This is a genomic window from Pelomonas baiyunensis (genome assembly GCF_043555935.1).
GTDB lineage: Bacteria > Pseudomonadota > Gammaproteobacteria > Burkholderiales > Burkholderiaceae_C > Pelomonas > Pelomonas baiyunensis.
The window spans coordinates 279,416-335,466 of sequence record NZ_JBIGIB010000004.1 but is presented as its reverse complement, the minus strand read 5'-3'; the positions used below and the strand labels follow the sequence as shown (position 1 = coordinate 335,466).

General features: G+C 70.9%; 50 protein-coding genes (2 of these 50 running past the window's edge). 20 read left to right on the top strand and 30 right to left on the bottom strand.

The window, feature by feature from the left end; translation table 11 throughout:
• The 3 genes from ACG01O_RS15680 to ACG01O_RS15670 all read left to right on the top strand — a co-directional run.
• Positions 1-484: the 3' portion of a serine/threonine-protein kinase gene (locus ACG01O_RS15680; protein WP_474102568.1), read on the top strand. Its footprint begins 863 nt before the window's first position; 484 of the gene's 1,347 nt are visible here — the last part of the coding sequence; the start codon falls outside the window, past its left edge; its stop codon occupies positions 482-484.
• Between the two features lie 116 nt (positions 485-600).
• Positions 601-888, top strand: coding sequence for a PsiF family protein (locus tag ACG01O_RS15675; protein WP_394385992.1), 288 nt, complete (start codon positions 601-603; stop codon positions 886-888).
• Positions 889-1,060: 172 nt separating this feature from the next.
• Positions 1,061-1,309 carry a glycine zipper domain-containing protein gene (locus tag ACG01O_RS15670; RefSeq protein WP_394385990.1) on the top strand — a complete coding sequence of 83 codons (249 nt, stop codon included), beginning with the start codon at positions 1,061-1,063 and terminating at the stop codon, positions 1,307-1,309.
• Between the two features lie 56 nt (positions 1,310-1,365).
• On the opposite strand, the gene ACG01O_RS15665 is transcribed toward ACG01O_RS15670, so the two are convergent.
• The 5 genes from ACG01O_RS15665 to ACG01O_RS15645 form a co-directional block, all read right to left on the bottom strand.
• Positions 1,366-2,325: a peptide ABC transporter ATP-binding protein gene (locus tag ACG01O_RS15665; RefSeq protein WP_394385988.1), complete on the bottom strand. Its 960-nt coding sequence runs from the start codon at positions 2,323-2,325 to the stop codon at positions 1,366-1,368.
• The gene (locus ACG01O_RS15660; RefSeq protein WP_394385986.1) at positions 2,318-3,268 is read right to left on the bottom strand and encodes an ABC transporter ATP-binding protein; all 951 of its coding nucleotides are present in this window, start codon (positions 3,266-3,268) and stop codon (positions 2,318-2,320) included. The genes ACG01O_RS15665 and ACG01O_RS15660 overlap by 8 nt, the downstream gene beginning before the upstream one ends.
• A gap of 649 nt (positions 3,269-3,917) precedes the next feature.
• Positions 3,918-4,814, bottom strand: a complete 897-nt coding sequence (locus ACG01O_RS15655) for an ABC transporter permease subunit (protein WP_394385984.1) — start codon at positions 4,812-4,814, stop codon at positions 3,918-3,920.
• Complete coding sequence (locus ACG01O_RS15650; protein WP_394385982.1) at positions 4,814-5,827, bottom strand: ABC transporter permease; 1,014 nt, start codon at positions 5,825-5,827, stop codon at positions 4,814-4,816. Before ACG01O_RS15650 ends, ACG01O_RS15655 begins: the two co-directional genes overlap by 1 nt.
• Entirely contained in the window at positions 5,827-6,777 is a 951-nt protein-coding gene (locus ACG01O_RS15645; RefSeq protein WP_394385980.1) for an N-acetylmuramoyl-L-alanine amidase, read from the bottom strand. Before ACG01O_RS15645 ends, ACG01O_RS15650 begins: the two co-directional genes overlap by 1 nt.
• 164 nt (positions 6,778-6,941) lie before the next feature.
• On the opposite strand from ACG01O_RS15645, the gene ACG01O_RS15640 reads away from it, so the two are divergent.
• The 3 genes from ACG01O_RS15640 to ACG01O_RS15630 are packed head-to-tail and all read left to right on the top strand — an operon-like array spanning position 6,942 to position 9,704.
• Entirely contained in the window at positions 6,942-8,525 is a 1,584-nt protein-coding gene (locus ACG01O_RS15640; protein ID WP_394385978.1) for an ABC transporter substrate-binding protein, read from the top strand.
• Positions 8,526-8,562: 37 nt separating this feature from the next.
• Positions 8,563-9,264, top strand: coding sequence for a creatininase family protein (locus ACG01O_RS15635; protein ID WP_394385976.1), 702 nt, complete (start codon positions 8,563-8,565; stop codon positions 9,262-9,264).
• Entirely contained in the window at positions 9,255-9,704 is a 450-nt protein-coding gene (locus tag ACG01O_RS15630; RefSeq protein ID WP_394385974.1) for a hypothetical protein, read from the top strand. The genes ACG01O_RS15635 and ACG01O_RS15630 overlap by 10 nt, the downstream gene beginning before the upstream one ends.
• A gap of 26 nt (positions 9,705-9,730) precedes the next feature.
• On the opposite strand, the gene ACG01O_RS15625 is transcribed toward ACG01O_RS15630, so the two are convergent.
• From ACG01O_RS15625 to ACG01O_RS15610, 4 genes are read right to left on the bottom strand one after another with little or no spacing between them, the layout of a single operon-like run.
• A complete protein-coding gene (locus ACG01O_RS15625; RefSeq protein WP_394385972.1) occupies positions 9,731-10,297 on the bottom strand; it encodes a DUF2894 domain-containing protein in 567 nt (188 codons plus the stop codon).
• Positions 10,297-10,962, bottom strand: a complete 666-nt coding sequence (locus ACG01O_RS15620) for an OmpA family protein (protein ID WP_394385970.1) — start codon at positions 10,960-10,962, stop codon at positions 10,297-10,299. Before ACG01O_RS15620 ends, ACG01O_RS15625 begins: the two co-directional genes overlap by 1 nt.
• A complete protein-coding gene (locus ACG01O_RS15615) occupies positions 10,955-13,732 on the bottom strand; it encodes a hypothetical protein (RefSeq protein WP_394385968.1) in 2,778 nt (925 codons plus the stop codon). The genes ACG01O_RS15620 and ACG01O_RS15615 overlap by 8 nt, the downstream gene beginning before the upstream one ends.
• Before the next feature lie 13 nt (positions 13,733-13,745).
• Positions 13,746-14,414, bottom strand: coding sequence for a DUF3348 family protein (locus ACG01O_RS15610; protein ID WP_394385966.1), 669 nt, complete (start codon positions 14,412-14,414; stop codon positions 13,746-13,748).
• Between the two features lie 136 nt (positions 14,415-14,550).
• Between ACG01O_RS15610 and dmeF the strand changes: the two genes are divergently transcribed.
• Together dmeF and ACG01O_RS15600 are read left to right on the top strand one after the other, a co-directional pair.
• The gene (gene dmeF, locus ACG01O_RS15605) at positions 14,551-15,528 is read left to right on the top strand and encodes a CDF family Co(II)/Ni(II) efflux transporter DmeF (RefSeq protein WP_394385964.1); all 978 of its coding nucleotides are present in this window, start codon (positions 14,551-14,553) and stop codon (positions 15,526-15,528) included.
• 2 nt (positions 15,529-15,530) lie between these two features.
• Positions 15,531-16,637 (top strand): threonine aldolase family protein, encoded by a 1,107-nt coding sequence (locus ACG01O_RS15600; protein ID WP_394385962.1) that lies wholly within the window; start codon positions 15,531-15,533, stop codon positions 16,635-16,637.
• 64 nt (positions 16,638-16,701) lie between these two features.
• Here the strand turns inward: ACG01O_RS15600 and infA are convergent, their stop codons facing one another.
• The 3 genes from infA to ACG01O_RS15585 all read right to left on the bottom strand — a co-directional run bounded on the left by infA (position 16,702) and on the right by ACG01O_RS15585 (position 17,532).
• Entirely contained in the window at positions 16,702-16,950 is a 249-nt protein-coding gene (gene infA / locus ACG01O_RS15595; RefSeq protein WP_394385960.1) for a translation initiation factor IF-1, read from the bottom strand.
• A gap of 88 nt (positions 16,951-17,038) precedes the next feature.
• Positions 17,039-17,266 (bottom strand): hypothetical protein, encoded by a 228-nt coding sequence (locus tag ACG01O_RS15590; protein ID WP_394385958.1) that lies wholly within the window; start codon positions 17,264-17,266, stop codon positions 17,039-17,041.
• A 53-nt stretch (positions 17,267-17,319) separates the two neighbouring features.
• Positions 17,320-17,532, bottom strand: coding sequence for a cold-shock protein (locus tag ACG01O_RS15585; RefSeq protein WP_394385956.1), 213 nt, complete (start codon positions 17,530-17,532; stop codon positions 17,320-17,322).
• Between the two features lie 413 nt (positions 17,533-17,945).
• Between ACG01O_RS15585 and ACG01O_RS15580 the strand changes: the two genes are divergently transcribed.
• Together ACG01O_RS15580 and ACG01O_RS15575 are read left to right on the top strand one after the other, a co-directional pair.
• Positions 17,946-21,281, top strand: a complete 3,336-nt coding sequence (locus ACG01O_RS15580) for an EAL domain-containing protein (RefSeq protein WP_394385954.1) — start codon at positions 17,946-17,948, stop codon at positions 21,279-21,281.
• Between the two features lie 47 nt (positions 21,282-21,328).
• The gene (locus tag ACG01O_RS15575) at positions 21,329-22,150 is read left to right on the top strand and encodes an SOS response-associated peptidase (protein ID WP_394385952.1); all 822 of its coding nucleotides are present in this window, start codon (positions 21,329-21,331) and stop codon (positions 22,148-22,150) included.
• A gap of 3 nt (positions 22,151-22,153) precedes the next feature.
• Here ACG01O_RS15575 and ACG01O_RS15570 read toward each other — a convergent pair whose 3' ends face one another.
• Both ACG01O_RS15570 and trhA read right to left on the bottom strand, forming a co-directional pair.
• A complete protein-coding gene (locus tag ACG01O_RS15570; RefSeq protein ID WP_394385950.1) occupies positions 22,154-22,711 on the bottom strand; it encodes a lipocalin family protein in 558 nt (185 codons plus the stop codon).
• 4 nt (positions 22,712-22,715) lie between these two features.
• A complete protein-coding gene (gene trhA / locus ACG01O_RS15565; protein ID WP_394385948.1) occupies positions 22,716-23,399 on the bottom strand; it encodes a PAQR family membrane homeostasis protein TrhA in 684 nt (227 codons plus the stop codon).
• 164 nt (positions 23,400-23,563) lie between these two features.
• Between trhA and ACG01O_RS15560 the strand changes: the two genes are divergently transcribed.
• Complete coding sequence (locus ACG01O_RS15560; RefSeq protein ID WP_394385946.1) at positions 23,564-25,690, top strand: extracellular solute-binding protein; 2,127 nt, start codon at positions 23,564-23,566, stop codon at positions 25,688-25,690.
• 112 nt (positions 25,691-25,802) lie between these two features.
• On the opposite strand, the gene ACG01O_RS15555 is transcribed toward ACG01O_RS15560, so the two are convergent.
• The 4 genes from ACG01O_RS15555 to ACG01O_RS15540 form a co-directional block, all read right to left on the bottom strand.
• On the bottom strand, positions 25,803-26,453 hold the full coding sequence (locus ACG01O_RS15555) for a PEP-CTERM sorting domain-containing protein (protein ID WP_394385944.1): 651 nt from the start codon (positions 26,451-26,453) through the stop codon (positions 25,803-25,805).
• Between the two features lie 192 nt (positions 26,454-26,645).
• Positions 26,646-28,427, bottom strand: coding sequence for a hypothetical protein (locus tag ACG01O_RS15550; protein WP_394385942.1), 1,782 nt, complete (start codon positions 28,425-28,427; stop codon positions 26,646-26,648).
• A gap of 205 nt (positions 28,428-28,632) precedes the next feature.
• Complete coding sequence (locus ACG01O_RS15545) at positions 28,633-28,938, bottom strand: HNH endonuclease (RefSeq protein WP_394385940.1); 306 nt, start codon at positions 28,936-28,938, stop codon at positions 28,633-28,635.
• A gap of 307 nt (positions 28,939-29,245) precedes the next feature.
• Positions 29,246-29,806: a 2OG-Fe(II) oxygenase family protein gene (locus ACG01O_RS15540; protein WP_394385938.1), complete on the bottom strand. Its 561-nt coding sequence runs from the start codon at positions 29,804-29,806 to the stop codon at positions 29,246-29,248.
• 213 nt (positions 29,807-30,019) lie between these two features.
• Here ACG01O_RS15540 and ACG01O_RS15535 point away from each other — a divergent pair, with 213 nt between their 5' ends.
• Positions 30,020-31,321, top strand: coding sequence for a diguanylate cyclase domain-containing protein (locus ACG01O_RS15535; protein ID WP_394385936.1), 1,302 nt, complete (start codon positions 30,020-30,022; stop codon positions 31,319-31,321).
• On the opposite strand, the gene ACG01O_RS15530 is transcribed toward ACG01O_RS15535, so the two are convergent.
• Positions 31,305-32,051, bottom strand: a complete 747-nt coding sequence (locus tag ACG01O_RS15530) for a carbonic anhydrase (RefSeq protein WP_394385934.1) — start codon at positions 32,049-32,051, stop codon at positions 31,305-31,307. The two genes, ACG01O_RS15535 and ACG01O_RS15530, sit on opposite strands and share 17 nt — an antisense overlap.
• A 300-nt stretch (positions 32,052-32,351) precedes the next feature.
• Here ACG01O_RS15530 and ACG01O_RS15525 point away from each other — a divergent pair, with 300 nt between their 5' ends.
• On the top strand, positions 32,352-34,979 hold the full coding sequence (locus ACG01O_RS15525; protein ID WP_394385931.1) for a carbohydrate-binding protein: 2,628 nt from the start codon (positions 32,352-32,354) through the stop codon (positions 34,977-34,979).
• A gap of 248 nt (positions 34,980-35,227) precedes the next feature.
• Positions 35,228-36,787: a methyl-accepting chemotaxis protein gene (locus ACG01O_RS15520; protein ID WP_394385929.1), complete on the top strand. Its 1,560-nt coding sequence runs from the start codon at positions 35,228-35,230 to the stop codon at positions 36,785-36,787.
• A gap of 35 nt (positions 36,788-36,822) precedes the next feature.
• Here ACG01O_RS15520 and ACG01O_RS15515 read toward each other — a convergent pair whose 3' ends face one another.
• From ACG01O_RS15515 to pedF, 11 genes are all read right to left on the bottom strand, one after another.
• Positions 36,823-38,511: an ATP-binding protein gene (locus ACG01O_RS15515; protein WP_394385927.1), complete on the bottom strand. Its 1,689-nt coding sequence runs from the start codon at positions 38,509-38,511 to the stop codon at positions 36,823-36,825.
• Complete coding sequence (locus tag ACG01O_RS15510; protein WP_394385925.1) at positions 38,508-39,452, bottom strand: transporter substrate-binding domain-containing protein; 945 nt, start codon at positions 39,450-39,452, stop codon at positions 38,508-38,510. Before ACG01O_RS15510 ends, ACG01O_RS15515 begins: the two co-directional genes overlap by 4 nt.
• On the bottom strand, positions 39,449-39,847 hold the full coding sequence (locus ACG01O_RS15505; protein ID WP_394385923.1) for a response regulator: 399 nt from the start codon (positions 39,845-39,847) through the stop codon (positions 39,449-39,451). The genes ACG01O_RS15510 and ACG01O_RS15505 overlap by 4 nt, the downstream gene beginning before the upstream one ends.
• 169 nt (positions 39,848-40,016) lie before the next feature.
• Complete coding sequence (locus tag ACG01O_RS15500; RefSeq protein ID WP_394385921.1) at positions 40,017-41,165, bottom strand: hypothetical protein; 1,149 nt, start codon at positions 41,163-41,165, stop codon at positions 40,017-40,019.
• A gap of 61 nt (positions 41,166-41,226) precedes the next feature.
• Positions 41,227-41,892 (bottom strand): type 1 glutamine amidotransferase domain-containing protein, encoded by a 666-nt coding sequence (locus ACG01O_RS15495; protein ID WP_394385918.1) that lies wholly within the window; start codon positions 41,890-41,892, stop codon positions 41,227-41,229.
• A 137-nt stretch (positions 41,893-42,029) separates the two neighbouring features.
• On the bottom strand, positions 42,030-43,157 hold the full coding sequence (locus ACG01O_RS15490; protein ID WP_394385916.1) for a porin: 1,128 nt from the start codon (positions 43,155-43,157) through the stop codon (positions 42,030-42,032).
• A gap of 254 nt (positions 43,158-43,411) precedes the next feature.
• Positions 43,412-45,901 carry a TonB-dependent receptor gene (locus ACG01O_RS15485; protein ID WP_394385914.1) on the bottom strand — a complete coding sequence of 830 codons (2,490 nt, stop codon included), beginning with the start codon at positions 45,899-45,901 and terminating at the stop codon, positions 43,412-43,414.
• Positions 45,902-46,042: 141 nt separating this feature from the next.
• Positions 46,043-46,984, bottom strand: a complete 942-nt coding sequence (locus ACG01O_RS15480) for a beta-propeller fold lactonase family protein (protein ID WP_394385912.1) — start codon at positions 46,982-46,984, stop codon at positions 46,043-46,045.
• A gap of 14 nt (positions 46,985-46,998) precedes the next feature.
• A complete protein-coding gene (locus tag ACG01O_RS15475; RefSeq protein ID WP_394385910.1) occupies positions 46,999-49,143 on the bottom strand; it encodes a TonB-dependent receptor family protein in 2,145 nt (714 codons plus the stop codon).
• 51 nt (positions 49,144-49,194) lie between these two features.
• A complete protein-coding gene (locus tag ACG01O_RS15470; protein WP_394385908.1) occupies positions 49,195-50,043 on the bottom strand; it encodes a substrate-binding periplasmic protein in 849 nt (282 codons plus the stop codon).
• On the bottom strand, positions 50,040-50,513 hold the full coding sequence (gene pedF, locus ACG01O_RS15465) for a cytochrome c-550 PedF (protein ID WP_394385906.1): 474 nt from the start codon (positions 50,511-50,513) through the stop codon (positions 50,040-50,042). Before pedF ends, ACG01O_RS15470 begins: the two co-directional genes overlap by 4 nt.
• Positions 50,514-50,765: 252 nt before the next feature.
• Here pedF and ACG01O_RS15460 point away from each other — a divergent pair, with 252 nt between their 5' ends.
• The 6 genes from ACG01O_RS15460 to ACG01O_RS15435 form a co-directional block, all read left to right on the top strand.
• The gene (locus ACG01O_RS15460) at positions 50,766-52,931 is read left to right on the top strand and encodes a sigma-54-dependent Fis family transcriptional regulator (RefSeq protein WP_394385904.1); all 2,166 of its coding nucleotides are present in this window, start codon (positions 50,766-50,768) and stop codon (positions 52,929-52,931) included.
• A 262-nt stretch (positions 52,932-53,193) separates the two neighbouring features.
• Positions 53,194-54,129, top strand: a complete 936-nt coding sequence (pqqB, locus tag ACG01O_RS15455) for a pyrroloquinoline quinone biosynthesis protein PqqB (RefSeq protein WP_394385902.1) — start codon at positions 53,194-53,196, stop codon at positions 54,127-54,129.
• Positions 54,126-54,782, top strand: coding sequence for a hypothetical protein (locus ACG01O_RS15450; RefSeq protein ID WP_394385900.1), 657 nt, complete (start codon positions 54,126-54,128; stop codon positions 54,780-54,782). The genes pqqB and ACG01O_RS15450 overlap by 4 nt, the downstream gene beginning before the upstream one ends.
• 1 nt (position 54,783) lies before the next feature.
• Positions 54,784-55,395 (top strand): hypothetical protein, encoded by a 612-nt coding sequence (locus ACG01O_RS15445; RefSeq protein WP_394385898.1) that lies wholly within the window; start codon positions 54,784-54,786, stop codon positions 55,393-55,395.
• An 88-nt stretch (positions 55,396-55,483) separates the two neighbouring features.
• Entirely contained in the window at positions 55,484-55,975 is a 492-nt protein-coding gene (locus ACG01O_RS15440) for a hypothetical protein (RefSeq protein WP_394385896.1), read from the top strand.
• Between the two features lie 2 nt (positions 55,976-55,977).
• Positions 55,978-56,051, top strand: partial view of a hypothetical protein gene (locus tag ACG01O_RS15435; RefSeq protein ID WP_394385894.1) — the beginning only. It continues 634 nt past the right edge of the window; only the first 74 of its 708 coding nucleotides appear in the window; the start codon lies at positions 55,978-55,980; its stop codon lies off the right edge, out of view.

Sequence of the window (56,051 nt, the reverse complement as noted above, 5' to 3'; positions counted from 1 at the left end):
CCAGCAGGTGCCGCTGAACCGCCTCGGCGAGGTGCGCGACTCCGAGCGCTTCAACCTGCTGCGCTCGTTGGAGTTCTTTGCCGAGTTCGGCGATGTGCAGTTGTGGGAAGTCGTGCGGCGTGCGCGCTGGAAACGCTATCCGCAGGGCTATGCCTTGTTCAAGCGCGGCCAGGAGGGCAACACCTTCCACATCATTGCCCAGGGCGAGGTGGAGGTGTTCCGCGAGGGGCAGCATGTGGCCACGCTCGGGCGCGGCACCTCGGTGGGCGAGATGGCGTACCTCGCGCCCAACCCCGACCTGCGCCGCCACAGCACCGACATCCGTGTTAGCCGCGAGTGCACCACCATCTCGTTCACACCCGAGTCCATCGGGCAGCTGAGCCCGGAATGCCAGCACCGCTTCGACCGCGGCTTCATCCGCGTGCTGGTGCGCCGGCTGCACGCGGCGCACGAAGCCTTGCACCACCCGCGTCGCATCCTGTAGCGGGCATCGGTGATGCGGCCGTGACGCGCTTGAAACAGCCCATAACACCGCTTGGCAGCCCGCACGCGCCATGCTTGAATCGATTGAACTCCACCACCCCTCAGGAAGGACCTGCGATGAAGCGTTTGGCTCTGTTGATCACCTGTGCTGCCCTGGCCGTGGGCGCGCACGCCACGCCCCAGCAAGACAAGATGAAGGCCTGCAACGCCGAGGCCAAGGACAAGAAGGGCGACGAGCGCAAGGCCTTCATGAAGGAATGCCTGGCCGCCAAGCCCGCGGGTGACGCTGCCGCCCCCGGCGGCGCCGCGTGCGAGCAGTCCGCCAAGGACAAGAAGCTGCACGGCGCCGCGGCCAAGAGCCACATCAAGAAGTGCATGGCCGACGCGGCATCGGCTCCCAAGTGAGCCCGCGCGGCGCCGCGCCCCAGTGACGCGGCCTGCCCAACCGCAGCCACCTTCGGGTGGCTTTTTTGCGGCCGCATGTCAGACCCGGCTGACAGCCGCTTGCGCGCGAGGCCGGCACGCGGCGCCGGGCGGTCGCGCCACAGTGAAGGCACCCGATTGACGGAGACCTTCCATGTCCACGCTGACCTTCATCACCAGCCCCAGCCACTCCTATTGGCGCTGGACCCTGCTGTCGTTGGCCGCCGCGGCCACCTTGGCCCTGACCGGCTGTGCCGGCATGTCGTCCCGTGAAACCAGCACCGTGGTGGGCGCCACCGCCGGCGCGGTGGTGGGCGGAGTGATGACCGGCACCACGGCCGGTGCCGCCGTGGGCGCGGCGGCGGGCGGCGTCATCGCCAACGAAGTGACCAAGAAGCGCTGAGCGCTTGTTGCTCCGCCGCGCTGAACCGGGCGCGAGCCACGCCGTCCCGGCGCGGCTCAGACCTCGTGGCAGGCCACCTGCCGACCGTCCACCGGGCGCAGTGCGGGCACCTCGTCCGCGCAGCGCGCCGTGGCCCGCGGGCAGCGCTTGTGAAACGCGCAGCCTGTGGGCGGGTTCAAGGGACTGGGCAGCTCGCCGTGGATCACGATGCGCTCGCGCCGCTCGGCGCGCCGCAGTGACGGCGTGGCACTCATCAGCGCCTGCGTGTACGGGTGCAGCGGGGTGCTGAAGAGGCGGGCCTTGTCGCCCACCTCCACCGCCGCGCCGAGGTACATCACCATCACCTCGTCGGCCACGTGCTGCACCACTGACAGGTTGTGCGAGATGAACACGTAGCCCGTGCCGAACTCGTCCTGCAGGTCCATGAACAGGTTCAGGATCTGGGCCTGGATGGACACGTCCAACGCGCTCACCGGCTCGTCGGCCACCACGATGCCCGGATTCAGGATCATGGCCCGCGCAATCGCGATGCGTTGGCGCTGGCCGCCCGAGAACATGTGCGGGTAGCGGCGCAGGTGCTCGGGCCGCAGGCCCACCTTGGTGGCCAGCGCCGCCACGCGCTCCTGCCGCTCGGCTGCCGAGAGCGGCGTGTTGATGAGCAGCGGCTCGGCCAGCGTGGTGGCTATCGTCTTGCGCGGGTTCAGCGAGGCGAACGGGTTCTGGAACACCATCTGCACGTCGCGGCGCAGGGCCTTCAGCGTGGCCGCGTCGGCGGTTGCCGCATCGGTGCCGCGGATCTTCAGCGCGCCGCGCGTGGGCGGCTCGATCAGCGTGAGCTGCCGGGCCAACGTGCTCTTGCCGCAGCCCGATTCGCCCACCACGGCCAGCGTCTGACGCGGCTTGAGCGTGAAGCTCACGCCGTTGAGCGCCTTCACGGTCGCCTTCGGTTTGAACAGGCCTCGGCTGACGCTGTAGTGCCTGGCCAGGTCGTGCGCCTCCAGCAGCAACTCAGACATGGGCTGCCTCCTCGACGGGGAAGAAGCAGCGCACGCCGTTCTCCAGTGGGGGGCGCTCGGCGTGGCAGCGGGCCTGCACGCGCGGGCAGCGGGGGCTCAGCAGGCAGCCCGCCGGGCGGTCCAGCGCGCCGGGCACGATGCCCGGCAGCGCCGACAGGCGCCGCGCGCCCTGGTTGTGTTCGGGAATGGCCGCCAGCAGCGCGTTCGTGTACGGGTGGCGCGGCGCCTCGAAGAGATCGGGCACGGGGCCGGTCTCGACGATCTGGCCGGCGTACATCACCGCCACGCGCTGGGCCATTTCTGCGACGACGGCCAGGTCGTGCGTGATCATGATGAGTCCCATGCCCTGCTCGCGCTGCAGCTTGAGCAGCAGGGCCATGATCTGGGCCTGGATGGTCACGTCCAGTGCCGTCGTCGGCTCGTCGGCGATCAGCAGCTTGGGGTTGCAGGCGATGGCCATCGCAATCATCACGCGCTGGTTCATGCCGCCCGACAGCTGGTGCGGGTAGGCGTTCGCGCGGTTGGCGGCGTCGGGAATCTCCACGAGTTCCAGCAGTTCGATCACCCGCTGCTTCGCCGCCGCGCCGCGCAGGCCGAGGTGGGCTTTCAGCACCTCGGCGATCTGCGCGCCCACGGTGTAACTCGGGTTGAGGCTGGTCAGCGCGTCCTGGAACACCATGGCCACGTCGCGGCCGATCAGGCGGCGGCGTTCCTTCGGCGTCAGTGCGAGCAGGTTCTGGCCTTGGAATTCGATGGCGTCGGCGGTGACCTGACCCGGGGCGTCGATGAGGCCCATCAGGGCCAGCATGGTGACGGACTTGCCGGAGCCGGATTCACCGACGATGCCGAGCAGTTCGCCCTTGTCCAGGGCGAGGTCGACGCCGTCGACGGCGGGGAAGGTGCCGAACTGGACCTTGAGGTTGCGGAGGGTGAGGAGGCTCATCGCTGCTGTTGTTTAGTGGCGTGTGCCGTGCCGGGATTTCGCCCCGGCGGGCGACCTACTTTGGCTTCGCCGAAACCTTCGGTTTTCTGGGCCGCCAGAAAGTAGGCAAAGAGCTCCCCCCGACCGCACCGCCCTTCGCTGCGCTGCGGGTGCCCTGCGGTACTCAGACCTTGAAGGCCCGCACGGAACTCGCGCCGCTACGCTCTGCTCAAACAATCGTGCGGAGTCAGAAGTGGAAGTGCGCTGCGCGCACGCCTTCAAGGTCTTCCGTTCCTCGGCGGTGCTAAAGGGGGCATACCCAACAGCCGGCGCGAGCCGGCTTTCGGGTTGAGCAATTGGCTGTTGCGGCTGTTCCGGGGTTCCCCTTTGGAGGAGCCGAGAAGCGCAGTGACCCAAGGCGCGCGCGCAGCGCGCATCAAGAACTGACTTCGCGCGGCTGTCTGAACGGAGCGTAGCGAAGTGAGTTCCGCGCGAGCCTTGGGGCACGAGCATCGCAGGGGACCCCTTCGCGCAGCGAAGGGGCGACGGAACAGGGGCGCCTTCTTTGCTTACTTTCTTGCGCGCGCAAGAAAGTGAGTCGGCCGCCGGGACGAAATCCCGGCTGGGCCTGGGCGCCAAGCTGAAGCTGCAAGCAATCCGGCAGCTCACGTCACGCCACCTTCTTCAACTTCGGATCCAGCGCATCCCGCAGTCCATCCCCCATCAGGTTGATGGACAACACCGTCACCAGAATCGTCAGCCCCGGCAGCGTCACCACCCACGGCGCCCGCGTGATGTAGTCCCGCGCGGCCGACAGCATCGTGCCCCATTCCGGCGTGGGCGCCTGCACGCCCAAGCCCAGGAAGCCCAGGCCCGCGGTTTCCAAAATGGCGGACGAAAACGACAGCGTCGCATTCACGATCAACGGCGCCATGCAGTTGGGCAGCACGGTGATGAACATCAGCCGCCACACGCCGGCACCGGCCACGCGGCTGGCCGTCACGTAGTCGCGTCCGATCTCGCCCAGCGCGGCCGCGCGTGTCAGCCGCACATAGCCCGGCAGCGCGCCGATGGCGATCGCAATCACCGTGTTCACCAGGCCCGGGCCCAGCACCGTGATCACGCAGATGGCCAGCAGCAGCGCCGGCAGCGCCAGCACGATGTCCATCACCCGCATGATGGCCGGCGACAGCCAGCGCTCGAAGAACGCCGCCAGCAGCCCCAGCAGCACGCCGGGCAGCAGGGACATCGCCACGGCCGACAGGCCAATGCCCAGCGATACCCGGCCGCCGTACAGCAGCCGGCTCAGCATGTCGCGGCCCAGTTCGTCCGTGCCCAGCAGGAAGCGCGTGCTGCCGCCCTCGGCCCAGACGGGCGGCGTCAGCATGAAGTCGCGGTATTGCTCGATGGGGTCGTGGGGGGCGATCAGCGGCGCGAACAGGGAGGCCAGTGCGATGAGGGCGAACACCACCAGCGCGATGAACGCGCCGCGGTTGGCGGTGAAGCCCTGCCAGAACTCGCGCAGGGGCCCCGGGGGGTCGATGGGTTTTTCCAGCACGGCGCTCATCAGTGCCCCCCGCCCCGAATCCGCGGATTCACCACGCCATACAGCACGTCCACGATCAGGTTCACGCCGATGAAGGTCAGCGCCGAGATCAGGATGCCGGCTTGCACCACGGGGTAGTCACGCCGCGCGATGGAGTCGATCAGCCACTTGCCGATGCCGGGCCAGCTGAAGATGGTTTCGGTCAGCACCGCGCCGGCCAGCAGGCTGCCGGTCTGCAGGCCCACGACCGTCAGCACCGGAATCAGCGCATTGCGCAGCGCGTGCACCACCACCACGCGCGTGGGCGACAGGCCCTTGGCGCGGGCGGTGCGCACGTAGTCTTCACGCAGCACTTCCAGCATGGACGAGCGCGTCATGCGCGCCACCACGGCGAGCGTGCTGGTGCCCAGCACCAGGGCGGGCAGGATCAGGTGCATGACGGCCGACTTGAACGCACCTTCTTCGCCGCTCAGCCAGGCGTCGATCAGCATGAAGCCGGTCACGCGCTCGGGGTCGTATTCGATGCCGATGCGGCCGCTCACCGGGGTCCAGCCCAGGTTCACCGAGAAGAACATGATGAGGATCAGCCCCCACCAGAACACCGGCATGGAGTAGCCCACGGTGGCCGTGCCCATCACGCCCTGGTCCAGCAGCGAGCCGCGCTTCAGGCCCGCGCTCACACCCAGCAGCAGGCCGAATCCCACGGCGAACAGCAGCGCAGCCGCAGCCAACTCCACCGTGGCCGGGAAGAGGGCGGCGAACTCCTTGCTCACCGGCTCGCGGCTCACCAGGCTCTGGCCCAGGTCGCCGTGCAACAGCTTGCCCACGTAGTCGGCGTACTGCACCGGCAGGGGCTGGTCCAGCCCCATGCGCTTGACGAGCGCAGCGTGGGTTTCGGGGTCCAACCGGCGCTCGCCCATCATCACTTCGATGGGGTCGCCCGGCACGAGGCGGATGAGGCCGAACGCCACCAGCGTGATGCCGATCAGGGTCGGCACCAGGGTGGCCAGGCGCTTGAGCAGAAAACCCAGCATCACCAGCGCGAGGTGTAGGGGCGGGTCTCGCCCTCGGCGCTGCCGGCCACGCGCATGGTGGCGGGCGTGGACGCCACCTCAATCAGCGCGGCGGTTTCAGCGTCCACCGTGCCGGAGATGTCGCGCGGGCGGTACTTCATCTGGAAGGTGCTGACCACGTCTTTCGTCAGGGCATCCATCTGGCCCGAGCGTGACACGTTGTAGCCGATGCGCGCGAGCCGGTCTTGCAGCCAGGCCACATCGCGCGGGGCCACCTCGTGCTCCAGCGTCTTCACCACCACCGAGGGGCCGTCCGGCCAGGGAATCAGCCCGGCATCGGCCAGTTGCTTCCACGGGAAGTTGGGGCCGGGGTCTTGCTTGCGGCCGGGGGCGATGTCGGCGTGGCCGATGATGCGCTCAGGCCGCACGTTGTGACGCTTCTGGATGTCGCGCACCAGCGCCACCACCTCGTCCACCTGGGCCTGCGGGAAGGGCGCGTAGACGCGGCCGGCCGGGCCGTCCACGTAGCCGGCGTTCACGATCTCGATGCCAATGGAGGCCGAGTTCAGGTTGGTGTTGCCAGCCCAGAAGCTCGCGCCCGCGTGCCAAGCGCGGCGGTTCTCGTCCACCAGCGCGTAGCTGGCGGCGGGGTTGTCGCGCACCAGGTAGTGCGCCGACACCTGGCCGCCGGTGGTCAGCACCTTGAGCGACTTCTCCCAGTCGAGCACCGTGTAGTGCAGCACGATGTACAGCGCGCGGCTGTCCTGGTTCTGCGAGGTGTAGCTGCGGTCGATGCGCGGCGGGCGCACGGTCAGGTCCGGCGCGGTGGCGGCCGGCGTGCCGGCGGTCACGGGCTGGGGCCGAGAGGCGGCTGCAGCGTCTGGCGCGGGGCCACCGGGGGGCGGCGCCACGCCGGCACAGGCGCTCAGCAGCAGGGCCAGGGCGGCGGTGAGGAGGGGGGTGAACTTCATGCGAGGGGCGGGGGCGGAGGCGGGGCGGCCGCTGCGGCCAGGGTTGGATTGTTGCAGCGCGCTCGCCCGGCCCGACCCCGTGCCAGCCCGCAGCGCGCATGTCAGACCACCATGCGGGTATGAGCCCAGGTGATGCCCCGGCCCGGCGCGCCAGAATCGGCCGCATGCGCTCTGTTTGCCTGCTGGCCGCCTGGGGTTTGGCCTTCACCGTGGCGGCGTCTGCCAAAACGCTCACTGTCTGCACCGAGGCCAGCCCGGATGGCTTCGACTACGCGCTCTTTCACGCCAACTCCACGGCGGATGCGTCGTCCGAGGCGCTGTACAACCGGCTGGTGGAGTTCGAGCCCGGTGGCACCCGGCTGGTGCCAGGCCTGGCCGAGCGCTGGGAGCTGAGCGCCGACGGCAAGACCTACACCTTCCACCTGCGCGCCGGCGTGGCCTTCCACACCACGCCGTGGTTCAAGCCCACGCGGCCGCTGGCGGCGCAGGACGTGGTGTTCAGCGTCATGCGCCAGATCGACCCGCAGCACCCGTGGTTCCATCAGCCGCGCCAGGGTTGGTACTACGCCGGCGCCATGCAGCTGGCCGGCCTGGTGCGCTCGGTCACGGCCGTGGATGCACGCACGGTGAAGTTCGAACTCACCCGCCCGGAGGCGCCCTTCCTGGCCAATCTGGCCATGGGGTTCCTGAGCGTCGTGTCGGCCGAGTACGCGCAGCAACTGCAGGCCGCCGGCCGCATGGACGACCTGAACCTCAAGCCCGTGGGCACGGGGCCCTTCCAGCTGCGCAGCTACGTGAAGGATGCGGTGGTGCGCTACGACGCCCACCCCGGCTACTTCCGCGGCAAGGTGGCGCTGGACAAGCTCTTGTTCTCCATCTCGCCCGACCCCGCCACGCGGCTGCAGCGGCTCAAGGCCGGCGAGTGCGACATCGGCCTGTACCCCATGCCGCAAACCTGGGACGAGATTCGGCGCGACACCCGGCTGCGCCTGCTGATGGGCCCCGGGCTGGTGACCAGCTTCGTGGGCCTGAACGTGGAGCACAAGCCGCTGGATGACCGCCGCGTGCGCCAGGCCCTGGTGCTGGCCACTGACCGCGCCACCATCGCCCGCGCGGTGTACGGCGGTGCGGCCGAGCCGGCGGGCAACCCGTTCCCGCCGTCGCAATGGGGCTACGACACCAAGGCGCCGCCGACACTGCCCAACCTGGCCCGGGCGCGCGAACTCTTGAAGGCGGCCGGCGTGCCCGAGGGCTTCCCCCTCAAGCTCTGGATTCGTGCCGGCGCCGGGGCCACCAACCCCAACCCCCGCGCCACGGCGGAACTGCTGCAGGCCGACTGGGCCCGCATTGGCGTGAAGGTGGAGATCGTGACGCTGGAGTTCGGTGAGTTGCTGAAGCGCACCCGGGCGGGCGAGCACGACGCCACGCTGCTGGCCTGGGCGTCGGACAACGGCGACCCCGACAACTTCCTCACCCCCAACTTCGCCTGCGCGGCCGTGGCCGGCGGCAGCAACGTGGCGCGCTGGTGCCGCAAAGACTTCGACGCCCTGCTGGCCGAGGCCCGCGAGGTGGCCGACGGCCCCAAGCGCGAGGCCCTGTACCGCCGCGCCCAAGCGCTCTACCGCGACGACGCCCCTTGGGTGCCGCTGACCTACCCCACCCTGGCCGTGGCCACGCGCGCCAACGTCGTCGGCATGAAGGTCAGCCCCTTCGGCCTGAACCACTACGCTGGGGTGGACTTGAAATGACACCCGCCCGCCGCCCGGGCCCCACACAGACCCCGCCATGAAGATTGCCGACATGAACTGGATGCAGGTGGAGGACTACCTGCAGCACGACGACCGCTGCCTGCTGCCCATCGGCTGCACCGAGCAGCACGCCTACCTGAGCCTGGCGGTGGACGCCATCCTGGCCGAGCGCGTGGCCGTGGAGGCCGCCGAGCCGCTGGGCGTGCCGGTGTTCCCGGTGCTGCCCTTCGGCATCACGCCCAGCTTCATGAGCTACCCCGGCACCGTCACGCTCAAGGTGGACACGATGCTGCGCGTGGTGACCGACCTGCTGGACAGCCTGGACTACCAGGGCTTTCGCCGCGTCCTGATCGTCAACGGCCACGGCGGCAACCAGCCGGTGGCGGCGCTGGCGGCCGAGTGGATGGCCGCACACCCGCGCACCCGGGTGCGCCTGCACAACTGGTGGAACGCCCCGCAGACGCTGGCCTACGTGAAGGGCGTGGACCCGCAGTCGTCTCACGCCTCCTGGATGGAAAACCTGCCCTGGACCCGCCTGCCCGGCGTGACGCTGCCCGAAGGCCGCAAGCCCCCCGTGGACTACCGCCGTTATGCCGTGCTGCCGCCGGACGGCGCGCGTGAGCTGGCCGGCGACGGCAACTTCGGCGGCGCTTACGAGCGGCCCGATGACGAGGTGCTGGCCATGTGGCGCATCGCGGTCGAGGAAACCCGCGCCTTGATCGAGGGGCCGTGGGCTTGAGCGTTGCGCGCTCGGTCGTGATCGGGCTGGCGCTGGCTGCTGTCCAAACGGCCGCTGGTGCGGCCTGTCTGTTGACGGCGCCGCCGGCACACGGCACGCGTGAGCGCGACCGGGATGCCCACGGGCTGCCCTGGCATGCCCGACCGGTATGCTTTCGTGCCGACTTCGGCGACCACGGGTTGACCTTGCCGGCCGAAGAGCGTCAAAGCCTGACCCACCGCCTGGAGGGTGCGCGTCGGCTGTACCGCACGGATTGCGTGGCCGTCGAGTACGGGCCCGAGTGGCCGGACCTCGCGGAAGCCCGCCTGGCTTATCTGCAACGCTGGTTGTCGCTGCAAGGCGTAGAGCTGCGAGCCCGGCCGCGAACCGGAGGGCCGTGGAGCTTCATCGACGGGGGCTCCGAGGTGGAGCTGCAGGTCGTGGCGTGCCGGTTTCGCTAGCCGCAGTAGGCCTGAGGGCCTGAACCTCAGCGCTTGCGCGGGGCGGCCTTGCGGGTGCCGCTGCGGGCGGGCTTGTCGCCCTCCGCCACGGGCTGCAGTGGCGCCAGGGCGGCCAGCGTGTCCAGCTGGGTCAGCAAGCGCTGCAGGTAGTCGGGCGACAGGTGCTTGAGCTCTTGCAGCGCGCGGGCCACCAGCACCTGGCTGTTGAGTGGGCCCAGGTGTTCGGGCACCGGGGCGCTGACCTCGGCCATGCGGCGGGTCAGGCGCAGGGCGCTCCAGGTGCGGCGGTGGGCCTGCACCTGGCGCAACTCTGGCCCGGCGGGCGGCAGGGCCGCCAGCAGCATGGCCAAGGCGCTCGGGGCTTGCGCGCCGCGAGGTGAGGGCGCGAGACGGTGGCGCTCGGCCCCCGTGTCGCCGGCCTCGGCGCGCTGCACCATCCGGGCCACCAGGCGCTCGCGCAGCGGCCCGGCCTGGGTGGCGGCGCGCCGTGCCAGGCCTTCCAGCACGCGCTGGCGAACCGGGTCGGCCAGCGGGCGGGCCTGCACCCAGCCGAGCGGGTCGTGCAGCGCGTCGGGGTGCAGGTTCAGGTCCATCACGGGGCGGACGCGGCGGCGCGCCGGGGGCGCGGCGTGGGGGCGATTTCCACACGGCGGTTCAGTGCGCGGCCGGCGGCGTCATCGTTGGAGGCCACCGGCTGCTGCGGGCCGAAGGCGGCGGCGAACACCGCGTCGGGCGGCAGACCCTCGGCCATCAATGCACGGGCCACGGTGAGCGCGCGCTGGGCGGAGAGCTCCCAGTTGTCGGCGAACTTCGGCGCGTTCGGGCCGGTGATGAGGCCCCGGTCGTCGGTGAAGCCGCTGACCATCAGGATCTCGTCGCGCTGCGCGAGGTAGGTGCGCAGCGGCGTGGCCAGGCTCTTGATCAGCGCGCGGCCATCGGCATGCAGTTGGTCGGAACCCACGGCGAACAGCACCGCGCCGCTGATGCCGATGCGCCCCTCCACCAGCGTGATGCGGCCGTCCGCCAGCGGGCCGGCCAGCGCGCGCTCCAGCGCCTCGCGCCGGGCTTGCTCGGCCTGGCGCTGGGCCACTTCGGCCTCCAGCTTGCCGGCCAGGTCCAGCTGGCCCACCAGCGCCGCCGCCAGCACCAGCACGAAGGCGCCCAGCACACCGGCCATCAGGTCGCCGAAGGCGGCCCAGGCGGGTGTGCTGAGGTCGTCCGCCCCGCCGTCAGGGTCCATGTCCAGCGGCTCAGCCATGCGACGCGGCTCCCTGCAGCGCGTCCAGCACGGCCTTCTGCGAGCCCAGGCACAGGTCGATCACCTCTCGGGCCTGGGCCACGTAGTAGCCCAGCTGCTCGTCGCTGCGCGTCATGGCGCTGCCCAGGCGTTCTTCCAGCGCGCTCAGGTGCTGCACCAGTTGTGCGTTGGCGCCCTGGAACTGCTCCACGGCCGCGCCAAAGCCTTCGCTCAGGCTGCCCATTTCGGCGGCGCTGGCGGCGATGGTGGTGGCGGCGTCCGACAGCGCCTGGCCGGTGGCGCCGGCTTGTTCGGTGAAGCGCTGCCCCAGGGTTTCGAGCTGGGTGGCCGAGCTGCCCATCAGCGTGCTGACCTGCGAGGCCGTGCCGGCCAGCAGCGTCTCGACCTGTGTGGCTGCACCGCCCAGCAGCGTGGCCACGTGGGCCGACGTGCTGTGCAGCAGTTCGTCGACCTTGCTCGACGCCCCACCCAGCAGCGCGTCCACCTGCGACGAGGTGCCACCCACCAGCGCATCCACGCGGCCGGCGGCGCCGGCCAGCAGGGTGTCCAGCGCTGCGCGCTGCTCGCCCGCGGCTTGTTGCAGCGAGGCCAGCAGCGTGGAGACGGTTTGCATCAGCTCGGCGCGTTCGGCCAGCGCGGCGCGGTCCTGGGCCTGGCTCTGGGCCAGTTGCTCGCGCAGGGCGGCCACCACCTCCACGGCCGCGCGCGGGGCTTCGCCGGCGGCCTGCAGCAGGGCGCCGGCTTCGTGCAGCGTGGTGCGGGCCTGGGCTTCGGTCTGGGCCACCAGGTCGCGGGTGTGCTGCAGCAGGCCGTCAGCCAGCAGCTGCTGCTGGGCGCGCTGGTGCTCGCCAGCAGCCTGCAGTTCGGCGCGCCAGGCGGCCAGGCGCTCGGCGTCGTGGCTGGCGTGGGCGGTTTGCAGCTGGCTGTGCGCCGCGGCGATGCTGGCGATGGCGGCCTGCGTCTGGGCGGTGAAGCTGGCGGTCAGCTCGGTCAGGGCGTCTTGTGCGCGCTGGCCGCTGGTGGTCAGCAGCTGTTGGGCCGCGTCGCGCTGGGCCGCCAGCAGGCGCTCGTTGGCCTCGCGTTGCTGGGCCAGGGCTTCGGCTTCGGCACGGGCCTCGGCGCGCGCGGTGGCGTCCAGCTCGGCCTGCAGGGCGGCGTGGCGGGTTTGCGTGTCGGCAATGCGGTCCAGCAGGTCTTGCGTTTGGGCGGCGAAGCCGGTGGTCAGCTCGGTCAGCGCGTTCTGGGCGCGGGCGCCGCTGTCGGCCAGCAAGGCCGCGGCGGCTTCGCGCTGGGCGGCCAGCAGGCGCTCGTTCGCGCTGCGCTCGGCTGCCAGGGCTTCGCGTTCGGCCTGCAGGGCGGCCTGGGTCTGGGCCTCGCGTTCGGCCTGGGCGGCCTGCTGGCGGGCCTGGGTGTCGGCCAGACGGTCGAACAGCTGCTGGGCTTGCTGGGCCAGGCGCTCGGTGGTGTCCGCCAGCGTGCGCTGTGTGGCGTCGCGCTGCTGGGCGAGCGCCTCGGCTTGCTGGCGCAGCACCTCGGCGCGGGCGGCGTCGGCCGTGGCCTGGGCGGCTTGCTGGCGGTTGGCGGCGTCGGTCAGCGCAGCCAGCAGGGCTTGGGCCTCGGCGGCCTGGCGTTCGGCCAGGCGGTCCAGCGCTTGTTGGGTGGCGGTGTGGGTGTCGGCCAGCTGCTGCTGGGCGGCGTCGCGCTGGGCGGTCAGCAACTGGGTGTGGGTGTCGCGCTGCTGGCTCAGGGCCTCGGCCTGCGCTTGGGCCGCGGCGTGGCTGTGCTGCGCGATGCGCTCGGCCCCGGCCTCGAAGCGTTGGGCCAGGCCGTCCAGCTGCTGGCCCACTTGCGTGCCCACGCGCTCGTGCAGAGCGGCGGCTTCGCGGGCGATGCCGGCCATCACGGCTTCGGCGGCGGGCTGGATGGCCTCGCCCGCCAGGCGGGCGCTGTCGGTGAGGCTCTGGCGCAGGGTGCTGTCCACGCTGGCGGCCAGGGCGGTGTAGGACTGGCGGGCGGCGTCGTGGAAGCGGTCGTTCTGTGCCGCCAGTTGGTCGGCCAGCTGGGTGGCATGCGCCTGCAGTTGGGCCACCAGGGCCAGTTGGCGTTGATGTGCGGCTTCGGCGGCCGCGGCTTCGGCGGCGGCCTGGGCTTGTTCGCGGCGGTGGGCGGCGGTCAGCGGGCGCAGGCGGCCCAGCAGGGCGGCGTCCAGACGGCCGGCGGCGGCCATGCGCTCGCGGCGCGCCAGCGCCACCATCAGGCCCAGCATGGCCGAGCCGGTCACGCCCGCCACGCTGGCGCTGAAGGCCAGGCCCAGGCCCTGCACCGGGGCGCCCAGCGCGTTGCGCAGCGCGGCGAGGTCGGCGGTTTGGCCCAGCGCCGAGGCGGTGCTGCTGAGCGTGAGCACCAGGCCGATGAAGGTGCCCAACATGCCCAGCAGCACCAGCAGGCCGGCCAGCGCGGGCGCCAGGCCCAGCCCGGGCAGGGCCACGCGCAGGCCTTCCAGGCGCTGTTGCACGGCGTCGTGCAGCGGCGCGGGCAGGCGGGCGAGCCAGCCGGCGTCGGGCTCGGTGGACAGGGCGGCGTTCAGCGCGCGGGTGTCGCGGCGGAAGGCGCGCAGCTCTTGCACGCCCAGGCCGTAGAACGCCGCGATCAGCAGCGTCATCGCCAGGGCCACGGGGTGGTGGCGGCTGGCCGCCAGCGCGGCGCCGGCGATGCCGGCCAGGCCGGCCAGCAGCGCGAAGGGGTAGAGAGCGTTCAGGAGGCGGTTCATCGGGCAGCGGCGGTCAGGCCGCGTCGGCGTGCAAGGCTTCGATCAGGCCCAGCACCGGTTGAAGTCGGAGGTCGAGCTCGGCGTGCAGCAGGCGCTGCAGGTCGGCCCAGAACGGGGCGCGCCAGCCGCGCGGCTGAGCGGCGTGGTGGGCCTCGGCGCGGCGCGTCAGCAGCACGGGCAGGCCGGCGAGGCGTTCGCGCTCGGTGGTGGCGGTGGCGCGCTCGAACATGGCGTCCAGCTGCGCCAGGCGGGCCAGCGGGCCGGAGGTTTCGGCCAGGTGGGGCCGCAGGCGCTCGCGCAGCGAGGCAATGCGCGCGGCCATCAGGCGTTGCTGCTGTGCGTGGTGCAGGCGAAACGGCGCCAGCAGGTCGGCCAGGGGCACGCCCTCGGGCGCGGGCTCGGCGGCGTCACGGGCCAGCAGGGCGTCGTCGAAGGCGTTGTGCAGGTCGCCGCGCAGGCGCTCCAGCGCGGCCTCGGCCCAGTCGCGGGCGGCGGCGCTGCTTTGGCGGTGTGGGGCGGCCGGCGCGGCCAGCACCTGGGACAGCCCGATCGCATCGGCCCAGCCCAGCCCGGCGCCCAGGCGCTGGGCCACCGGCGCCGGCGGGGCAGGCGGCACGCCCCATTGCAGCAGCAACCGGGCCAAGGGCTCGGGCGCGTGGGGCTGCGAAAGGGCTGCGGACATGGGCTGGCGGGCGTGTCGGGCGCGCGGGGCCGCGCGAGGAAAAAGGGCGAGATTTTAGTGAGGCCCGTCTCCATCGCCCTGCGACCGCCTGTGCAGGCCGCCTCTGCAGGGCGCCCCGGCGCCAAAATCCCAGGCCATGCACAGCCACGACCTCACCCCCTGGCACCACAGCCACGTGTTCGACACCGGCAACGCCGCCGCCGAGCGCAGCACGCGGGTGGTGATGTGGATCACGCTCGCGATGATGGCGGTGGAAATCGCCGCGGGCTGGTTCTTCAACTCGATGGCGCTGCTGGCCGATGGCTTTCACATGAGCAGCCATGCTGTGGCCATCGGGCTCAGCGCTTGGGCCTACGCCACGGCCCGCCGCCATGCCGGCGACCCGCGCTACGCGTTCGGCACCTGGAAGATCGAGGTGCTGGGCGGCTTCGCGAGCGCGGTGTTCCTGCTGGGGGTGGTGGCGTTGATGCTGTACGGGTCGGTGGAGCGGCTGTTCAAGCCCGAGCCCATCCACTACCCCGAGGCGATGGCGATTGCGGTGCTGGGTCTGGGCGTGAACCTGGTGTGCGCGCTGATCCTGGGGCAGGCGCACGACCATGGGCATCACCATCACGGCCATGCGCATCACGGTCATGGCCATGGTCATGACCATGACCACCCGCACGACCACGCCCACGACCTCAACCTGAAATCGGCCTACCTGCACGTGGTGGCCGATGCCGCCACCTCGGTGGCCGCGATTGCCGCGTTGGCGGGCGGCTGGTGGCTGGGGTGGGCCTGGCTGGACCCGGTGATGGGCATCGTCGGTGCGGTGCTGGTGGCGGTGTGGGCCAAGGGGCTGATCGGCGACACCGCCAAGGTGCTGCTGGACCGCGAGATGGACCACCCGGTCGTCGACGAAATTCGCGAAGTGATTGCCGAGCGCGGGGCGGCGGGTGAGACCGTGATCACCGACCTGCACGTGTGGCGCGTGGGGCGGGCCAGTTACGCCTGCGCGCTCAGCGTGGTCACCCACGACGGGGCGCTGACCCCGAAGGCCGTGCGCGAGTGGCTGGCGGTGCACGAGGAGGTCGTGCATGCCACCATCGAGATCCATGTGTGCCCGCTGAACTGACCATGCCTGCTGTCCGACCCGTCCACGCTGAAATCGAACTCCGCAACCGTTGCACCCGCTGGCTGGGCGGACACCGGCCGATGCGCTCCATGCGCGAGTCGCTGCTGGCCCTGGCCGAGTTGCCTGAAGCCACCCTGCCGCTGGACCTGTACGGTGAAGGCGAGGCCCTGCAAGCGCTGGAGGCCGAGGTGGCCGGGCTGCTGAACAAGCCGGCTGCGCGCTTCTTCCACAAGGGTGTGGCGGCGCAGCTGGCGGCCTTGCGCGTGCACTGCGGCGCGGGCGACGGCCCGGTGGCGCTGCATCCGCAAAGCCACATCGCCATCGACGAGGCTGATGCATTCGAGGCGCTGATGGGCTTGCGTGGCCTGCGGGTCGGGGCGCCTGACACGCCCTTCACCGCGGCTGAGCTGGCCGCGCTGCCGGAGAAGCCGGCCGTGGTGGTGGTGGAGTTGCCGCTGCGCCGGGGCGGCTTTGTGCTGCCGACCTGGGAGGCTTTGCAGGCCGTGCGTGATTGGTGCCGGGCGCAGGGCGTGTGGCTGCACTTCGACGGCGCGCGGCTGTGGGAGGCCGCGCCGCACTTCGGCCGCTCGCTGGCCGAGATCGCGGCGCTGGCGGACTCGGTCTACGTGTCCTTCTACAAGGGCCTGGGCGGGCTGGCGGGCAGTGTGCTGGCGGGCTCGCAGGCGTTCCTGGACGCCACGGCTCCGTGGCAGACGCGGCTGGCCGGCAATGTGTATTCGCTGCACCCGCAGGTGCTGGCGGCACTGGACGGGCTGCGGCGGCGCCTGCCGCACATGGCCGCCTGGCGCGACCGCGCCCGCACGCTGGCGGCTGCGCTGGCAGCCGAGCCCGGCTGGCAGGTGACGCCGGAGCCGCCGCACACCAACTCGTTCCAGCTGCACCTGCCGGTGGCACCGGAGGCGTTGCGTGAGGCGCTGCTGGCGCACGCGCGCGAGCACGGCTTCTGGCTGGGCGCCCGGGCCGTGGCGTCCGCCCGTGTCAGCGGCGGGGCGATGGTGGAAATCGTCATCGGCGACGCCGCCGACGACTGGACCGACGCGCAAGGCGTGGCGGCCTGGCGGGCGGCGGTGCAGCGCGCCGGGGCCTGAAAACGGCAACGGCCGCACCGGGCAATGCCGGGGCGGCCGTTGCGACGCGAGCGCCGGTGGGCGATCAGCGGTTGTTCGGGGCCGTGCGCGGTGCGCCGAGGTGGCGGAACGTGATCCGGCCCTTGCTCAGGTCGTAAGGCGACATTTCCAGCGACACGTTGTCGCCGGCCAGGATGCGGATGTGGTGCTTGCGCATCTTGCCGCCGGTGTAGGCGATGACCTTGTGGCCATTCGTCAGCGTCACGCGGAAGCGCGAGTCCGGCAGGATTTCGTCGACGACGCCGTGCATTTCGATCAGTTCTTCTTTGGCCAAGTGTGGGGCTCCGTTTGCAAATGTTGAGACGGCGGCAAGGCACGAGGCCCTGCCGGCACGAGGTGCGGCCGCTGACCGCAGGCGCTGCTCAATGGCAGCGCGCCCAGGCGAGGCCTTCAACCTGGGCGTAGCACAGTGCGGCGCTCGGGCTGATGAACTGGGGCGTGAATCGCATGAGGCGGTCCACGCTGGCCATGCCGCGACCGGAGCGAATCGACACCAGGGCGTCGAAACCGCCGCCTGCGCGGGCCTGGTACATGGGCGAGACGAGAAATCGTCCCACCGTGATGTTCATTTCGTTGTTCTTATTGTTCAAGTTCTTATTCTTCTTGAGGGAATCCGGACGCCGGAAGCGCCTGGGTGCGCGCCTTACAGCGTGCGGATGTTCGAGGCCTGCGGGCCCTTGGCACCTTGGGTGGTTTCGAACGAAACCTTGGCGCCTTCGGCCAGCGAGCGGAAGCCGCCGCCGTTCTTGATTTCGCTGTGGTGGGCGAACAGGTCCTTGCCTCCAGCGTCCGGCGTGATGAAGCCAAAGCCCTTGCCGTCGTCGAACCACTTCACGGTTCCGGTTTGTGTTGTCATGGTGTTTCCTTTGAAAACTGAAATGGACAAGTACCCCGCCAGCGACCTGCTGTGCGGGGACAGAAACACTCAAGAGCACTTGCCGGGGAATTGGCTGAAGCGAGCCGCTCGCGAGAAAGGGCCAGGGGGTGGCCAGCGGGGCTGCAGAGAAGACTTTGAGAAAACGGTCTTGCGCGAATCTATCCCCGTTAATGTACCAGCCGTGTCAAGCCCCGGGTGCTGGCGGGCGGCCCGCGTGGCCTGTGGCCCCTGCATGAAGCGCGATTTGCGTGACGATTGCGCACGGAGTGCGGGGAAGCCTGCAGTTCGGGGAGAGCCTGCGCGCGTGCAAACGTTGTAGATTGGTCTGAACCGGTTGGGACCGGCATCACAGCAAAGCCGGCGCCACGCAGCGACCGGCTCCGGAGACAGACATGATCCCTGCGGCCCTGCCGCCTGACGAAGCCGCTCGCCTGGCTGCCTTGCACCAATTGGGGGTGCTGGACACACCGGCCGAGGCGGCGTTTGACGCGCTGACCGCCGCCGCCGCCGCCCTGTGCGGCGTGCCGATTGCGCTGGTGAGTCTGGTGGACGGCCAGCGCCAGTGGTTCAAGGCGCGCGTGGGGCTGACGGCCGACGAAACCCCGCGGGAGCAGGCGTTTTGCGCCCACACCATCCTGGGGACTGAGGTGTTCGAGGTGGCTGACGCGCTGCTGGACCCGCGCTTTGCGGGCAACCCGCTCGTCACCGGCGAGCCCGGCATCCGCTTTTATGCCGGCGCGCCGGTGCGGCTGGCGGGCGGGGCGGCGGTGGGCACGGTGTGCGTGATCGACCGCGTGCCGCGCCACCTCACGGCCACCCAGCGCGAGGCGCTGGCCCAACTGGCCACGGCCGCGGCCGCGCTGCTGGACCTGCGCCGCGATGCCCACACGCTGGCCAAGAGCGAGGCCCGCTACCGGGCGCTGGCGGAGCTGTCACCCGTGGGCTTGTTCGCCGGCGACGCGCATGGCGACTGCACCTACACCAACCCGTGCTGGCAGGAGATCCATGGCCTGACGCTGGAGCGCAGCCTGGGCCTGGGCTGGATGCAGTCCGTCGAGGCGGCGGAGCTGGCGCGCTTGGGCCGGGCTTGGGAGCAAGCGGTGCAGAGCCGGGGCCTCTTCGACGAGGTGATGACGGTGCGCCGCACCGACGGCACCGTGCGCGCGGTGCGCAGCCGCTCGGCCCCGCAATTCGACGCCCAGGGCCGCATGACCGGCTTTGTGGGCCTGGCCGAAGACGTGACCGAAGCCCGCACACAGCAGGAGCGCCTGCTGGACGAGCGGCAGTACCTGGCGTCGGTGATTGAGAGCACCGGCGTGGGCACCTGGGAGTGGCATGTGCCCAGCGGCGCCATGCGCATCAACGAACGCTGGGCGGACATCCTGGGCTACCGGCTGGAGGAGCTGGAGCCGCTGTCCCTGCAGACCTGGCAGCGCCTGGTGGACCCCGACGATCTGCCCCAAGCCCAGGCGGCCGTGCAGCGCCACCTGAGTGGCGAGACGCCGCAGTACCGCTGCGAGTTCCGCATGCGCCACAAGGCGGGGCACTGGGTGTCGGTGCTGGCCGTGGGCCGGGTGCTGACCCGCAGTGCTGACGGCGCCCCGGAGTGGGCGTTCGGCACGCACCTGGATTTTTCCGAGCAGGTGCGCGACCGCGAGGCGGCCTTGCAGGCCCATCGCCGCATGGAACTTGCGCTGGAGGGCGGCGCCGTGGGCCTGTGGGAGTACGACCTGGCGCGCAACACGCTGAGCTGGCAGCGCGGTCTGTTCGGCCTGTACGGCTTGCCGGAGGACACGGCCCGGCTGGAATACACCGAGTGGCTGGCCCTGCTGCACCCGGACGACCGCCCGCGCGTGCAGGCCGAGTTGCAGGAGGTGCTGGCCGGCCACCGGGGCTACGACATGCATTTCCGCGTGCTGCGTCAGGACGGCTCGGTGCGCCACATGCACTCCATGGCGCGGGCGCGGCTGGATGCGCGCGGCCGGATCGCCGGGCTGCTGGGCGCCACCTGGGACAACACCGAACTGCAGGAACTGGGCGCGGAGCTGGCCGAGCAGCATGAGCTGATGCGGGTGACGCTCAAGTCGATTGCCGACGGCGTGATCACCACCGACGCCGCCGGCTGCGTCACCTGGCTCAACCCCGCCGCCGAGCGCAAGACCGGCTGGACCGCCGCCGAGGCCTTGGGCCGGCCGTTGTCTGAGGTGTTCGTGCTGCGCAGCGAAGAGACGCACGCGTTGGTGGCCTCGCCGGTGGAGGCCTGCCTGGCGGGCGCCGAGGCTGGGCCGTCGCACCCGTTGGCGGTGCTGCACGGCCGGCAGGGCGAACGCTTCGGCATCGAAGACTCGGCCGCCCCCATCCGCAACGCGCAGGGGCGCCTGCTGGGGGCGGTGCTGGTGTTCCATGACGTGACCGAGCAGCGCCGGCTCAGCTCGGAGATGACCTACCGCGCCAAGCACGACGCGCTCACCGGCCTCGTGAACCGGCAGGAGTTCGAAGCCCGGCTGCGCCGCGCGCTGGAGCAGACCCGCCACGAGCCGGTGTGCCACACGCTGCTGTTCATCGACCTGGACCAGTTCAAGCTCGTCAACGACGCCTGCGGCCACCCGGTGGGCGACCTGCTGCTCAAGCAGGTGGCACAGCTGATCGGCGGCGTGGTGCGCTCGCGTGACACGCTGGCGCGGCTGGGTGGCGATGAGTTCGCCGCCCTGATGGAGCAGTGCACCCGCGAGCAGGCGCTGCGCGTGGCACAGCAGATTTGCGACCGCATGGACGCCTTCCGCTTCGTGCACGACGGCCGGCGCTTTCGCATCGGCGCCAGCATCGGCCTGGTGCAGGTGGACGCGCGCTGGCCGGACCTGTCGGACCTGCTGAAGGCGGCCGATGCCGCCTGCTACGCCGCCAAGGAGGCGGGCCGCAACCGCGTGCACACCTGGTACGAGTCCGACCGCATGATCCTGGAGCGCAGCGGCGACATGCAGTGGGCCACGCGGCTGGCCCAGGCGCTGGACGAAGACCGCATGGTGCTGTTCGGGCAGCGGCTGCAGCCGCTCGGCGCGCAACCCGAGGGCCTGCACCTCGAAGCCCTGGTGCGCATGCGCCAGCCCGACGGCAGCCTCACGCTGCCCGGCAGCTTCATGCCGGCCACCGAGCGCTTCGGCCTGGCGCCGCGCCTGGACCGCTGGGTGGTGCGCGAGGCGCTGGCCTGGCTGGACGCCCACGGCACCGGCTGCGGGCTGGCCAGCCTGCACGTGAACCTGTCGGCGCAGTCGCTGGCCGACGCCACGTTCCGGGCCGACATCGTGCGCCTGCTGGAGCAGGCCGGCGAGGCCACCTGCGAGGCGCTGTGCTTCGAGATCACCGAAACCGTGGCGCTGGCCAACCTCGGCGAGCTGGCCTTGTTCGTGGACCGCGTGCGCGAATGCGGCGCCCGCGTGGCGGTGGACGACTTCGGCGCGGGCGCCTCGCACTTCGGCTACCTGCGCTCGCTGAAGGTGGACCTCATCAAGGTGGACGGCCAGTTCATCAAGGGCATGCTGCGCGACCCGCTGGATGACGCCTCGGTGCGGGGCTTCCTGGAGGTGGCGCGCGTGCTGGGCGTGCAGACGGTGGCCGAGTTCGTGGACGAGCCCGCAGTGCTGAACCGCGTGCGCGACCTGGGCTTTGACTACGCGCAGGGCTTCCACATCGCGCGGCCCGAACCGCTCACCCCCTGCATGGCGTCATGATGGCGGCCTGACCGTCGCCGCCCCCCCCCCGCTGGGGCGCCCTGTTCATGTGCAGCAACTACAAGCCCGTCACCCTGCAAGACCGCTTGCTGGCCCACTTCGGTGTGGCCCGGCCGGATGACGCCGAGCCGCCGGAGCTGACCTACGCCGGGCGTGCCGCGCCCTTCATCGTGCGGGCCGACCAGCGCGACGCCGTGGCCTGCCATGTGGGGCGCTATGGCCTGCTGCCCGAGTGGGCGCCCAACCTGGCCTTCGGCCGGCGCACCTACAACTGCCGCAGCGAAACCATGCGCAGCAAACCGAGCTTTCGGCAGGCGTGGTTCGAGGCGCGGCGTTGCGTGATTCCGGTGGAGGTGCTGTTCGAGAACTGCTGGGAAACCGGCGACCCGGTGCGCTGGGCCATCGTGCGCAGCAACGGCGACCCGCTGGCCGTGGCAGGCCTGTGGGGCGTGTGGCATGACCGGGACGGGCAGGAGGTGCTGTCCTTCACCATGCTCACGGTGAATGCCGACGGCCATGGCGTGTTCGGCCGCATGCACCCGCCCAATGATGAAAAACGCATGCCGGTCATCCTGCAACCGGCCGAGCAGGACGTGTGGCTGCACGGCAGTGCGGCCCAGGCGCTGGCGCTGATTCGCCCGCTGCCGGCCGAGCTGCTGCGGGCCGAGCCTGACCCCGCGGCCTGGAAACCGCTGGCCGAGCCGGCCAGCTGGGCGGCGTCCAGCGACCTGTTCGCCGACGACTGGCAGGCCGCGGCCCGCGACCCCAAGGCCCGGGCGTTGAAGGCCCGCCGCACACGCAGCGCGCCGCCCCCCGCCCCGCCCCAAGACGAGCCGCCGGCCGACACCACCGGCGACCTCTTCGGCTGAGGCTCAGTCCAGCGGCTGGGTCTGCGGCGTGCGGCGGAAGGCCGCCTTGTCAAAGCCCAGCGCGGCGGCGCGGTCCAGCAGCGCTTGCAGTGCGGCCTCGTCCATCTGGGGCGTTCGCGACAGCACCCAGGCGTACTGCCGGCTGGGCGCGCCCACCAGCACCTGGCGGTAGTCCGGGTCCAGCGCCAGCACCCAGTAGTCGCCGTAGAACGGCCAGAAGAAGGTCACGCGCAGCTTGGCGTTGCCGCTGCCTTCCACCACCTTGGCGTGGCCCTTGATGTCGTCCACCGAGCCATCGGCCTTGCGGCAGCGGTTCAGCACCTCGACACGGGCGCCGTCCTGCCGGTAGCGGGCCTGGGTGTCGGCCACGCATTGCTTCTGGAAGCGGTTGGGCAGCAGCGCGATTTCGTACCAGGCGCCGGCGTAGCGGGCCAGGTCCACGCTGGCCACGGTGGGCAGCGGCGCGGGCTCGGCGGCGTGCGCGGCCGGCGGGGCGGCGAGCGTCAGGCCCAGGACCAGGCTGGCGGTGGCGGCTGCAGTGGTGAGCAGGGTGGGGCGCATGGTGTCAGACGTAGGCGTAGAAGAGGGCGGCGAAGAAATGGCACACGCTGCCACCCAGCACGAACAGGTGCCACACGAAGTGGGCGTAGCGCACCCGGTTGTCCAGCAGGAACACCACGGCGCCCACGGTGTAGCTCAGGCCGCCGGCCACCAGCAGCGCCAGGCCCGCCGCCGGCATGCGCTCGACCAACGGGCCGATGGCGAACACCACCACCCAGCCCATGGCCAGGTACAGCAGGGTGGACACCACCGGGTGCCGCAGCCGGTTCAGCAGCTTGATGGTCACGCCGAAGGCCGCCGCGGCCCACACCGCCACCAGCAGCGTCAGGCCCGGGCCGGTGTGCAGCACGCCCAGCGTGAAGGGTGTGTAGCTGCCGGCAATGAACACGTAGATGGCGGCATGGTCCAGCCGCATCAGCCAGGCTTTGACGCGGCCTTGGGCCAGCGAGGCTGGCAGCGCGTGATAGAGCGTGGAGATGCCGTACAGCAGGATGGCGCTGGCCGCGAAGATGGCGGCCGCCGCCACGTCGGCCGCGCCGCCATGGCCCAGCGCCCGCACCACCAGGATGGGCAGCGCTGCGATGGCCAGCGCGGCGCCCAGCCCGTGGCTGAGGGCGTTGGCGAGTTCTTCACCGAAGGTTTGCGGGCGGTCGGGTGTGGGGGCGTGGCGCGGCATGGCGGACTGCATGGGGAACGGCTTGCGGAGGGCTTGCGGAGGGCAGGGCCGGGTCAGGTGCAAAACCTCAAGCATGCCAGCCCGCGCAAGACCCCCGGGCTTGCTCGATTGCCAAGCGCGCACCGCGCTTGAGACACTGGCCCGCTTACAACAAGTCACTTCTTGACCAATCACGCATGCTGGGGTTCTGGACGGTGGGATTTCGAACAGCCGTCCGGTGCGGCGGCGCCTGGCTGGGCGGGTGGGTGCTGGGGGTGGGGGCCATGGTGGGCCTGGCCGGGGCCTTGGCCGCCGCACAGGCCCAGGCGCCGGTGCCGCGCAGCGTCACGCTGGCTGCCAGCGAGCGCGTGCCCTACCTGGGCGAGGCCTTGGTCAACCAGGGCTATGTGGCAGACCTCGTGGCCGAGGCCTTCCGCTTGCAGGGCTACACGGTGCGCTTGCAGTTCTACCCGGCGGCGCGGGGCGGGGCGGTGCTGCGCCAGGGCGACGTGGATGGCCTGCTGCCGGCCTCGGAAGCGGACGCTGCGCCGGCCGAGGGCCTGGTGGCGTCCGACCCCTTCCCCGGCGACACGCTGGGCCTGCTGAAGAAATCGGCCACCGTGCTGCCCGGCGGAGCTTTGCCGGCCGCGCCGGACCTGATCGGCCTGCTGCAGGCGCTGCGCCAGCGCGGCGCCACGGTGGGCGTGGTGCGCGGCGGGCTGGGCGAGCCGCTGGCCCCGGCCGCCGACAGCGCCACCGACGACCTGCAAAACCTCGACAAGCTGGACCGCGACCGCGTGCAGCTGGTGCTGATCGACAAATACACCGCCGCTGATCTCGTCACCGGCCGCCGGCCGCACCTCATCGGCAAGCTGGAGTTCGTGCCCGGCGCCCAGCTGGCGCGGCCGCTGCACGTGCTGTTCAACACCCGCAAGCCGCAGGGGCGCCAACAGTTGGCGGCCTTCAACGCGGGCCTGGCCCAGTTGCGCGCGAATGGGGGCCTGGACCGCATCCTGGCGCGCCACGGCCTGCAGCCGCGTCCGGTGGCGGCCAAGGGCGAGAAGTGGCTGACCATCGGCACCGTCAACAACGCCGACATGCTGGTCATGCGCCAGCTGTCGCGCGAGTACGAAGCCCGGCACCCCAAGGTCAAGCTGCAGTGGCGCGTGATGGACGAGGGCACGCTGCGCACCCGGCTGCTGAGCGACCTGGCGATCAACGACGGGCAGTTCGACATCGTCACCCTCGGTGCCTACGAGGTGCCGATCTGGGCCCGCCGCGGCTGGCTGGCGCCGCTGACCGCCCTGCCGGCCAGCTACGAGGTGGATGACCTCTTCCCCAGCGTGCGCGCCGGCCTCACGCACGCCGGGCAGCTGCATGCACTGCCGTTCTACGCCGAGAGTTCGGTCACCTACTACCGGGCCGACCTGTTCGAGGCCGCCGGCCTGAGCCTGCCCGCCCAGCCCACGTGGGACGAGGTGGCCCAGGCCGCGCAGCGCCTGCACCGGCCGGACGACAGCCTGTACGGCATCTGCCTGCGTGGCCGCCCGGGCTGGGGCGAGAACATGACGCTGGTGAGCACCCTGGTCAACGCCCAGGGCGGCCGCTGGTTTGACGAGCGCTGGCGGGCCGAACTCACCTCGCCCGCGTGGGAGGCCGCCGTCACCCAGTACGTGAACCTGCTGGGCCGCTACGGCCCGCCGCAGCCCGAGCTCAACAGCTACAACGAAAACCTGCGCTTGTTCGCGGCTGGCCGCTGCGCCATTTGGGTGGACGCCACCGTGGCGGCGGGCACGCTGTTCGATGCCAAGCGCTCGCAGGTGGCCGGGCGGGTGGCGGTGGCCGCGGCGCCCCGGGCGCGCACGGACCGCGGTGCGGCCTGGTTGTGGAGCTGGTCGTTGGCGGTGCCGCAGTCGTCACCGCACCGCAGCGAGGCGCACGACTTCATCACCTGGGCCACCTCGCGCCCCTACCTGCAGGCCGTGGCCCGGCAACAGGGCTGGGTGGCGGTGCCGCCGGGCACGCGCATGTCCACTTACCGCAGCCCGGAGTACCGCGCCGCCGCCCCCTTCCACGCCGCGGTGCGGGCCGCGCTGGATGCCGCCGACGGCCATGCCAAGGCGCTGCAGCAGGGCCGCAACTACACGGGCATCCAGTACGTGGGCATTCCGGAGTTCCCGGCGATTGGCGGCCAGGTGGCGGCCGAGGTGGCCCGCGCGCTGACCGGCCAGCAAACCGTGAAGCAGGCGCTGCAGCGGTCGCAGGAGGCCGTCACCAGTGCCATGAGCGCGGCGGGCTACGGCCCGGGCGTGAAGGCCGACTGAGGCTCCGACAGGGCGCCGGCCGCGTGCGGCGCGGCGGCCATGAAAAACGCCTGCCGGTTGGGGCAGGCGTGATGCAAGGCGCCGGGCACCGGCCCCGGCGCGGGAGCTGCGGTCAGGTGCGGCGCTTGCGCGATGCGGCCGCCAGGCCCAACAGGGCACCGCCCACCAGGGCCAGGGAGGCCGGCTCGGGCACGTGGCTGGTCAGCGTCACGTTGTCCAGCGCGAAGAACTCGGTATTGGAGTCGGTGCCGCGCGAGTAGCCGTAGCCGATCCAGCGCATCGAGTAGGTGCCGGCGCCCAGCTGGGTGTTGCCCAGGTCCAGGGCCAGCGTGGTGCCGCTGGTGGCGTTGGAGGCGATCAGGTCCGACACCAGATTCACCCAGTTGTTGCCGCTGTACAGCTGCACCGCGTACTTGTATTGCCTGTACGTCGGGTAGCCCGGGTTGTGGTTGTGCACCTGCGCGAACGACAGGGTCAGGTGGTCCACCGTGTTGGCCAGGGTGAACGACAGCGACGGCGTGGTGGTGGTGCTGAAGAAGCGCGTCAGCGAGAGTTTGTTGCCGCCCCAGTCTTCCACGCCGTTGTTGCCGGTGGAGAAGGTGGCGTTGGACACGCCCGCGCCCAGGGTGGACGCCGCAATGCCGTTGACCTGGCCGGCGGTTGCGTTCTGGAAATCCCAGGCCACCACCACGCCGGCCTGGGCGGCGGTGGAGGTCAGGGCGGCTGCGGCTGCGGCCAGGGCGATCGTCTTGAAGCTGTGCATGTCAGTCGTGCAGTGAAGCGAGCAGGCCGTGAACCGGGGTGACGGCCAGACTCGCGGTTAGGTGGCGAGATTCCACCTTGGAAGCACAGCCCGTGCCAGGTCTTGCCTTCGCCTTGCAGATCAAGCACTTGCCAGCGCGGCGCCGCGCCGCAGCCGGGTCGGTGTCAGCCCAGCCGACACCGGCCTCATGCCTCAATTCCCCACGCGCACCATGCCGAACTTGGCGGCTTGGTCGTTGTAGACGACCTTGCCCGTCATGCGGTCGTAGATCTTGACGGTCAGGATCAGCGAGTCTGACGAGTTCTGCGCCGCGATGCTGAAGCGCTCGCGCAGGTCGATGTGCAGGCCGTCGCGCTCTTCCTTGCCGGCGTTGCGCAGGTTGTAGACCTTGTACATCTGGCTGTCGTTGCCGTTCTTCACCTTCAGCTCGGTGTCCACGCCATTGCTGCGGCTGAAGCAGGCCAGGATGTTGATGTGGTTGGGCATGCCGCACGAGATGACGGCGTAGAACGGGTACTCCTTGGCGTGCGCGGCGCGCTGGGCCTTCTCCGCTTCTTCGGCGGCGCGGCGGTCGGCGGCTGCCTTGCGGTCGCGGGCGTCGCGCACCTGCACGGCGGTTTGTTTGGCGGCCTGGCCTTCCTTTTCATCGGCCAGGTAGGCCAGCACGTTGTCGGTGGTGCGCTCGGTGGCGTACTTGCTCTTGGTCATGCGCTCCACGACGGCATTGAACTCCGCCAGGCTGCTCACGCCCAGGGCTTCCAGCCGCTCCAGGCCGCGGGCCGTGACGGTGGCGTTGGGCACCAGTTGCTGGGCCAGTTCGTACTTCTCGTGGGAGGGGTAGCCCTTGCTTTCGGCGTAGCTGTTGAGCAGGTCTGGCTTGGGGATGATGATGTGGACGCTGAACGCGATCTTGTCGCGCTGCATGGCCGCGGCCAGCTTGGCGGCGTCGTCGTTGCTGGTGATCAAGACCTGGCACTTGCCGGTCTGCACCTGCCCGTACAGCTCGTCCAGGTCCTTGGCCAGTTCGTCGAAGCGGCTGTCGCGCTTGGTGTTCAGGCCCTTGTTGAGCTTGTCGAGGTAACGAAAACCGGTGCTCCATGCGCCCATGTCGCCCGCGGCCTTGATGGTGCAGTAGCGCCGCTCCAGCACCTTGTCGCCGTCCCGCTGCGCGGGCAGCACCAGGGACACCAGCGAGTCGCCGAACGTGGGCAGGCGGGCCAGCAGGTTTTGCGTGCGCTCTTCGCCCTTGCGCTTGAGCTCGGCCACGCGCTGCTTCTCGGCCCGCAGTTCGTTCATGGCGCCGATGGCCGACACCTCGGCCAGCACCAGCAACTCGCCGCGGTCGATCAGCGGCTTGAGCAGGGGCATGTCCACCCGCGGGTGCAGGCCGAACACCACCTGCACGCCCTCGGTGTCGAGCCGGTTGCCCACCACCCGCATGGCCAGCGCCTGGGCGTCCCAGCGCAACTGGCCGATCGGCATGCCGAGCGCGGCGATGCGGCCGGCGGCTTGTTGCCACAGCGTTTCCAGCAGCTCGGGGTCTTGGCTGTTGTAGTACTGCTGTCGCGCACCCGCGGCGGCTTTGCCGTTGAACACGTCATCCACCATGGCCAGCGCAGCCACGCCGCGCTTGTTGTCATTGGCGGGCTTGATCCGGAGTTGCCCATCCAGGGACTTGGTCAAGGCGATCCCGGCCCATTGCGCGCCTTTGACGTTGAGCACCACGATGGCATCCGCCGGGTTGGCCACGGGCGCCGGCGCGGGCGCGGCCGAGGCACCGGTGGCGGCGGCCGGGGCCTGCGGCGCGGGGGCGGCGGGCGGTTGCGCCAGCGCGGTGGTGGCGGCCAGCGCCAGGCCCATCAGCCAGGCGCGCGGGGCGGTGGGCGGTGGGACCTGGCGGGTGGCTGGCTGTGGGGTGCCCGGCAGCAGGGTGGCGGGCGCGGCCAGGCGGGTGAAGGCAGGGGTGTCAGGCACGGGCATCTCCCATCAGTGCGGTTTCAACTGATGGAAATGATAAATACGGCAACAGAATTGGCGCTTTTCTTGCCGCGCGCGCCGTGAAATCCTGCAGCTTTGTGAGCGCGGCGTGCTGGCCCGGCGTCGGCCCCGGCGCCGGGCGGGCCCTCACCGCCGGCGGGTCGCTGCACCCGCGACGACTTATCGACGACTCATGCACGCCTCAGCGGCGCCTCACCCGGGCGCTCTTGTGCGTGGCGACATGGAAGTCGTCGGGCTTGGTTTTCACCCAGTTCACGAAGCTGCGAATGCCCGGGTGCGTCAGCAGCGCGTCCACGCTGGCGTACTGCCGGGCCAGCTCGGCTTCGGTCAGCAGGGCGTGAATTTGCCGGTGGCAAATGCGATGCAGCACGGCCGTTTGCCGGCCGCCGTGGCTTTTGGGCACGAGGTGGTGGGCGTCGCGCTGGCGCGGCGGCACGGGCCGCTCGCACAGCGGGCAGATCACTTCCACCCCGTTTGGCGGTTTCATGGTTGCCCGGCCCGCCATCCGCCGCCGGTGGCGATCCCGCGCGCCTCGCACCCCGGCACCTCGCCGCGCAGCGCAGGGCGTGCCGTGTCGGCGGGCAGGAGGCAAAACCGCGCCGGGCGCGAGCCCACGGCGTGCGGCGCCATGACGCGCAACGGCAGCGCCGTGTGGAGCAGGGCCAGGAGAGTCCGCATCGGTGGATTGGCAGCGTCAACGACGCCATGACGCTATCGCAGCGGCAGCGGACCGATGCGCCGTGGGGCCTTGCGCGCGTTGGGATGCGCTGTGGGCTGGGCTGGGCTGGGCGGGCCTAGGCCGGGTTCTTCTTCAGAATGTTCATGGCCACCACCACCCGCCGTCCGGTGTTGTGCGGCACGGCGTGCTGCAGGGCGCCCGGAAAGATGTACAGCGTGTTGGGCAACGACGGCCGCGCGGCGTTGTGGCCGAACACGATGGGGGCGCTGGTGGCGTCGGCCTCCAGGTACACCACCGCCGCGAAAAACGCCGGGAAGTGGTTGTGGCTCTCGGCGTAGCCGCCCTGGCCGTAGTCCACTGCCCAGCTTTGCCACACGTAAAACTCATCGGCTGCGTGCTCGCCGCCTTGGCCGAAGACGTCGTGCCAGATCTGGCCGCACAGCGTCGTCACCAGCTGGCACAGCGGCTGCAACTTGGGGCTCAGTTCGTGCGCGTTCTTGGGGCTCAGCCACTCGCCGTACACGTTGGAGGTGCGGCGTTCGGGGTGCAGCTGCTGCAACTCCCGCACGGCTTCGCGGGCCAGGTCCAGCGCGGCGCGCTGTGCACTCAGGTCGAAGGCGAACAGCACCGATTGGGTGTCCACCAGCTGTGTTTGGATCTTGTCAACCAGTCTCACGGGGGCCATGGCGTCAGGCGTCATCCGGGGGCGTGGCGCCGAGTATGCGTCGAGGCGGCTGGGCGTTGCCCTGATGCAAGACCTGACCCCCAGCCCGCACGAACCGCGAATATGCACGGCGATTCCGGCCTGGGCCCTGGCACACTCAAACCCACATTGCACGCATGGCAGCCCCCCTGCATGGGGTTGACCCCGCGGCCCGAGGGAGGACCCATGACCGAACACCGCACCCCGCCGGGCGGCGCTTTGCCGCCCCTGGCCCTGCTGGCCCGCAGCCACGAGCTGTGGTGGCAGGAAGACGCACACGGCCACCTGTTGCAGGTGTCGCCGTCCGCCCAGCACCTCTGCGGTTGGCCGGCCGACGCGCTGCGCGGCGCGCCGGTCCGCCAGTTGCTGGACGACGCTGCACGCCAGGCCCTGCACGTCGCCAGCGCGCACGGCCTGGGCACCTGCCGGGCCGCGCTGCTGGGGCTGGACCAGCCGCCCCGCGCGGTGGAACTGACGGCCCAGCCCTTGTTCGATGCCCAAGGTCAGCCCGACGGGCGCTGGGTGTTGGCCCGTGACCTGACCGAGCAGGTGCAGCTGGAGTCGCGCCTGAAGCACAGCGAGCGCCGCTACCTGGAGCAGGGCGAGACCGCCAGCGAGGGCGTGGCCGTGGTGCAGGACTGGCGCTTCAAGTTCGTGAACCGGCACCTTTGCGAATTCGTCGGCATGACCGAGCAGGAGCTGCTGGGCCAGCCCTTCATCGACGTGATCCACGAAGACGACCACGAGCTGCTCAAAACCAACCACCGCAAGCGCCTGTCGGGCGAGCCGGTGCCCACACGTTACGAGTACCGGGTGCGCACCCGCACGCGCGGGCTGCGCTGGCTGGAGATGAGCGGCTCGCTGATCGACTGGCAAGGCCGCCCCGCCACCATCAACTACATCAACGACGTGACGGCCCGCAAGGACATGGAAGCCCAGGTGCACCAGCTGGCCTTTCTGGACGCCCTCACGGGCCTGCCCAACCGCCGCCTGCTGGAAGACCGGCTGCGCATGGCGGTGGCCCAGAGCGGCCGCACCGGGCTGCACGGCGCCGTCCTGTTCCTGGACCTGGACCGCTTCAAGGCCCTGAACGACACCCACGGCCACGCCGCGGGCGACCTGCTGCTGGTGGCCGTGGCACAGCGCCTGCAGGCGCTGGTGCGGGCGTCCGACACCGTGGTGCGGCTGGGCGGCGATGAGTTCGTGGTGATGCTCAGCCCGCTGCCGGCCCAGTCGCAGGACGCCCACCACCAGGCCGAGCGCCTGGCCGACAAGCTGCGCCACGCGCTGGCCGAGCCCTACGAGCTGCTGCTGCCCGAGGACGCTGGCGTGCAGCGGGTGCAGCACCAGGGCGCGGCCAGCGTGGGCGTGACGGTGTTCGGCCCGCAAGACCGCCATGCCGAGGCGGTGCTGCAGCGGGCCGACCAGGCCATGTACCGCGCCAAGGCGGCGCGGGGGCCGGGCGCGGCGGTCAGCGGCTCTCGGTGACCGTGCGGCCGTTCAGCGCCTGCAGCGGGCGGGCGTTGGTGCCGATCAGGCGGCGGAACGCGGCCACCTGCGCCGCGGGCAACTGCATCGGCTGCTTCAGCACCATCCAGTTCACTCCCTCGGAGCACGGCGGCGTGGTGAGCGAGCCGGCCAGGCTGTAGTAGCCCAGCGTCTTGGGCAGCAGGGCGCCCAGGTCCAGCGTCAGCTCGTCGACGGTGATGTGCTCGCCCGCGCGCGGCAGGTGGGCGAACACCGGAGCCAGCGCCGCGTTGGCCGAGCCGGGTTCGATCAGCACCGCCACCACGCCCAGCTGGCCGGCCGCGTTCTTGTGCACCAGGTGCGCCACCATCGGGTAGCGGTGGCCGTGCACGGCCTCCTCGCTGGGCAGGTGGAAGTGGAACTGCAGCAGTTCGTAGGTCTGCCCGCCCACCTCCAGCGTCTGGCCGGCCGGCACGTTCACCTGCACGGTGTGGCCGTTGTTCCAGATCGTGGGCACGACGGTGCCGTAGTGAAAGTTCAGCGCCGGCAGGTCGGCCAGGGTGGTGTGGTCGATGTTGACCGGGCTTTGCTGCTGGCCCATGCCGCACTGCTCGTAGGCCGGGTCCAGCTCGGCCCAGTGCGCGGCGCCATGGTGGCCCTGGTAGGCCCAGTGCGGTGACGCCTGGGTGAGCGAGGACAGAACGGCCAGCGACAGGCCAGACACGAGGGGACGAAGGGCACGAAACAACATGGGTTCAAACCAGAGAACGGCGGCCCGCCAGGGGCCGGTGGAACAACCGGGTGAGCGCGCAGCGCTGCGGCCACAACCGGGGGAAGCGGCACTCTAGGAATCGACCGGGCGGCCCACCTTTCGTCGGCCCGTCGGCGCGCGCAAAGAAGCGCTGCGGGGTGTGGTGCAGTGCAAGGCAAGGTTTCCCGATGTTGCGGTGCGGGCCTGCAAGCTTGGGGGTCGTGCCGAGTTGACACGCGATCCACGCGTCTTGGATACTGGTTTGGAACCGGTTCCAAATTTTTACAACGGAGACAAGACGTGGATCAACGTGGGTGGGTGATGGATGCGGCTGCGCGCCTCGGGCAGCAGGCGCGCGGTGCGATGGTGGGCGGCTTGGTGGTGGGCCTGGTGGGCGCTGCGGCGCTGACGGGTTGCGGTGGTGGCTCCGGCGGCGGGGCCACGCCCAGCACGCCCACGCCCGCCCCGGCCCCCGCGCCGGCACCCGCCCCGGCCCCGGCGCCCGCGCCGGAGGCCCTCACCCAGCTCAAGGCCGACGGCACCAAGTGGGTGGACGCTGCCGGCAAACAAGTGCTGCTCAAGGGCACCAACCTCGGCAACTGGCTGGTGCAGGAGTTCTGGATGATGGGCCAGGGCGGCAAGGGTGTGGTGGACCAGTGCACGCTTGAAGCCAAGCTCACCGAGCGCTTCGGCTACGACGAGAAAGAGCGCCTCATCAAGCTCTACCGCGACAGCTGGATCACCGAGCGTGACTGGGACCAGCTCAAGGCCTTCGGTTTCAACGTGGTGCGCCTGCCCATCCTGTGGAGCGTCATCGAAGACGAGAAGAAGCCCAAGACCCTGCGCGCCGATGCGTGGACGTACCTGGACTGGAGCATTGCCCAGGCCAAGAAGCGCGGCATCTACGTCATCCTGGACCTGCACGGCGCGGCCGGCGGCCAGACGCCCAACGACCACACCGGCTGCTCGGGCCAGAACAAGTACTGGACCGATGCCGACGCGCAGGACCGCACCCGCTGGCTGTGGACGCAGATCGCCACCAAGTACAAGGACGAGCCCGCCGTGGCCGCCTATGACCCGCTGAACGAGCCCTGGGGCTCCACGGCCGAGGCCATGGTCACTCGGGTGGAAGAGCTCTACAAGACCATCCGCGCCGTGGACGGCCAGCACATCGTGCTGCTGCCCAGCCACTACGGCAGCATCGACGCCTACGGCAGCCCGCTGGCCAAGGGCATGACGAATGTCGCGTTCGAGATCCACCCCTACCCCGGCCTCTTCGGCGACCGCCCGGGCGACACCGCCTACGCCATCCACCGCGACTGGCTGCGCTGCGGCCAAAGCGGCACCACCGGCGTGTGTGCCTACAACAAACAGGTCAGCGACCTGAAGGTGCCGCTGCTGGTGGGCGAGTTCCAGCCCTGGCAAAGCGCTGGCCTGGACCTGGGCGGCCAGATCGCCCGCGCCACCTACGACACCTACGCCAGCTACGGCTGGGCGTCCACCTCGTGGGCCTACAAGCTCGTCAGCCCCGCGGGCGGCTCGGGCAAGGGCACCTGGGGTATGGTCACCAACGCGCCCAACAGCAACTTCGACAGCGGCGTGGGCATGGTGGCCAAGGCCAGCACCTGGGACTGCGCGGGCTGGAACTCCAGCTTCGCCGAGGCCTGCGCGGTGAAGGCGCCCACCATCAAGGTCGGCGGCACCGGCCCCAAGACGTATTACTTCGTCATCAAGAGCGGCGCCAACGCGGGCAGCAACCCCGATGTGACGTTCGACAAGATCAGCATCGTCGAAACCACCAGCAAGTCCGAGGTCATCACCAACGGCAACTTCGGCAGCAATGCCGGCTGGACGCCGCTGACCATCAGCGGCAGCGTCAACCTCGACTTCAACGACACCACCGCCGGCAAGGCCCCCACGGGCAGTGACGGCCCCGTGCTGCGCCTGACCCGCCCGGCCGGCGTGACCGGCGAAGTCAACGGCGGCGTGTACCAGGCCATCACGCTGGAAGGCGGCAAGAGCTACACCCTGAGCGGCGTGTTCAAGGACAACGGCAGCAGCAACACCTGGGCCGAGATGTACCTGCTGGACAGCAAGCCCGTGCAGGGCCAGGACGTGATCGACATGACCGGCAAGGTGGACTTCACCACCGCCGCCAAGGCCGACATCGAGAGCTTCTTCAAGGGCTTGGCCACCCAGGCCTATGAAGTGCACTCGGGCCTGGCGCAATGGCTGGTCAGCCCCACCACGCCGGACGTGTTCCAGCTGCCCGAGCGCCCCGCCGGCCTCAAGCTGGCCGAAGGCGCGAGCGGCAATGCGCTCACCTGGAACGCCAGCACCGATGCCAAGGTCACCGGCTACAACGTCTACCGCGCCAGCGGTGCGGCCGGCAACTACACCAAGCTGGCCGAGAAGGTGGCCACGCCGAGCTACAACGACACGACCGCTGTGGCCGGCACCACCTACTTCTACGTGGTGACCGCGCTGACCGCCGCCAACGAGAGCTTCTACAGCGACTCGGCCAGCACCGCGCTCAAGTCGGTGCCGGTGCCCGCGCTCATCCAGGCTGAAGCCTTCACCGCCATGAGCGGCGTGCAGCTGGAGAACTGCAGCGACACCGGCGGTGGCCAGGACGTGGGCTACTTCGACCCGGACGACTACATCGAGTTCAAGATCAGCGTGGCCACGGCCGGCAAGTTCGTCATCGACTACCGCCTGGCCACAGCCAACGGCAGCACGGGCTTCGAGATCTGGGTGGACGGCGTGAAGGCCCTGGACGCGATGGCCGTGCCCAACACCGGCGGCTGGCAGACCTGGGTCACGCAAACCAGCGCGGCTTTCAACATGACGGCCGGCAACCACACGCTGCGCTTCAAGTCCGTCGGCAAGGAGTGGAACCTGAACTGGTTCCAGGTGAAGGCGCAGTAAGGCGCCACGCACGCGGCGAAGCCTTAACGCTGCAGGGTCTGCCAGGGCTGCGACGGGTCACCGCCGCAGCCCTTTTTTGCGTTCGCGTGCGCGCGGGCTTAGCCGCTGCCAAGGTGTTTTTCAACGCCGAATCTGCGGCGGTTTGATGCAGATCAACGCTCGGTTTCCCTAACTTTTTAGCATGGCGCATGCCGCCGCTCGGTGGCCTCGCCCGTCACCCCCAGCGGATCCCATCGATGTTCGGAAACATGACTGTCGCCCGGCGACTGACCTTGGCCTTTGGCTCCATTGCGGCCTTGATCGTGGCGTTTGCTGCGGTGGCGTGGCTGCAGCTGCGCGACGTGCAGTCGGCGGTGTCTCAGGTGGTGGATGACCGCTACCCCAAGATCGACACCTCGCGCGACATCTACGACGCCGTCAACCTGCAGGCGCGCATGCTGCGCAACGCGGTGCTGGCCGGCGTGGCGGGGCAGTCGGCCGATGCGGCGGAATTCCTGTCGCGCATGGATCGGTCGGTGGCCGAGAACACCCAGCGCATGGAAAAGCTCAAGGCCATGCTCAACACGCCCCAGGGCCAGCAGCTGTTCAACGCCATGGCCGCGTCTCGCACGGCCTATGGCACGGCGCGCAACGAAGCGGCCCGGCTGATTCGCGAGGGGCAGTGGGACGCCGCCAACAAATACGTGCTGGGTGAGGTGCGTGCCCAGCAGCAGGTGTTCTTCGGCGCCATCGAGAAGATGGTGCATTTCCAGGAAGGCCTGATGGCCACCAACGCGGAGGCTGCCAAGGCCCAGGTCAGCCGCACCATCGGCGCCACGCTCACCGTGGCAGCGGGGGTGCTGGCGCTGTCGCTGCTGGCGGCGGTGCTGATCACCCGCTCGCTGCTCAACGAACTGGGCGGCGAGCCGGCGCAGGCGCGCGACGAAGCGCAGCGCATCTCGCGCGGCGACCTCACCGGGTCCATTCCGGTGCGCGCGGGCGACGCCCATTCGCTGTTCGCTGCGCTGCAGGCCATGCACCAGTCGTTTGCCGACACGGTGGCCCGGGTGCGTCAGTCCAGCGAATCGGTGGCCACCGCCTCGGCGCAGATCGCGCTGGGCAACCAGGACCTGAGCCAGCGCACCGAGCAGCAAGCCAGCGCGCTGCAGGAAACCGCCGCCACCATGGAGCAGCTCAACACCACCGTGCGCAACAACGCCGAAAACGCCGCGCACGCCAACGAGCTGGCGCAGGGCGCCTCGGCCGTGGCCGCGCAAGGCGGTCAGGTGGTGGGCGAGGTGGTGGCCATGATGCAGAACATCAGCCAAAGCAGCGGCAAGATCAGCGACATCATTGGCGTGATCGACGGCATTGCGTTCCAGACCAACATCCTGGCGCTGAATGCCGCCGTGGAAGCGGCGCGTGCGGGCGAGCAGGGCCGAGGCTTCGCCGTGGTGGCCGGCGAGGTGCGCACGCTGGCGCAGCGCTGCGCCGACGCGGCGAAGGAAATCAAAACCCTCATCAGCCGCAGCGTGGAGCAAGTGGAGCGCGGCTCCACCTTGGTGGACCAGGCCGGCAAGACCATGGGCGACATCGTGCAGGCCATCCAGCAGGTGGGGGCGATCGTGGCCGAGATCTCCACCGCCAGCGCGCAGCAAAGCTCCGGCATTAGCCAGGTGGGCGACGCCGTGGGCCAGATGGACCGCGTGACCCAGCAGAACGCCGCGTTGGTGGAGGAAAGCGCCGCGGCTGCCGAAAGCCTGAAGGGCCAGGTCCAGCAGCTGGTGGAGGCGGTGGCGGTGTTCAAGACCGGCGACGCGGTGGCGTAGGTTGCCGCACCCGGCACGGCCGTGCCTCGGTGCTGTCAGCGCCCCGCGTCGGCGCCGGTCGCCCGGTGCGGCAGCCGCACCGTGAAGCAACTGCCCCCGCCCTCGGCCGGCGTCACACCGATCTCACCGCCGTGCACCTCCGCGATGCGGCGGCACAGGGCCAGGCCCAGGCCGGAGCCGTCGAAGCGGCGGCGCGGGTGCAGGCGCTGGAAGGGCTTGAACAACCGGGCGGCGTCGTCCGGTGCGATGCCGATGCCGTGGTCGCGCACCTGCAACACAAGGGCGCTGCCGTCGCGGTGGGCGCTGAATTCCACCTGCGGCGAGCGCCCGGGCTCCACGAACTTGAGCGCATTGCTCAGCAGGTTTTGCAGCAGCACCTGCAGCATGGCGGGGTGGCCGTCCACCTGGCCCAGCGGGGTGCTCGTGATCTGGGCCCCGGATTGCTGGATCTGTTGCGCCAGCGCTTCGCGGGCCGACTGCAGGGCGAGGTCCAGGTCCACGCGCTGCAGCGCCAGCGGCTGGTCTTGCTGCATGCGGGCGAAGGTGAGCATGTCGTCCAGCAGCGTGCGCATGCGGTCGGTGCCGCGCAGCATCAGCTCCAGGTGGTGGCGGGCCGTGGCGTCCAGCGGCTGGCTTTCATCGCGCAGCAGGCTGCCGAACGCGGCAATGGTGTTCAGCGGCTCGCGCAGGTCGTGCGCCGAGAAGTGCACGAACTGCTCCAGCCCGTCGTTGGCGCGCTTGAGTGCGTCGGACTGCTGCGCCAGGTGCTCGCGGCTGCGGCGCAGCTCGTGCAGCGTGGTGCCCAGCAACTGCCCGGGCAGCAGCGCGGCCGCCATGGCCACGTAGATGAACACCTGCTGCCATGCGGCGCTGAGCGGCGGCGCCGGCAGCAGCCCGGTGCCCAGCGCCGCCGCCAGCGTGATGGACACCGCCAGCGTCAGCAGACACGCCCCGGCCAGCGGCAGCACCACGGCGGCCGCAATCAGCGGCAGCGTGAGGAACACCATGGGGTAGGGCAGCGAGGTGGCCGCCAGCAGCGTGGCGCCGATGGACGCGCACAACAGCGCCCACGCCCCCACATGGCCGGCCAGCACGCGCAGCGGCTGTGGGCCCTCCTGCGCCAGCAGCAGCGCCAGCGGCAGCGTGGACAGCGCGCCGATGGCGCTGCCCTCCAGCCACGGCAGCCACAGCCCGGTGAAGCCCTGCCCGATGACCGGCCCCACCGTCACCAGCGCCACGGTGGCACTCGTCAGCGGTGCAAGCAAAGCCGCCAGCCCCAGCGCGCCGCCCAGCGTGGCGGCCGAGTCAATGCCGCGGCGGTGCAGCCCGGCGCGGCGCAACGCGGCGGCGGCCAGCGCCACCTCAACCAGGTTGGCCGGTGTGAACGACAGGGCCAGCCACCACTGGTCGCCCCACAGGCCGTTGGCGGCGGCAATGGCCATCAGCACGGCCGCCAGCAGCGCGGGCCAGTCGCGCCAGGGGCGGTGGGCCAGGGCGGCCACGGCCAACGCGTTGGCGTACCAGATGGACGCCACGCTGCCGGGCTGGCGCGACAGGTGCAGCGACAACACCGCCGCGCCGGCGTAGGCCAGCCCCAGCCCCAACGCGGTGAGGCCCAGCGGTTGGCGGGCCAGCCACGAGCCTGCGGCCGTGGGCGCGGGGCCAGGGCCCATGCCCGGGCGCGCGTGGCGGGCCGGGGCCGAGAACGGGGGCGCCAGGCTCATGGCGGCGGTGCGGTGTCGTGCGCGTGGGTTGCGGGGCTGGTGCTTCGCTGCGTGTGGCGCCGCCAGGCCAGCACCGCCAGCAGCACGGCGGCCAGCCCCAGCCACGCAGCCGCCCAGCGCAGGCCCTGCCATGTCGAGGACATCAAAGCATTGCCGTCCAGCGGCCCCATCCAGCGCTGTTGAATCGCGGCGCGTTCCTGCAGCGGCAGGGCCGCAATGGCGGCGTCCAGCCGTTGCACGAGGTCAGCCCGCGCCTTGGGCACGGCCAGGCTCAGGGCGTAGTCAAAGCCGATCGGGCCGGCCGCGCGCAGGTCACTCCAGTGCTGGCGCTGGGCAATGAAGGCGGCGCTGGCGGCGTCCACCACCGCGGCGTCAAAGCGGCCGTCGCGCACGCCGCTGAGGGCCTGCACGTCGTCAGGCACGGCGGCCCAGCGCACCTGCGGAAAGCGCTCGCGCGCAAAGCCCTCCACCGCGTAGCCCGCCCCCACCGCCACCGCATGGCCGGCCAGGCGCAGCAGGGCGGCTTGCCCGTCGGTGCTGCGCTCGGCGGTACCGGCCGCGCTGCGCACCACCAGCAGCGCCGGCACGTTCACATACGGCCGCGTGAAGGCCAGGTACTCCGCCCGCTCGGGCGTGGGGCGCAGTGAACTCACCAGGTCCGCCCCGCCCGCGCGCAGCAAGGCCAGTTGCTGCGCCAGCGGTGCCGGCGGCAGGGTTTCCAGCCGCAAGCCGGCGCTGGGGGCCAGGCGGGCCAGCAGGTCCACCGACAAGCCCTGCACCCGGCCGTCGTCGTCGGCAAACACGAAGGGCCCGTAGTCGCGCTCGGGGGCGAAGCGCACGGTCAGCGGGGCGTCGGCCCCGGCCGGCGGGGCCACGCTCAGCACGCCCAGCGCCAGCGCGGCCGCCACGGCCAGCATGAGGCGCCAGGGCCGCGGGGTCATGCCGGGGCCACGCGAGGGTGGGTGGCCAGGCGCTGGGCCTGGTCCAGCGTCAGGGGTTTGACGAGGTAGTCCTTCACCACCCCGTGGGCCAGGGCGCGCTGGCGGTCGCTCTCCAGCGGCGAGCTGCTCATCACCACCACGGCGGTGTCACCGCGCTGGGCGGCAGGTAGGCGGTCGAACGCGTCCAGGAACTCGAAGCCGTCCATGCCCGGCATGTTGATATCCAGCAGGATCAGCGCCGTGCGGCCCGGCGCCTGTGCAATGGATTGCAGCGCTTCTGCGGCCGATTCGCACTCCTGAACGGCCCACGGCAGCCCCGTGCGGCCCAGGATCACGGACGTGTACATGCGATCGAATTCGCTGTCGTCAACGAGCAGGACGGGAAGGGGCTTCACCTGTCGGTCCCAGTGCGCTTACGCGACGATTGAGTGTAGCCAGCGGCGGGCCCGCGGTGCAGGGGATTCGCGCAGGGCGTGCACGCCGGCACCCGCGCCGAGGCGGGCTTGCGCCATCGCAAGGTGGGGGCGACGCCGGCCTGCTACAGGCGGCGGCGCGGGGGTGTGATCAGCGCACTGCGCGGCCGCACAGATCCAGCATGTGAACCTGGCCCTGCAGGCCGGTCGTGCGCAGTCGGCCGTCCGCGTCGTAGCGCGTCGCGAAGGCGGCCTGGCAGCCGTCGGGTGACACGCGGATCGGCTCGTCCTCGAAGCAGCGGGTGTGGTCGCGCAAGGCGTCGTCGGTGGCCCCTCCGGGCTTGGGGCCGCAGAACACCCGCTGCAGACCTTGAGCGGTGTGTCGGTACAGGCCGGCACCGTCGTGGCTGCGGCCGGGCACGGCCAGCAACTGGCCGCCGCGCATCGGCACCGAGAAGACCTGGTGCGTCCAGTCGCGCGACAGCCCTGGGGCCAAAGCGGCGGGGGTGGGCACCTGGGCCGTCCGGCCCTGCTGGTCCATCGTGGTCAGCGGGAGCAGTTCGGTCATCTGGCCTTGTTCCACGCGGTACAGGCCGGGCGTCAGCAGGTAGGCGCTGCGGTAGGGCAGCCAGTCCACCAAAGCCTGGATGCGCTCGGCGGGCACATCCAGCGTGCGGCGCTCGGCGCCACGCATCCACTGCACCGCACCGCGCTGCCCCGTGGCGGGGTCCCAGGTCCAGCGGATCTGGCCGTGCCCTGGCTCCAGCGTGCGCACAGGCGCTGCGCCGGTCATGACCTGGCCGTTGCGGTCGTCCTCCGGGTCAAACGGCCGGCATTGCTGGGGATGCATCGGCGGCCCGGGCGGGGGCGGCTGAGGCACCAGGCGGGTCTGCTGGGCGTCCCAGCGGAACCAGGTCAGCACGGGGGCGGCCGCAGGGCCGCCGCGCAGCAGCTTGCGCAGGTCGCCCACGTAGGCCGCCACCACGCCGGTGTGTGGGTTGGCGCAACTCAGGAATCCGCGCTCCAGCAGCACGGTCTGGGCGCCGGTGCGGGCATCTACGGCCACCAGGCGGCGCAGGCCGGAGTAGGCGTCGTCGTCGCCGGGCGGTGGGGTGGTCACGGCCAGGTGGTGCGCGTCCAGCCAGCCGTAGGTGGTGGCCATGCGGTCGGGCAAGCTCAGGCCCGTGACCAACAGCCGGGTGGGGGCCTCGGTGATCGGGGCGGCGACGGCCGCGCGGCTCAGGCCGGCGGCCATGAGCGCGAGCCCGGCACGCCGGAGCGCCAGCAGGGGTTTCGTCATGCCGCCAGCGTACTGCGGCATCGACGCAGTTCGGCGTGCGTGTGCCCCAGGGGCGCGGGGCTCAGCGCACCCCCAGCGCCGCCACCAAGGCCTTGGCCACCGCTTCGCTTGACTGCGGGTTCTGGCCGGTGATGACGTGGCCGTCCTGCTCGACGTGGCTGAGCATCGGTAGCAGCGCGGAATGGAAGTCCGCCCCGCTGGCCTTCATCTCGTCTTCCAGCAGGAAGGGCACGACGTCTTTCAGGCCCGCGAGGAATTCCTCGGCGTTGGTGAAGCCGGTGGCGCTGCGGCCGCTGAAGAAGGGGTGGCCGTCGGCGCGCAGGGCGTGCACCAGGGCCGCCGGGCCGTGGCAGACGGCAGCGATCACGCGGCCGGCGGCGTCGTGCCGCGCCACGAGGGCGTGCAGGGTGTCGTCGGTGGCCAGGTCCACCATGGGGCCGTGGCCTCCGGGAATGAAGAGGGCGTCAAAGGTTTCGCCCTGCACCGACGCCAGCGTGACGCTGTGCTGCAGCGCCTGCAGGGCGGCCGCCCAGGTGTGGCGCTGGGTGTCGTTGGGCTCCGTCTTCGGGTCCAGCGGCACGGCGCCACCGCGCGGCGAGGCGACCGTGACCTCAATGCCCGCGTCCACGGCCGCGAGATACGGCACGGAGAACTCTTCCAGCCACAGGCCCGTGGGGTGATCGGGTGCGAGGTGGGTGGCACTGGTGGCAACGAACAGGGCGCGCATGAACGGCTTTCAGAGTGGCGAGCTGCCAATCTAGACGTCCGTCTGTGCGCGCCGTGTAGGCCACCAAGCCACCTGGCCGCCAGACCGCGCAGGTCTGGCGTACCTGGCGGGCTTGGCGCGCGCGTGTGCCTTCAGGGTCAGAAGAACACGATCCCGCCCAGCGCCACGCCGCTCATCTTGGCGTCGCTGCCCGAGACCGGCTTGGAGGTGGTGCGGCTCACTTCGCCCACCAGGGTCACGCTTTTGGTGAGGCCGTAGTAGAGGCCGGCGGTGAGGTTGGTGTTGCTGCGCAGGTCGCTCGCCACGCCGTCCTTGAGCTTGCTTTCGCCCCAGTTCAGGCCCAGCTTGGTTTTGGCGGTGGCCTGCCAGGTGGCTTGCAGCAGCAGGTTGGTCTGCTTGCGGTTGCCGCTGTCGCCGTCGGTCAGCACGCCCAGGCCCTTGCCGGTTTGCAGGTTGGCCGACAGGCCCAGCGCGCCGGCCGTCACGCTGGCGCCCAGCTCCACGCCGTTCATGGTGAAGCCGGTGTTGGCGGGGCCTTCGAACTTCTGGCTCTTGGCGCCCAGCCAGGCCTTGCCGCCGCCGAACTCGACGGTGGCCAGGGCTTGCAGCTGGGGCGAGTTGCGGCCCACCAGCGTGCCGGCGTCCACCGGGCTCATCAGGGCCACGGTGGCTCTGAAGCCGCCGCTGGTGGGCAGGCTGTAGGCCAGCTGGCCGTAGGTGCCCAGGTAGGTGTAGCCCGAGCCGATGTGGCCCAGCGTGACGCGGTTGCGCTGCGTGGCGCTGACCGGGGCGCCAGCGCCGATGAGTGTCATGTCGCCCAGGATGGCGGTCTTGCCGAACAGGCCGTAGTCGCGGCCCAGCTTCACGGTGCCCATGTCGGCGTTGCCGAAGGTGAAGAAGCCCTGGCGCACGTCCACGTTGTTGTTGTTGGAGATGGCGTCGCCCGAGGCCACGGCGGCGCCGATCATCAGCGTGGCGCCGATGTCGATGCCGTCCTGCCGGGTCTTGGCCGTGGTGGTGAGGGCATTGGGCAGCAGGCCGTTGCCGATGACGGTGCGGCCGTCGGTGCCGCCGCAGCCCAGGGCCTTGCTGGCCAGGGCCACGCCGCCCACGGTTTGCGAGCCGCTGCAGCGGGTGTGCGTGTAGTAGGCGTTGACGATGCCGCCGATGCCGATGTCCCACTCGCCGGCCTTGAGGTCGGCGGCGTGGGCGGCGAAGCCGGTGGTGGCGAGCGTGGCAGCAATGAGGGTGCGGGTGGTGTTCATGTTTGTCTCCAGTTGTGGTTTGGGTAGCCGGAGCGCCTTGCGCAAGGGCTGTGCCAGTCACGACCTGGAGCGGGTGCGCCGCGTGGGCGTTGCCGCGCGGCGCAATGGGGCATGGTGCGGAGCCGTTCAGCGTGTCGTGGCGGCACGGGCCCGAGGGTGTGCCCTGACCCGGGCTGTTGCGCCGCCCGCACTGCCCGCTGTGCCGTGGCGCAGCGGGGTTGTGACAGTGCGGCGCAGCCGGCGAGGGCTTGTGCCTAGAAGCTGTACTTCACGCCCACGTTCACGCTGCGCGGCGCGCCGGGTGCGAAGAAGGTGCCATGGCGCAGCGGGCGCTGGCCCTGGCTGTTGAGGGGGAAGGGCCGGCTCTGGAAGTTGCCCGCGTCGGTGAAGCCCGTGGGGCCCAACTGGGCGGCGGTGGCGTAGGCGCGGTCGAACAGGTTGTTGACGTGGGCGAACAGCTTCAGGCCCTGGCTGGGCGTCCACGCCGCATTGACGTTGAGCACCGCGTAGCCCGCGCTGCGGCCGGCGCCGAGGTAGTAAACGCCGTCGGGCCGGTGCAGGCCGTTCTCGTTGCCGCGGGCCAGCGCGCCGCCCATGGCCACGGCATCGGCGCCCAGGCTCCAGGCGTCGCCCAGGTCCAGGTCCACGTAAAGCTTCAACATGCGGCGCGGCACCAGCGGGATGCGGTCACCGGGCGTGATGGCGAGGGTGCCGGCCACGCCGGGCAGGCCGGTCTGGGCAGCGTCGTTGCTGCTGTTGGCGGCGCCGTTCACGACCTCGGCACTGCGGTAGGTGGCGTCCAGCAGCGTGAGGTTGGCGCCGGCCGTGAAGCCCTTTGTGGGCTGGCCGCTCAGGCCCAACTCCACGCCCTGGCGGCGCGTCGTGCCGAAGTTCTTGAAGTAGCCGAAGCCTGCGGCGTCATCGGCGACGAAAAGCAGGTCGTCGCGGTTGTCGGCGCGGAACAGGCCCATGTTCCACGCCAGCGCGCTGCCCGCCGCGCTGCGCAGGCCGGCTTCCACGGTGGTGGTGACGACCTGTTTGAGCGGCGGGTCGCCGGCCATGGCGTTGGGCAGCTTGCAGGGGTTGGCCGGGTCGGCGCAACCCAGCTCGATGGACGAGGGCGTGCGGCTGCCCTGGTTCACGCCCAGCCAGGCGTTCACGCCGGCCACGGGCGTGAAGGTCAGGCCCAGCGCGGGGTTGAGGCGGCGGAAGCTGTGGTCGCCGTCCAGTGAGCCCGCGCCACCGCCGGGCGTGATGGCGTCGCGGTTGCGCACGCGCGTGTGGTTGTAGCGGCCGGCCACGGTCAGGTGGGTGCCGGTGGACAGCGTCAGCACGCTGCTGGCAAACGCGCTGAGCGTGCGCGTGCGGCCGGCGAGGTCCACGCGCGTGTCATAGGGCTCGCCGTCGATGTTGCCGCCGGTCACACCGTCACCGAAGGCGCCCACGCCGGTGATGCTGCGGTCGGCGTTCAGGTAGCCCAGCTCCGAGCTTTGCGTGAAGTGGCTGCGGCTCAGGTCCAGCGCGGCGCCGACGAGGCTTTGGCTGGGCAGGCCGAACAGCAGCCCTTCGTAGCTCGCCTGCACATTGAAGCCGGCGTTGTGCTGGGTGGTGCGCGTCTGGTTGATGACGCCGTTGCACTTCTCGGCCGGCTCGTCGTTCAGCAGCGCCTGGGCGATGCAGCGCCATTTGGGGAAGGGCGTGTTGGCTGCGCTCTCGCCAGCGGTCGGGAAGCCGCTGTAGCCAGCCGCCGTGAGGGCGGCACGCTCGGTGGCGTTGGGTTGGTAGAGCGACTGGTCCAGCGAGTCGTCGTTGAGGTCGCCGTTGTAGGTGCGGGTGCGGATGCTGCGGGCGTAGGCGTTGCCGGTCAGCTTCCACTGCTCGCTGAGGTGCTGCGACAGCGCGAGGTTGAGCAGCCCCGCGCGGTTCTTGGTGTTGTCGGGCTTGGTGTAGACGCTGGCGCGGTCGCGGGCCAGGAAGCGGGCGTCTTGCAGGCCGTTGCCGTTGAGGTCGGTGTCGGCGAGGGCGGCGGTGAGCGACAGGTCGGTCTCGCCGCTGCGGCGGCCGAGCTTGGCGAAGAGCTGGGCCGCGTCGGAGGGCGAGTCGTCGCGCCAGCCGCGCTCCTTGAATTTCTGGCCGGTCACGTACCAGTGCGTGCCGTCCGCCGCGTGGCCGCCGTGCTCGAAATCCGTCGTGCGGCGGCCCCAGCTGCCGGCCTGCAACTGCAGCGAGGTGCCCGCGTGCGTGAGGCCGCTCTTGGTCTGCACATGGAGCGCGCCGCCCAGCGTGTTCAGCCCGAACAGCGGGTTGGAGCCGGGGATGAGGGCGATGCTGGCAATGGCGGCTTTGGGCACCAGGTCCCAGCTCACCACGTCGCCGAAGGGCTGGTTCAGGCGCATGCCGTCCAGGTAGAGCGACAGGCCCTGTTGCGAGCCCAGCAGCGGCGAGGCCGTGAAGCCGCGGAAGTTCACGTCGGGCTGCAGCGGGTTGCCCTGCATCTCGTTCAGCGACACGCTGCCCAGCCGGCGGTTCAGGAAGTTGCTGAGGTCCGGCGCCTGGCTGCGGTCGATGTCGGCGGCGCGGGCGGTTTGCACTGGCGCGGCGATGCGGTCGCGCGCCACATCGGCGCCGGCCACCGGCGACACGCCGACGACCTCGACGCGTTCCAGTTGGATCTGCGCCTGCGCGGCTGCCGTGGACAGGAGTGCCAGCGCGGCGAGGGCGAGGCGGTGGTGGGTGGGTTTCAAGGGCTGTCTCCGCTTTTTTGAATCGATGCGTTGCTGCAAGTGATTCTTCGGAGCGAGGGGCCGGCAGGCTCGGGAAAACTTCCCGCCGCGGCCCCCGAGGAACTACCGCCTGCGCTGTGCCGCTGTGCCCGGCTGGAACACTCAGCGGATGACCACGCCCCAGGGCAGCTTGCCCACCGTCACATCGGCCACCTTCTGCTGCGTGTCGGTGTCGATGACCGACACCGCGCCCGAGCGGCCGCAGGCCACGTAGAGTTTCTTGCCGTCGGGCGTGAGCGCCATGTTCCACGGCCGCTGGCCCACTGGGATGGTGGCGATGAAGGCCATGCGCTCCACATCCAGCACCGAGACCGTGCCGTCGCCGCCGTTGGACACGAACACGCGCCGGCCGTCCGGGTGCACGCTGATGCCGTTGCTCTTGGGGCCGGCCATCAGCTTGTCTTGCACCTTGAAAGTTTGGGTGTTGATGACGTAAATCTCGCTGGACATCTCGGCCGCCACGAACGCGCGCAGGCCGTCGGGTGAGAAACCGATGCCGCGCGGCCGCGTGCCCACCGGCACCTGCGCCACCTGCCGGCGCTTGTCCACGTCGATCACGTCCACGGCGCTGCCTTCCTCGGCGCTCACCAGCACCCAGCGGCCGTCGGGGCTGAACACCGCGTGCTCGGGGTTCTTGCCCTTCACCTTCACCGCAAAGCTCTTGGCCAGGGTGCGCGTGTCGACGAACACCACCTCGTTGGTTTCCTCCACCGCGGCCGTCACCCAGCGGCCGTCAGGCGACTGGCCCAGGCCCTCGGGCGACTCGCCCAGCGGGATCTCGCCGGCCTGGCGGCGGGCGGCCAGGTCCAGCACGACGAGGCGGTTGCCGGGCTGGTCGCTCACGTAGGCGCGGCGGCCGTCGGGGCTGATGACCGCGCCGCGCGGCTTTGCGCCGGCGGGCAGTTCGTAGAGCACGGCGTCGGTGGCGGTGTCGATGACGCTCAGCGTGCCCGAGCCCTCGTTGGACACATAGGCCAGCGGGCCGGCGTGGGCCTGCGACAGGGCGGTGGCGAGCAGGGTGAGCGTGGGCAGCAGGCGGGCCATGGCGATCTCCGGCATCAGAAGCGGTAACTCAGGCTGGCCGAGGCCAGCCAGGTGCGTCCCGGGGCGGGCTCGAAGAAGCGGCCGTTGCCGTCGTTCACGATTACCGATCCGGCGTAGCGGCGGCCCGCCAGGTTGTCCACCCGCAGCAGCGCGCCCAGGTCCCAGGCACCCAGGCTCAGCTGGTAGCCCGCGTGGGCGGCGAGCGTGGCGTAGCCGCCGGCGGCGTCGGTGTTCAGGTCGTTCACGAACACCTTGGACAGCGCGCGGCCTTCCACGCCGAGGCGCCAGCCGCCCGCCGGCAGCCAGGTGAGCGCGCCGAACAGTGCGGTGCGGGCGATGCCGGGAATGCGGTTGTCCGGCGCCACCGCCTGGTTGGCCGCCGCGCAGGGCGTGGCGGTGCAGGTGAGGAAGCCGTCGCGGTAGCGCGCGTCCAGCCAGGTGGCGGCCAGCTGCGCCTGCAGCGAGGGGCTGAGCTGGAAGGCGCCCGAGGCTTCCAGCCCGCGGCGGCGCGTGGCGCCGGCGTTCTGGAAGGTGGCGCGGCCGCCCACGTTGGTCTGCGTGACGATCTCGCGGTCGGTGGTGGTGTTGAACACGGCCAGCGTCAGCTCGCTGCCCGCCCAGGGCTTGGCCTTCACGCCGGCTTCCAGGCTGCGGCTGGTGGCGGCCTGCAGCGCGAAGTTCAGGCCCGTGGCGCCGCTGGCGCGGTAAGACAGTTCGTTGAGCGTGGGCGTCTCGAAGCCCTTGCCGGCCGTGGCGTACAGGCGCAGCGTGTCGCTGGCCGCGAAGCTCACGCCCAGCACGGGCAGCGTGGCGGCGTAGCGGGCGCTGCCGCTGTCGTCGGGGTTGGTTTTGGTGATGTAGGCGTCGGTGCTTTGAAAGTCCACCACGCTGCGCCGCACGCCGCCGGTGACGAGCCACGCGGGTGTGGGCTGCCACTGGGCTTGCAGGTAGGGGTCGGCGTTGGAGACGCGGTTGGTTTCGTCGCGCCGCAGGGCGCCGCGCACACCCAGCACCGCGCTGGCCCCGGTGCCGGTGAAGTTCTGCTCGCCCACGCGGTGCTCGCGCAGGCTGTCGGCCGCCACGCCGGCCACGAGGCTGGCGGTCTCGCCTTTCCAGCGCCAGCGCAGGTCGGCGCCTTCGTAGTCGCGGCTCAGGTCGATGACGCCGCCCGGGTGCAACGGGCTGGCCTGTGTGGCCACCGGAATCGACTGGAACTGCGCCGTGCTGCGGTGGCCTTGGTACACCATCACGCGCAGCGTGTTGGCGGCATCGATGCCGTGCTCCAGCACCAGGCCGCCTTGCTCCTGCGTCATGGTCTTGCGGGTGTTGAAGCTCAGCGCCGACGCGTCCACGCCGCGTGGGGCGGCCTGCCACTGCGCGCGCGTCAGGCCCAGCGGGTCTTGCGCTTCGGGCAGCTCCACGCGGTTGGCCACCAGCGTGAGTTGCGTGGCCGCCCCCAGCTTGAAGCTCAGCCGCGCGTTGGCCAGCTGGCGCTCGGTGGCGCTGTGCTGGCGGTAGCCGTCAGTCGTGAAGCGGCTGGCGCCCAGGGTGTAGCCGATGACCTGACCCTCGCCCGTGGTGCCGCTGGCCGAGGCCGCCACGCGGCGCAGGCCGTCGCTGCCTAAACCCACGCTGGTGTCCAGCCGCGCCGGGCCGCTGGGCGATTCGGAATGGATGCTGATGACGCCGCCGGAGGAGTTGCCGTACAGCGCCGAGAACGGCCCGCGCAGCACCTCCACGCGGCCCACGGTGCCCAGCTCGACGTTGGTGATCTGGCCCTGGCCGTCGGGCAGCGTGGCGGGAATGTCGTCCACGTACACCCGCACGCCGCGGATGCCGAAGCTGGCCCGCGCGCCGAAGCCGCGCACCGAGATCTGCACGTCTTGCGCGTAGTTCTGGCGGTCACGCGCCAGCAGCCCGGGTACTGCGCCCAGGCCCTCGGAGATGTTCACTTGCGCGCGGCCGGCGCGCAGGTCGTCGCCCGACAGGCGCTGGATGGACGCGGGCAGGTCAAAGGCTGCGGCCTCGATGCGGGTCGACGTGACGACGACGGGGGCCAGCACCGTGGGTGCGGTGGTTTGAGCCTGAACCTGGGCCAGGGCCGTGGCGGCCAGGGCAAGGGCAGTCCTTCGCGCGACAGGCGCGAAACGTGGGGTCATGGGTGTCTCCGGGGGCGCGGTCTTGGCGGGGTTGAAACCAGGGGGCTGGGTTCAGGCCGGGCGCCAGGCCACTTTGTACTTGGCAAAAATCTCGGCCACGCGGCCTTGGGCGGTCAGCTGGTTCAGCGCGGCCTGCAGGGCCTCGGCCAGGTCGGTGGCGTCTTTTTTCACCGCCATGCCGGCGGCCCAGCCTTCGCGCGGCGCGCGGGGCGAGGGCAGGGGCTCGATGCGGTAGGCTGCATCGCCCGCCAGCACGCTTTCCAGCTCGGAGGCCAGGCCCGCCGCGGCCGACACCTCACCGCGCTGCAGCGCGCGGGCGGCCTCGCAGCCGTCCTTCCACTGCGTGAGCAACTGCTCGCGGTAGGCCCCGCCGTCGGCGCCAATCAGCAGCCAGCCGGCCAGGGTCTGCCCGGGCACGGCCACCTTGGCTGCGCCGAGTTGGGACAGGCTGTCCAGCACCGGCACATCGGCCACGCGGCGGGCCAGCATCACGCGTTCGCGGTAGTAGGGCGCAAAGATGCGAGCCTGCGGCGTGGCCTCGATCAGCGGGCGGTCCACCGGCACGTGCAGCAGCACGTCGGCCGGGCCGTAGCCCAGGTAGTGCCCCTTCCAGACCATGTTGCGCAGGTCGTCGGCCATGTTCTCGTCGGCATTGAAGGGCAGGGGCGCGAACTTCACGCCCAGCGCTTCGGCCAGCGCCTGGCCCAGCTCCATGTCGATGCCGCGGCCCTTCACATGAAAGGGCGGCATGTCTTCGTACAGGCCCACGATGAGCCGACCACGCTCGCGCACCTGCGCCAGCGTGGCCGCGCCGGCGTGGCCGCCGGTGAGGGTGCCCGCTGCGGCCCAGGCCAGCAGCTGGCGGCGGCTCAGCGATCCGGTCGCCGGGCCGCGGCTCACAGCGGCTTCTCCCGGCGGGTTTCCAGGTAGGCCTTGATGGCCCACATCGCTTCCTGCGTGAACACACCCTCGAACGGGGGCATGTACACGGCGCCGTTGCGGCTGCGGCCGTGGCGCACGGTGTTCAGGAAATAGTCGTCGTTTTCCTTCACGCAGGCGGCCTTCTTGGCGGCGTCCTTCAGCGAGGCGCAGTCGTTGTCCAGCTTGCGCAGGTCCGGCGCAATGCCGCCGGAGATGGCTTCCAGCCCGTGGCAGCGGGCGCAGTTCTGGTTGAAGGCCGAGGTGCCGATCTTCACGGCGGCCTCGTTGGTGCGGTAGGGGTTCTCGGGCAGCCAGCCCTCGCCCAGCTGGGGCAGGCTGGAGGTGTCCACGGCCTGGGGTGTGACGTCGCCATGGGCCCAGGCCTGCACGGTCACCACGATGGCGGCGAGGCTCAGGCTGCCGGCGATGACGAGGGGATGCAGTTTCATGAAAGGTGTCTCCGGTGTAATCAAGGGAACGGGGGCCATCGAGGGCTTGCCGCCGGTTCTGCAAGCCACATGCCAGGGTTGCACTGTTCCAAGCTGACACACTGGCGCCCAACGCGGCGTGCCAGCGCGGATGGACAGCCGCCCCGGATTGCGACACGATGCCCTGCGACTTCAAAAAAGCACGTGCAGCACGGCCATCCGCCGCGACTGCGCCCCGGAGACAAGCCTGTTGAGGCAGGCAAGGAAGCCTCTATGTCCATCGACACGTCCGCGGTGCCTGGCGCCGCCCCCCTGGCGCCGCCGCGCCAGGCCTTCATCGAGCGCAGCCACCAGCGCAGCGAGGCCCTGGGCCTGAAGCGCCACGAGAAGTGCGGGCTGGACCCGATGATCCGCAGCGACCTGAACCTCGCCCGCGAGCGCAACCAGCGCCTGTACACGCACGCCGCGCCGGTGATGCAGCTGCTGTACGAGCAGATCGTGAACACCGAAAGCATGATCGTGCTGACCGACGCGCAGGGCACCATCCTGCACGCCGTGGGCGACGACAGCTTCCTGGCCCGCGCCCACCGCGTGGCCCTGGCCCCGGGCGAGAACTGGGCCGAGCACGCCAAGGGCACCAACGCCATCGGCACGGCGCTGTTCGAGGAAGCGCCCACGCTGATCCACGGCGGCGAGCATTTCATGCACGCCAACAACTTCCTGACGTGCTCGGCCTCGCCCATCTTTGACCCGCGCGGCAACATGCTGGGCGTGCTGGACGTGACCGGCGACCACCGCGGCTACCACCAGCACACCATGGGCCTGGTGCGCATGTCGGCCCGCATGATCGAGAACCACTGGCTCTCGGACGACTACAACAACCGCCTGCGCCTGCACTTCCACAGCCGGCCCGAGTTCATCGGCACGCTGCTGGAGGGCATCCTCGTGGTGTCGCCCGACGGCCGGCTGCTGGGCGCCAACCGCGCCGCGCTGGACCAACTCGGCATGAGCGGCGCCGAGCTGCGCATGCGCAGCCTCTCCAGCCTGCTGGGCACCACGCCCGCGGCGGTGTACGACCACTTCCGCATGCCGCTGTCGCCGCCCATGCAGCTGTGCCTGCCCACGGGGCAGAGCCTGTTCGTGAGCGCGCGGTTCGACTGGCCCTCCCGCCCCGTGGTGGCCGGCCTGCACACCGTGGACGCCGAAACCGCCGAGGTGCGGGAGCCCGCGCCCGGGCCGGCGCCCACGTCGGCGCAGGCCGCCGGCACCCCGCCCACGCCGCTGGTGGGTGACGTGCCCCCCATGCCCGGCGTGGACGCCGCCGGCCACACCCGCTTCTCGGGCCTGCAGTACCTGCGCACCGGCGACCCGCAGCTGGAAACCGTGATTCAGAAGGTCAAGCGCGTGCTGGACCGCGGCATTCCGCTGCTCATCCTGGGCGAAACCGGCACCGGCAAGGAGCTGCTGGCCCGCGCCGTGCACCACGACTCCAACCGCGCGCGCCAACCCTTCGTGGCGGTGAACTGCGCGTCCATTCCCGAGAGCCTCATCGAGGCCGAGCTGTTCGGCTACGAAGAGGGCGCCTTCACCGGCGCGCGGCGCAAGGGCGCGCCGGGCCGCCTGGTGCAGGCCAACGGCGGCACGCTGTTCCTGGACGAGATCGGCGACATGCCGCTGCCGCTGCAGGCCCGCCTCTTGCGCGCGCTGCAGGAGCGCAGCGTCACGCCGCTGGGCAGCACCAAGTCCATCGCGGTGGACATCGCCGTCATCGGCGCCACGCACCGCAACCTGCGCGAAATGATCGAGGCGCAGACCTTCCGCGAAGACCTGTACTACCGCCTGAACGGCCTGGCCCTGCGCCTGCCCGCGCTGCGCGAGCGCACCGACATCGAGGCCATCGTGCGTCGCATCCTGCAGGCCGAGCGCCCGCAAGACCCGCCCGAGCTGAGCCCGCAGGTGCTGTCCATGTTCCGCCGCTACCCCTGGCCGGGCAACATCCGCCAGCTGGCCAATGTGCTGCGCACGGCGGCCGTGATGTCGGTGGGCGAACGGGTGGTGACCACCGCCCACCTGTCCGACGACTTCCTGGAAGACATCCAGCGCCTGGCCGGCATGGCAGCGCCCGCGCCGGCCCCGCTGCCCGCTGCGCCCCTGACGGGCATGGCCATGGCCCCGGTGATGCCGCCGGCCGCCGCCGTGATGCCACCTTCGGGCTGGGCGCCTCTGGAGGCCGCGCCGCCCTTGGCCGTGCCGCCGCCGGTGGCGCCGGCCGAGCCGGCCACCGCGCGCACGCTGGAGCAGGCCGAGATCGACATGATCCGCGCCACGCTGGACGCGGTGGGCGGCAACATCTCGCTGGCGTCCAAGCAGCTGGGTATCAGCCGCAACACCATCTACCGCCGCCTGCGCTGGAACACCGGCGCCGACAAGGGCGAGTGACCCGCCGGCCCTGAACCCCTCGCCCTGAACCCCTGACCCGGCGCGGTTGGCCTGCGCGCGGGGCCTTCCGGCGTGGCGCGCCCGCCTCAAACCGTGCCGGGGACTTTCCCGGGGCTCACCCGGGCAGCGGTGTCACCGGCTGGAGCAAAAACCACCCCCGGGCAGGCCTGAAACGCAAGGCACGGGTTTTGCACCAGTGGCGGGCAATGACCCGCTGCAGTTCCCTCTCCCTGATGTTGTTCACGCGCCGCGAGGGCTTCGCATGAAGCTGCTCGTGCTTGGCTCCGGCGCGGGTGGTGGCTTTCCGCAGTGGAACTGCCACTGCCTGCAGTGCAGCGCCTTCCGCCGGGGCGACCTGGACGCCAGCGCCCGCACGCAAAGCGCCATCGCGCTCTCGCAAGACGGCCGGCCCGGCGAGGGCTGGCTGCTCATCAACGCCAGCCCCGATCTGCCGCAGCAGATTCGCAGCACGCCGGCGCTGCAGCCCCACCAGGCGGGCGATGTGCCGATTCGCGCCGTCGTGCTGCTGGACTCGCGCCTGCACCACGTGGCCGGCCTGCTCTCGCTGCGCGAAAGCCGCGAGCTGGAGGTGTGCGCCACGCCGCTGGTGTTCGAGGACCTGACCGCCGACCTGCCGCTGCTCAACGTGCTGGAAAGCTACTGCCGCGTGCGCTGGCGCATGCTGCCCATTGCGGGCGACACGCGCAGCGCCAGCTTTGAGATTCCGGGCTTTCCGGCGCTGCGCTTCACCGCGGTGGCTGTGCCCGCCCGCGCGCCACGCCATGCCCGGCTGCGCAGCGAAGCGGCTGGCGAATGCATCGCCCTGCAGGTGCAGGACCTGCGCACCGGCGGGCGGCTGTTCCTGTCGCCCGCGCTGGCCGAGGTGGGCGAGGACGAACTGGCCTGCATGCAGGCGGCCGACTGCGTGGTGGTGGACGGCAGCTTCTGGACCGAACACGGCCTGCGGGACGCCGGCCTGGGCACGGCCAGCGCCACCGACAAGGGCCACCTGCCGCAGCAAGGCCACGCCGGCCGCGCCGGAATGATCGAGGTGCTGCGTGCCAGCGGTGCCTCCCGCAAGGTGCTCACGCACATCCACCACAGCAACCCCATCCTCGACCGCCAAAGCGGCCCCTGCCGTGAGCTGGCAGCCGAAGGCATCGAGGTGGCGCACGACGGCATGGAGATCGACCTGTGACCTCACGTTCTGTTCACCTCGCCGCCGCTGGGCGCGACGCCGAGCCCCTGTGGCTGGAATGGCTCACGCTGATTGGCGCGTTCGCGTTCTGCACCTGGCTGCTGGGCATCAAAGGCGTGTGGGCACTGCTGCTGGGGGCCGACCCGACGGGGCTCACGCTCGTCATCCTGGTGGTGTTTGTGGCGGCCACGCTGTGGTGCGGCCAGCGCTCGCGCGAGCTGCAACGCCAGCGCCTGCTGCTGCGCAACCCGCAGCAGGCCCGCCCGGGCGAGCGCGTGTGGGCGGCCGAGTACGCCGCCGCCAGCGCGCGCGACGCCGGCACCGCGGCCGACCTGCTGCTGGAACACAGCCACGGCCCGCACGGCACGGCCTGGTGGGTGAATGGCATCCAGCTCAAGCTCGGGCTGCTGGGCAAGGTCATCGGCTTTTCCATGCTCGCGCTGTCGCTGGGCAAGCTGCAGAGCTTTGACCCGGCGCAGTCGCAAGACCTGCTGCGCAGCCTGACCGGCGGCCTGGGCGTAGCGCTGCTCACCACCATGGTGGGCCTGGTGGGCAACATCCTGCTGGGCTTGCAGCTGACGCGCCTCGATCGCTTTGCCGACGCCTTGGTTGCTGACATCCAGCACACCGCGATCACGAAGGACGGGGACTGAGATGGCCCGCACGCGCCGCCGGGGTTCGCGGGAGGCGGAGGTCGACCCCTTCTACGACATGCTGTTCAACCTGCTGATCGGCTTCGTCTTCTGCTTCATCGTGGCTCTGCTGGCCATGAACCCGCGCGCCACCAAGGCCGGCGATGTGCCGTCCAAGGCCGAGTACCTCATCAACGTGGCCTGGCCCGACAACAGCCCCAACGACATCGACACCTGGGTGCAAGACCCCGGCGGCAACCTGGTGTGGTTCCGCCAGCGCGAGGCGGGCCTGATGTACCTGGACCGCGACGACCGCGGCGAGGGCAACGCCTCCACCATCATCAACGGGCAAAAGATCCTCAGCCCCTTCCGGCAGGAGGTGGTGACGATCCGCGGCATCGTGCCCGGCGAGTTCGTCGTCAACGCCCAGTACTACCAGTCGCACGACGGCCAGCCCGTGCCGGTGACCGTGACGGTCATCAAGGTCAACCCGCGTGCCGATGTCGTGTTCTACGGCACCGTCAGCCTCGCCCGCCAGGGCGACGAGGCCACCGCCGTGCGCTTCACGCTGCAGCCCGACGGCAGCGTGGTCAATGTGAACACCCTGCCCAAGAGCCTGATGCAACGACCCTGATCGCAAATGAAACAGCCCCCACACTCGCTTCGCTCATTGCCCCCCGCGGGGGCTCATCAGTGCCTTCGGGCGGCCGGGCGGCACTGACATGACCCTGCCCATCATCCTGAGCTTTGCCGCCCTGCTGCTGCTGTGCCTGCTCGCCCTGCTGCAATCCCGCTGGCCCGCGTGGCTGCGCGGCCTGCTGGTGGTGGGCGTGACAGCGTTCTACTTCTACGGCGAGAGCGCCATCCACACCCTGTGGGGCTGGCCCAGCGGTGACCCGCTGCCCGAGCGCTTCGTGCTGCTGGCCGCGGTCATCGAAGAGCCCGGCCCCAAGCGCGACGGGGCCCTGTACGTTTGGGTGAACGCCGTGGAAGACGGCAAACCCGCCGCCCAGCCCCGCGCCTACGCGCTGCCCTACAGCAAAGACCTGCACGGCCTGCTGAACGAGGGCTTGAAGAAGGTGCGCAACGGCATCAGCCAGCTCGGCACCGCCGAGGCCAAACCGCGCAAGGGCCTGTCGTGGCTGCGGCCGGGCAGCGATGAGCAGCAAGTGAAGCTGCGCGACATGCCACTCCCCCAGTTGCCTGAAAAGTGACCATGCGCCGCTGCCTTTCACTTCTCGTCGTGGTGCTCGCAGGCTGCGGCCGTTCGCCCGAGGCCGGCAACGAAGC

Excerpts from the sequence above, each read along its gene's own strand:
- ACG01O_RS15575 (WP_394385952.1), top strand. The coding sequence starts at position 21,329 with ATGTGCAGCAACTACAAGCCCGTCACCCTGCAAGACCGCTTGCTGGCC.
- ACG01O_RS15555 (WP_394385944.1), bottom strand. The coding sequence starts at position 26,453 with ATGCACAGCTTCAAGACGATCGCCCTGGCCGCAGCCGCAGCCGCCCTG.
- ACG01O_RS15640 (WP_394385978.1), top strand. The coding sequence starts at position 6,942 with ATGCGCTCTGTTTGCCTGCTGGCCGCCTGGGGTTTGGCCTTCACCGTG.
- ACG01O_RS15520 (WP_394385929.1), top strand. The coding sequence starts at position 35,228 with ATGACTGTCGCCCGGCGACTGACCTTGGCCTTTGGCTCCATTGCGGCC.
- ACG01O_RS15660 (WP_394385986.1), bottom strand. The coding sequence starts at position 3,268 with ATGAGCCTCCTCACCCTCCGCAACCTCAAGGTCCAGTTCGGCACCTTC.
- ACG01O_RS15510 (WP_394385925.1), bottom strand. The coding sequence starts at position 39,452 with ATGACCCCGCGGCCCTGGCGCCTCATGCTGGCCGTGGCGGCCGCGCTG.
- pedF (WP_394385906.1), bottom strand. The coding sequence starts at position 50,513 with ATGAAACTGCATCCCCTCGTCATCGCCGGCAGCCTGAGCCTCGCCGCC.
- ACG01O_RS15615 (WP_394385968.1), bottom strand. The coding sequence starts at position 13,732 with ATGAACCGCCTCCTGAACGCTCTCTACCCCTTCGCGCTGCTGGCCGGC.
- ACG01O_RS15580 (WP_394385954.1), top strand. The coding sequence starts at position 17,946 with ATGATCCCTGCGGCCCTGCCGCCTGACGAAGCCGCTCGCCTGGCTGCC.
- ACG01O_RS15655 (WP_394385984.1), bottom strand. The coding sequence starts at position 4,814 with ATGAGCGCCGTGCTGGAAAAACCCATCGACCCCCCGGGGCCCCTGCGC.
- ACG01O_RS15500 (WP_394385921.1), bottom strand. The coding sequence starts at position 41,165 with ATGACGAAACCCCTGCTGGCGCTCCGGCGTGCCGGGCTCGCGCTCATG.
- ACG01O_RS15635 (WP_394385976.1), top strand. The coding sequence starts at position 8,563 with ATGAAGATTGCCGACATGAACTGGATGCAGGTGGAGGACTACCTGCAG.
- ACG01O_RS15570 (WP_394385950.1), bottom strand. The coding sequence starts at position 22,711 with ATGCGCCCCACCCTGCTCACCACTGCAGCCGCCACCGCCAGCCTGGTC.
- ACG01O_RS15545 (WP_394385940.1), bottom strand. The coding sequence starts at position 28,938 with ATGAAACCGCCAAACGGGGTGGAAGTGATCTGCCCGCTGTGCGAGCGG.
- ACG01O_RS15515 (WP_394385927.1), bottom strand. The coding sequence starts at position 38,511 with ATGAGCCTGGCGCCCCCGTTCTCGGCCCCGGCCCGCCACGCGCGCCCG.
- ACG01O_RS15535 (WP_394385936.1), top strand. The coding sequence starts at position 30,020 with ATGACCGAACACCGCACCCCGCCGGGCGGCGCTTTGCCGCCCCTGGCC.
- ACG01O_RS15645 (WP_394385980.1), bottom strand. The coding sequence starts at position 6,777 with ATGAAGTTCACCCCCCTCCTCACCGCCGCCCTGGCCCTGCTGCTGAGC.
- ACG01O_RS15610 (WP_394385966.1), bottom strand. The coding sequence starts at position 14,414 with ATGTCCGCAGCCCTTTCGCAGCCCCACGCGCCCGAGCCCTTGGCCCGG.
- ACG01O_RS15620 (WP_394385970.1), bottom strand. The coding sequence starts at position 10,962 with ATGGCTGAGCCGCTGGACATGGACCCTGACGGCGGGGCGGACGACCTC.
- ACG01O_RS15625 (WP_394385972.1), bottom strand. The coding sequence starts at position 10,297 with ATGGACCTGAACCTGCACCCCGACGCGCTGCACGACCCGCTCGGCTGG.
- ACG01O_RS15530 (WP_394385934.1), bottom strand. The coding sequence starts at position 32,051 with ATGTTGTTTCGTGCCCTTCGTCCCCTCGTGTCTGGCCTGTCGCTGGCC.
- ACG01O_RS15475 (WP_394385910.1), bottom strand. The coding sequence starts at position 49,143 with ATGACCCCACGTTTCGCGCCTGTCGCGCGAAGGACTGCCCTTGCCCTG.
- trhA (WP_394385948.1), bottom strand. The coding sequence starts at position 23,399 with ATGCAGTCCGCCATGCCGCGCCACGCCCCCACACCCGACCGCCCGCAA.
- pqqB (WP_394385902.1), top strand. The coding sequence starts at position 53,194 with ATGAAGCTGCTCGTGCTTGGCTCCGGCGCGGGTGGTGGCTTTCCGCAG.
- ACG01O_RS15675 (WP_394385992.1), top strand. The coding sequence starts at position 601 with ATGAAGCGTTTGGCTCTGTTGATCACCTGTGCTGCCCTGGCCGTGGGC.
- ACG01O_RS15440 (WP_394385896.1), top strand. The coding sequence starts at position 55,484 with ATGACCCTGCCCATCATCCTGAGCTTTGCCGCCCTGCTGCTGCTGTGC.
- dmeF (WP_394385964.1), top strand. The coding sequence starts at position 14,551 with ATGCACAGCCACGACCTCACCCCCTGGCACCACAGCCACGTGTTCGAC.
- ACG01O_RS15585 (WP_394385956.1), bottom strand. The coding sequence starts at position 17,532 with ATGACAACACAAACCGGAACCGTGAAGTGGTTCGACGACGGCAAGGGC.
- ACG01O_RS15460 (WP_394385904.1), top strand. The coding sequence starts at position 50,766 with ATGTCCATCGACACGTCCGCGGTGCCTGGCGCCGCCCCCCTGGCGCCG.
- ACG01O_RS15650 (WP_394385982.1), bottom strand. The coding sequence starts at position 5,827 with ATGCTGGGTTTTCTGCTCAAGCGCCTGGCCACCCTGGTGCCGACCCTG.
- ACG01O_RS15600 (WP_394385962.1), top strand. The coding sequence starts at position 15,531 with ATGCCTGCTGTCCGACCCGTCCACGCTGAAATCGAACTCCGCAACCGT.
- ACG01O_RS15495 (WP_394385918.1), bottom strand. The coding sequence starts at position 41,892 with ATGCGCGCCCTGTTCGTTGCCACCAGTGCCACCCACCTCGCACCCGAT.
- ACG01O_RS15490 (WP_394385916.1), bottom strand. The coding sequence starts at position 43,157 with ATGAACACCACCCGCACCCTCATTGCTGCCACGCTCGCCACCACCGGC.
- ACG01O_RS15670 (WP_394385990.1), top strand. The coding sequence starts at position 1,061 with ATGTCCACGCTGACCTTCATCACCAGCCCCAGCCACTCCTATTGGCGC.
- ACG01O_RS15560 (WP_394385946.1), top strand. The coding sequence starts at position 23,564 with ATGCTGGGGTTCTGGACGGTGGGATTTCGAACAGCCGTCCGGTGCGGC.
- ACG01O_RS15445 (WP_394385898.1), top strand. The coding sequence starts at position 54,784 with ATGGCCCGCACGCGCCGCCGGGGTTCGCGGGAGGCGGAGGTCGACCCC.
- ACG01O_RS15665 (WP_394385988.1), bottom strand. The coding sequence starts at position 2,325 with ATGTCTGAGTTGCTGCTGGAGGCGCACGACCTGGCCAGGCACTACAGC.
- ACG01O_RS15480 (WP_394385912.1), bottom strand. The coding sequence starts at position 46,984 with ATGGCCCGCCTGCTGCCCACGCTCACCCTGCTCGCCACCGCCCTGTCG.